Source organism: Streptomyces sp. NPDC107500, from assembly GCF_055582785.1.
On record NZ_JBVJPF010000001.1, the window covers coordinates 1,171,458 to 1,229,128 of the forward strand.

Consider the following 57,671-nt stretch of genomic DNA (forward strand, 5'->3'; position numbering starts at 1 on the left):
ACCGTCCTCGTCCACGACGACCGGGAGCGGATCGGTTTCCAGGAGGACGCCGCGATCGTCGTACGGGACGGAGCCTTCGACTCCGTGACCACCGCAGCCGCCGTCGCCGGCCTGGCCACCGCCGACCGCATCGACGCCCGTGGCCAGGTCGCCCTCCCCGGGCTGGTCAACTGCCACACGCACGCGCCGATGGTCGCCCTGCGGGGCCTTGCCGAGGGCCTGCCCACCGAGGAGTGGTTCAACGACGTCGTCTGGCCCGTCGAGTCCAACCTCACCGAACGGGACGTGACCCTGGGCGCCCGGCTGGCCTGCGCCGAGATGATCCGTGCGGGGGTGACGGCCTTCGCGGACAGCTACTTCGCCATGGACGCCGTGGCCGCCGTCGTCGCCGCGTGCGGGATGCGGGCGCAACTGGGCCAGGCGTACTTCTCCTCGCAGGGCCCCGAGGGGCGGGAAGCGTCCCTGGAGTTCGCGTTGCGGCACCGGGACTCCGCCGGCGGCCGCATCACCACCGCCCTCGCCCCGCACGCCCCCTACACGGTGACCGACGCCGACCTCGCCGCCACCGCCGCGCTCGCCCGTGACCACGGACTGCCCGTACACCTCCACGCCGCCGAGAACCGGGACCAGACCGACACCAGCCTCGCCCGGCACGGGGCCACCCCGATCCGGGTTCTGGAGCGCACCGGCATCCTCGGCACCGACGTGCTCATCGCGCACGGCACCGGCATCACCGGGGACGATCTGCCGCTCCTCGCCCGCGCGGAGGGCCGTACGGCCGTGGCGACCGCACCCCGCGGCTACCTCAAGTTCGCCTGGCCCGGCACCACCCCGGTGCGCGCCCTGCGCGACATCGGGATCCCCGTCGGCCTCGCCACGGACGGTGCCGCCTCCAACAACTCCCTCGACGTGTGGGAGTCGATGGCGCTCACCTCCCTGATCCAGAAGTCCACCGAGGGCGATCCACGCTGGCTGACCTCCCGTCAGGCCCTCCACCACGCCACCCTGCAGAGCGCCGAGGCGGTCGGGCTCGCCGGCACCGTCGGCCGCATCGCGCCGGGCCTGCGGGCCGACCTGATCCTCGTCGACCTCACGGGGCCGCACACGCAGCCCGTGCACGACCTCGCCGCCACCCTGGTGCACAGCGTCCGCTCCGCCGACGTGCGCACGACGATCGTCGACGGCCGCGTCCTCATGCGGGACCGCGTGCTGCTCACCCTCGACGTGCCCGCCGTGGTGCGGGAGTTGGAGGAGCGGCTGCCCGCCCTCACCGACCGCGGCCACGGGCGGCGTGTCCAGGAGTACGACACCTGAACCGCATCCGCGCGGCGGCCCGGAGAAGAAAGTTCTCCGAGCCGCGATGAGTTCTTCTCCTCCCGGCAGTCACCACCCTTCGACGTTCCGTCGCAATGGAGGAGCTGGAGCCATGTCGCTGCCCGAGATCGTGACCCGCGCGGACTGGCGCGCGGCGCGCGCGGCCTTACTGGTCAAGGAGAAGGCGGCCACCCGCGCGCGTGACGCCCTCAACGCCGAACGGCGCGGGCTGCCCATGACGGAGGTCGACAAGGAGTACGTGTTCGAGGGCGGCGACGGCAAGGCCACCCTCCTCGACCTCTTCGAGGGCCGCGACCAGCTCGTCGTCTACCACTTCATGTTCGCGCCCGAGTGGGAGGCGGGCTGCCGCAGCTGTTCCGGGTTCCTGGACCAGATCGGCCACCTCGCGCACCTGAGGGCCCGCGGTACGTCCTTCGCCGCCGTCTCCCGGGCGCCCTACCCGAAGATCCTTCCGTTCAAGGCGCGGATGGGCTGGACGCTGCCCTGGTACTCGTCGTACGTCAGCGACTTCAACGCCGACTTCGAGGTCACCCTCGAACACGAGGGCGAGCTGGTCGAGCGGCCGGGCCTCAGCTGCTTCCTGCGCGACCGCGAGCGCGTCTTCCACACCTACTCGACGTACGAGCGCGGCCTCGACGGGATCGGCTCCACCACCAGCCTGCTCGACCTGACCGCGCTCGGCCGGCAGGAGCCGTGGGAGAAACCCGAGGGGCGCGCGACGGCTCTCGGCGCGCCCGCGGGCAGCGAGGGAGTCCGCTACCACGACGAGTACGAGGACTGAGGCGCTCCGTAGACCCTACGTAGTCGCTTCGTAGCGGAAACGGCCGAACGGCCGCGTCACGGCTCACCCTTTGCGGTGAACGAGTGTCAACTATGTCTCAGTACCATCACCGCGCGAGGCTTTCGCTTCATGGTTGGCGTTTAACTCTCTACGAGTACGGCGCTACATGGAGGTGCGGAGTGAACGGGCGAACAGTGCTCGAACGCTTTCCCGCAGGTGGACCGAGAGGGTCCTGGCCGGCGGAGGAGTTCGCACAGGCACGGCGGCTGGAGGGCCAGCCCGCCGAAGTGGTCATGGACCTCGCCACGGACATGTTCCTGGTCGTGGTGCGCGGCGCCGCCGCGAGTGACGCGGCGGCCTGACGACCCGGGTCAGCCCGCCTCCGGGGCCGGTACCGGCGCCTTGGTGAACTGTTCCGCCTGGAGCGAGTACAGCTCCGCGTAGACCCCGCCGGTGGCCAGCAGCTCGTCCGGGGTCCCGGACTCCACCAGCCTGCCCTGGTCGAGGACGTGCACCAGGTCCGCGTGGCGCACGGAGGCCAGCCGGTGGGTGATCAGGACGACGGTCTGCCCGCTGCCGGCCAGGGCTCGGATCTTCTCGAAGACCTCCAGCTCGGCTCGGGCGTCCAGGGCCGCCGTCGGTTCGTCGACGATGAGGATGCGGCCCTGCCGGTACGCCGCCCGCGCGATCCCCACCCGCTGCCACTGGCCGCCCGACAGCTCGTGCCCCCCGCTGAAATTGCGGGCGAGCAGGGTGTCCAGGCCGCGCGGCAGATCCGCGACGACGTCCTCGGCGCCGGCCTCGGCGACCGCGTCGGCCACCCGCTCGTCGCCCAGCGGCACCGAGGAGCGGCCCACGGCGACGTTCACCCGCGCGGTGAACGGCCAGCGCTTGAAGTCCTGGGCCACCATCGCGACCCGTTCGGCGAGCGCGTGCCGGTCCGCCGTCGCCGCGTCGACACCGTCCCAGGTGACGCGGCCCCGGTCCGGTGTGTAGAGGCCCGCGAGCAGCTTGACCAGCGTGGTCTTGCCCGAGCCGTTCTCGCCGACGAGGGCCACGATCCGGCCCAGCGGCAGGGAGAGCGTCACGTCGTCGAGCGCCGGGCGGGTCGCGTCGCCCGGATAGCTGAACGTGACGCCCTCGAAGCGGATCTCCTTGGGGTCCTCGGGGAGCGCGGCGCCGCCCAGCGGGATGGCCCGCTCGGCCGCCTCCACGTGCAGCCGGTCCAGGTCGCCGACGAAGAGTGCCTCCTCGTGGAGCGCGTTGACCTCGACGACCAGGGTGCCGAGGCTCTGCGAGCCGGTGCGGATGGCGATCACCGCGGTGCCCGCCACGGACAGGGCCATCGCGCCGCCCAGCAGCAGCCCGCCGAGGGTCGCGTACGTCGCCGCCGTCGCCACCCCCGTCCAGGCCGACGCGACCAGCCCCGTACGGGCCGCCAGCCGGGCCAGCCTGGCCTGCTCCGCCTCCGCGGTCTCCGACATCGCGCGGAAGTGCCGGAGCAGGAAGGGGCCCACCGAGTGCACCCGGATCTCGGGGGCCGCGGCAGGTTCGATCAGCAGACTGCCCAGCAGCCGCCCCGCCCGCTCGTGCTGCACCCAGGCGTGGAAGGACTCGTACCGGCGACGGGCCAGGGTCAGCGCGCTCCAGGCGCTCGGCAGCGTCATCGTCACCAGCAGCGGCAGCAGCGCCGGGTGCAGCACGGTCAGGACGCCGGCCGCCGCGATCAGCGAGATCATCGCGTTCACCACGCGGGTGCCGTACGAGATCATCCGCCGCGCGGAGGCCGCGCCGTACTGGGCGGTGTCCAGGAGCTTGTGGAAGGCGTGGTCCTCGATCGCGGACAGCTCCACGGCCGCCGCCCGCTCCAGATACCGCTCGGTGGCCACCCGCTCCACCTTCGGCTCCAGCCGCCCGGTCGCGTACGTCGACGCCGCCCGCAGCAGCGCCGCGACCAGCATCACGGAGGCCACCGTGACCAGCGCGGGGACGGTCCCGCTCAGGCGTTCATCGATCGGACCGGAGGCCATCAGCCCGGCCAGCGCGCTGTTGACGGCGAGGAGACTGACCGCCTGCGCCAGGCCCCGGCCCACCTCGGCCGCGAGCACCGTCCGCGCCGCCCGCGGGTCGGCCTGCCGGGCGAGCCGGAGGCTGGACGCCAGCAGGGACGGCAACCGGGTCAGCATCGCGCGGAAGCCCAGCTCGAGGAACGCGTCGGCGTGCTGGTTCCAGCCCATGTCGTAGCGCAGGGGGCCGCCGAAGAGCAGCCGCTCCGACTCCGACACCCCGGCAGGTTCCGTGCTGCCCTTCCTGCGCACCGTCGGCCTCCCCCGATCGTGGACGGACGGCCACTATCGCGGGGCGGGACGCCAGGGGGGCAGGGCGCGGGAGGGGGAGGGCGGAGCGCGCGGGCGCACGCCGGACCCGGCGGAGCCGGAAGGGGGCGCGCGGGGCGAAGCGGCCGGATCCCGGAGCGGTTCGTGCGGGCGTGCGGGGCGGGCCGGCACCGCGGGGGAGGGAGTGTGTGACGGCGAAGGGGCGGGCGGGGCTCGCGGGGGAGTGGCGGGGCGCGGCGGCGCCTACGCGCTCACCGGCCGGGACCAGGTGGGCGTCGTGTTCGTCAGCCTGCACAGCGCCAGGTAGAGCGGGATGGGCGGGGTGTACGGAACCGTGCCGTCCGGGCGGTGGATGAGGCCGGGAACGTCCGAGGCGCCGGGGACCACCGCTCCGGTGACGTACCGCGCGGGCGAGGGCCACTCCAGGGCGTAGTCGGAGTCGGACGGAACGATCCACCACCAGTGCGTCTCATCGGCGTAGATGCACCCGACGCGCGGCAGCCTCGGCAGCACCTGTTGGGCGAGGTAGGCGGGAACCGCCACCGCGTCGCAGCCCAGCGGGACCGTCATGCCGTCCGGTACGGGAAGTCGCAGGGGTGCCCCGGAGGCGCTTCGTTCGCGCTGGAGGCGGACCATCGTGTCCAGACCGAGCGGTCGGATGCCGGATGCGGCCCTCAGAGCCATTCGGTCCCCGTCCCGCGCCATTCGCTCCCCGTACCCCGGGACGGCCGAAGGTGGTTCTCCGCCTCGTCCTCGTCGCCCGTGTCGTCGGCGGGGCCGGGCTTCGGGCGGGCACCCCAGCCGAGATCGTTGTGGGGCTCCGACGGGTCGCGCGGGGCGTCGGCCTTGCGCGGCAGCTCCGCCCAGACCAGGAGGCCGGGGCCGTGCTCGTGGGCGCCCCAGGCGTCGCACAGGGCGTCGACGAGGAGCAGTCCTCTGCCGTGTTCGTCCTCGGGCTGCTGATCGTCCGCGGGGTGGGGCTGGCCGGGGGCGCAGCCCTCGTCGCGCACGGCTATGCGGACCAGTTCGTCCCCGTCGTGCAGCTCGCAGACTATGTGTCTGCTCGCGGTGTGCACGATCGCGTTGGTCACCAGCTCGGAGACGACCAGGGCCGCGGTGTCGCAGGTGTCCTCGCACACCGACCAGCCGTTCAGCCGAGCCCGGGTCAGGCGTCTCGCCTGCGCGGGGGAACTCGGATGTGCGGCCAGTTCGAAACGGAACCGGCGCTCGGCGGCTGCGGTCCCCGAAGGGCCGACTCCCATGGCGGCACCGAGGCCCAGGGAGCCCGCGGTGGCGTCTGTTCCTAAGGGCGCGGACGGAATCACGCTTGCCACTATCGCCCCGCCGTGAACACTTGGCAAGTGTCACTCTGAAAAATGCAGAGTGCTGTGTGACGTTCTGGACGGCCGTGGCACACTGCTCGCAACAGCACGTCGAGCGGCGCCACTTCAGTCCGGCGAAGGCCTGCACAGGTTTTCGAACAGGTCTTCGGATGGCGCCGCCGGGCTGTCCGCACCAGGCACGGGCGCCGAGGCACCGGCGCCGGGCACAGGGACGCAAGGACTCTTCGGGACTCTTCAGGAGGTGGGCGGTGAGTGAGCCGCGGTCCGCGCCGACGGTCGGCCAGGTCGTACTCGGCCGGCGCCTGCTGGACCTGCGGGAACGCGCGGGCCTCAAACGTGAGGAAGCCGCCCGCATCCTGCGCGTCGCCCCCGCCACCGTCCGCCGCATGGAGATGGCCGAGGTCGCCCTCAAGATCCCGTACCTCCAGCTCCTGCTGAAGGCGTACGGCGTCTCGGACGAGGAGGCCGAAGCCTTCGTGCAGCTGGCCGAGGACGCCAACAAACCGGGGTGGTGGCAGCGCTTCCACGACATCCTGCCCGGCTGGTTCTCGCTGTACGTCAGCCTGGAGGGCGCCGCTGCCCTGATCCGCTCCTACGAGCCGCACTTCGTCCCGGGAGTGCTGCAGACCGAGGACTACGCGCGTGGCGTGCTGCGCTCGGGGGCCATCGGGCAGACCAGGCCCGACGACATCGAGCGCCACGTCGACCTGCGCATGCAGCGCCAGGAGCTGCTCACCCGCAAGGACGCGCCCCGGCTGTGGGTCGTGATGGACGAGACCGCGCTGCGCCGCCCCGTCGGGGGCCCGGAGGTGATGCGTGCCCAGATCGACAGGCTGCTCGAGGCCACGAAGCTGCCCAACGTGACGCTGCAGGTCGCCCCGTTCTCCAACGGGCCGCACCCCGGCACCTACGGGCCCTTCGTGCTGTTCCGATTCGCCATGCCGGAACTTCCGGACATGGTCTACAGCGAGTACCTGACCGGCGCCGTCTACCTGGACGCGCGCGCCGAGGTGGCGACCCATCTCGAGGTCATGGACCGCATGGCGGCGCAGGCCGCCACGGCACATCGCACGAAGGAGATCCTCCGGGATCTCCGCAAGGAGCTGTGAATGAACCGCATCAAACCCCAGCGCTCGCCACGGACCCGCGGCGAGCGGATCTACAACGGCATGCCCGCCGGCGAGCTGGGCAGCGAGGGCTGGCACAAGCCGTGGAGCGGCGGCAACGGAGGCAACTGCCTCGAGGCCATGAAGCTCGCCGACGGCCGGATCGCGGTCCGGCAGTCCACCGATCCGGAGGGGCCCGCGCTGATCTACACCTCCGCGGAGATGACGGCCTTCATCGAGGGAGCGAAGGCGGGAGAGGCGGACTTCCTGCTGTCCTGAGACATGTGTGTTGATCTTGTTGTTCTTAAGCTTGTTGGCACTGACCTGACCTGACCTGATTGCCTCTCGCGGCCCGTCACCGGCGGGCCGCTCAGACCCTCATCGGCCGGTCGTAGGGCCCCACGGGGGCGGGGAGCCGAGTGCGGCCGCCGGACAGGTGGCGGTCGACGGCCGCCGCCACCGCCCGTCCCTCCGCGATCGCCCACACGATGAGCGACTGCCCGCGCGCCGCGTCCCCCGCGGCGAACACCCCCGGGACGCCGGTGGCGAAGTCCTGGTCCCGGGCGATCGTGCCCCGGGACTCCAGCCCCAGCCCCAGCCCGTCGACCAGCCCGTCCTCCCGGTCGGGCCCCGAGAAACCGAGGGCGAGCAGGACGAGGTCCGCGGGGAGCGTGCGCTCGGTACCGGGCAGCGGACGGCGCCCCGCGTCCACCCCGACCAGGTGCAGCGACCGCACATGCCCGTCGTCGTCCCCGGTGAAGCGGAGCGTGGACGCCGCGAACAGCCGCGCGTCCGCGTCCGCCGCCGGCGCGGACCGCAGATCGCGTGCCTCCTCGTGCGCCGCCGACAGCCGGTAGAGCCGCGGGTAGACCGGCCACGGCTCCGCCTCCTCGTCCCGCTCCGCACCTGGCTGCGCGTAGATGTCCAGCTGGGTCACGGACGCCGCCCGGTCCCTTACCGCCGTGCCCAGACAGTCCGCCCCGGTGTCGCCGCCGCCGACGATGACGACGTGCTTCCCCGCCGCGGACAGCGGGGAGCGCTCCAGGTCCCCCTCGCACACCCGGTTGGCCAGCGGCAGGTACTCCATCGCCTGGTGGATGCCCGCCAGCTCCCGCCCCGGCACGGGCAGCTCGCGCCAGGCGGTCGCCCCGGTCGCGACCACCACGGCGTCGTAACGGCTCCGCAGCTCCGCCGCGCCCACGTCCCTGCCGGCCGTGGTCGACGTCCGGAACTTCGTCCCCTCCGCCCGCATCTGCTCGATACGCCGCTCCAGATGCCGCTTCTCCATCTTGAACGCGGGGATCCCGTACCGCATCAGCCCCCCGAGCCGGTCGTCCCGTTCGAACACCGCCACCGTGTGCCCGGCCCGGGTCAGTTGCTGCGCCGCCGCGAGACCGGCGGGGCCCGAGCCGATCACCGCCACCGTCTTCCCGGAGAGCCGGTCCGGCGGCCGTGGCGGGGTGAAGCCCTCCTCCCAGGCGCGGTCGGCGATCGCGCACTCGACGTTCTTGATGGTCACGGCCGGCTGGTTGATGGCGAGGACGCAGCCCGCCTCGCACGGCGCGGGGCACAACCGGCCGGTGAACTCGGGGAAGTTGTTCGTGGCGTGCAGCCGCTCGCTCGCCGCCCGCCAGTCCGACCGGGCCACCAGATCGTTCCAGTCCGGGATCAGGTTGCCCAGCGGACAGGCCTCGTGGCAGAAGGGGACGCCGCAGTCCATGCAGCGGTCGGCCTGCGCGCCGACGATCGGCAGCAGCGCGCCCGGGACGTACACCTCGTCCCAGTCCCGCACCCGCTCCTCGGCCGGCCTGCGGGGCCACTCCTCGCGGGGGGTCGTCAGGAAACCCTTCGGATCGGCCATGGCCCTCTCCCTTGCGTGCGGGGTGGCTGGCCGTGCGGCGCTCTGCGTTCGGGGCGGCGCTCTTGCGCCCCACGATACGTCCGGCCCGCCCCGGACGCAGAGCGCCGCACGCCTTTCCCGCGCCCGAGCGGGCGGGCGGCGCCCGCTCCCTCAGCGCAGGGCGAGCACGTAGGCCACCGCCGCCGCGGCCGAGGCGATCGTCCTTACGTGGTTCCACGCCGTCCACTCGCGCACGTACGCGGTCCACCGGTCGGCCGCCTGCGCGGAGCCCGGCTCCACTGCGAGCAGGGCGGTGTTGCGCGGCACATTGGCGGCCACGGTCACCCCGAACGACCCGATCAGATACAGCGCGCTGCCCAGCAGCAGTTCCGCCGCGGCCTCCCCCGGCCACAGCACGAACGTCACCACGGCGATCACCGCGGCCAGCACCGCCGTCCCGAGGAACACCGCCATGAACGGCGGCCGCACCGCCGCCTTGTTGATCGAGTTCATCGCGGCGACCCCCTGAGCCGGCGGCAGCGCGGCCAGTCCCCGCATGACGAAGGTCGAGAAGGCGCAGAACACCCCGGCCGTCAGACCGGCCCCGAGCACACCCAGCACCGTCAGCACGAAATACGGTCCGTCGATCATGTCGCGTCAACTCCCACCCGTCGACCGGTCGCCCGACCGGCGCCGTCCGCCGTCGGTGACCCCAAGTCAACCGCCGCGCGAGCACGGTGACCATGGCCGACCCGCGCCCGCCCATGCGCGAGCGTCCAAGCGGGCGCACCGGCGAGTGACGCATCATGGGCGGGTGCGACTGGAAGCGATCACCTGGGACCGGCTCGGCGACCAGCTCGCCGAGCGCCTGCTCGACCTCGAACCCGCGGACGGCAGCGCCTGGACCCGCGTCGCCCTCGACGGTGCCCCCGCCGCCCGCCCCGGCGACCTCGCCGAACGAGTCGCCGAGGCGCTGCGCGTCCGCGGCCGGCCCTCCCTCGTCGTCGGGACGGAGGGCTTCCTGCGCCCCGCCTCGCTGCGCCTGGAGTACGGGCACCGGGACACCGAGTCCTACTACAACGGCTGGTACGACATCGGCGCCCTGTGGCGCGAGGTCTTCGACCCCCTCGGGCCCGAGGGGAACGGGCGGGCCCTGCCCGACCTGTGGGACCCGGTCACCGACCGCGCCACCCGCAGCCCCCACCTCCAACTCCCTCCCGGCGGTGTGCTGTTGCTGCACGGCCCGTTCCTGCTGCGTCACTGGTTCCCCCTCGATCTGAGCGTCCATCTCGTCCTCACCCCCGGAGCGCTGCGCCGCCGGACCACGGAGGCCGAGCGGTGGACCCTGCCCGCCTTCGAGCGCTACGACGAGGAGACCGACCCCGCCGGCACCGCCGACGTCGTGGTGCGGGCCGACGATCCACGGCACCCCGCGTGGAGCGGCTGACAGGTTCGGCGCGTCAGTTTCCCCAAAGCGCTTTTATATGCGCATGCATGTAACTAGGCTGCGGGCATGACCACTCACTCCGGCGATGCCGCCGTCACCACCGATGCCCGCAACTCCGCCGCCTCCTTCGACGAACCGGTCCGCGCCCTCCTGGACGGCAAGAACTTCGCCTCGGTCGCCACGCTCGGTCCCGACGGCGCCCCGCAGAACTCCGTGGTCTGGATCAAGCGCGAGGGCGACACGGTGCTCTTCTCCTCCGTGGACGGACGGCAGAAGGTGCGCAACCTCCGCCGGGATCCGCGCATCAGCCTGTCGGTCTACGACCTGGCCAACCCGTACACCTCGGTGGAGATCCGCGGCACCGTCGAGATCGTCCCCGACGAGGGGAAGAGACTTCCGCGCGACCTGTCGCACAAATACCTCGGCATCGACCCGCCGGCGGAGAAGGACGAGGAGACCCGTGTGATCATCCGTGTCGTGCCACGGAAGGTCGTGAGCTTCTCGGCCTGATCGGGTCCGGTGCCCGAACCGCTCGCCCCGTCCTCAGAGCCAGCCGTTGCGCCGGAAGCCGCGGTGCAGCGCCAGGCAGGCGACGGCTATCACCCCGATGACCAGGCCGTAGCCGTACCGCCAGCGCAGCTCAGGCATGTGGTCGAAATTCATGCCGTACACCCCGCAGACCATCGTGGGGACGGCGACGATCGCGGCCCAGGCGGTGATCTTCCGCATGTCCTCGTTCTGCGCGACCGTCACGCGGGCGAGGTGTGCCTGGAGGATGGAGTTGAGCAGTTCGTCGAACGCGGCGATCTGCTCGCCGGCCCGCAGCAGGTGGTCGGAGACGTCACGGAAGTACGCCTGTATCTCCGGGTCGACCGCCCGGAACGGCCGAGTGGCCAGCTCCTCCAGGGGCCGGCTGAGCGGCACCACGGCCCGCCTCAGTTCGAGCAGTTCACGCTTGAGCTGGTAGATCCGTCCCGGGTCGACCCGCGCGCCGTTCTCCGCGAAGACCTCCGTCTCCACATGGTCGACGTCCGCCTGGACCGAGTCGACGACGCTCAGGAAGTCGTCCACCACGTGGTCCGCGATCGCGTGCAGCACCGCCGACGGCCCCTTGGCGAGCTGCGCGGGATCGGACTCCAGCTCCTCTCGCAGCGGACCCAGGGAGCCGTGCCGTCCGTGGCGCACGGTGATCACGAAGTCCTGGCCGACGAACACCATGATCTCGCCGGTGCTCACCACCTCGCTGGTGGCCGTCAGCTCCTCGTGCTCCACGTAGCAGACGGTCTTGAAGACGGCGAAGAGCGTCTCGCCGTACCGCTCCACCTTCGGCCGCTGGTGGGCCTCGATCGCGTCCTCCACCGCCAGCGGATGCAGATCGAACAGCTCCGCGACGCCGGCGAACTCCTGGTCCGTCGGCTCGTGCAGGCCGAGCCAGACGAAGCCCGCGGCGCGCTTGCGCATCCTGGCCACCACCTCGACCGGATCGCCGCCCTCGGGGGTGCGGACGCCGTCCCGGTAGGTCACGCAGTTCACCACCGAGGAACCAAGCGGGGAGCGGACCGGGTGGCTCAGGTCCACCCGCCGCCGACGGCGGCCCAGCTGTGCCACCTTGCGCAGGCCGCCGACCTTTCCCAGGCCGGTGACCTTGCGCAGATTCCCTGCCATGGTCATCCGAATCTCCTCGCGTGGGTCCCCTCGCGCCGTGCTTCCCGCGCCTTGGCAGGCCAGTCTGCCAGTCCTGCGGGAACGCCGTCCGAGCCTGTGGAAACGGAGCATTCCGCTTCCTTCCCGGCTGTGGACGAACCGTCGGCCGCGCACCGCCGGAGCCGCCCCGACCGGCCGTCCGGGGCCGGGGCGGTGGAGTAGGGCGGCGCCCTCGCGCCGGAGCGTCGCCCCCTTCCGACAAGCCGGACAACTGGGATGATCGCAGCATGACGCGAACCGACGGATACCTCCTCGACAACCGGCAGGCCGAGGCTGCGGAGCGCTTCGACGCCTTCGCCAAGCTCTTCGACCCCACCACGTTCCGGCACCTCGAGACGCTCGGCGTCGGACCCGGCTGGCGCTGCTGGGAGGTCGGGGCCGGCGGAACCTCCGTGGTGTCGTGGCTGGCCAAGAAGGTCGGGCCGACCGGCAGGGTCATCGCGACGGACATCGACACCTCGCGGGTCGCTCCGGCCGGCCGCCCGCCGGTCGAGGTGCGTGTGCACGACGTGGGCGCGCAGGAGCCGCCGGGGGAGGGGTTCGACCTGGTGCACGCGAGGCTGGTGCTCGTCCACGTCCCGGACCGGGAGCGGGCGTTGCGGTCGATGGTCAAGGCCCTGCGTCCCGGCGGCCGCCTCCTGGTCGAGGACGCCGATCCCGCCCTCCAGCCCCTGCTCTGCCCCGACGAGCACGGCCCCGAGCAGCAACTGGCGAACCGCCTCCGGCAGGGCTTCCGCGAGTTGCTGTCCCGCCGCGGAGCCGACCTCTCCTACGGCCGCCGGCTGCCGCGCCTGCTCCGGGAGGCCGGACTGCGCCGCGTGGAGGCCGACGCCTACTTCCCGGTCACCTCGCCCGCGTGCGCCGCCCTGGAGTCGGCGACCGTCCGTCAGATCCGCGACGAGCTGGTCGGGGCGGGAGTGGCCACCCACGACGACATCGACCGGCATCTCGCCAACGTCGCGTCCGGCAGCATGGACCTGGCGACGGCTCCGATGATCTCGGCGTGGGGGCGCAAGGCGTAAGGAGCACCTGCCGGCGGCCTCGTCGACCTCCTCATGGGCCCTGGCCGTCCCGTCACCCCGGTCACCCCGTCGGCTCGGATGTCCGGACGTCCGGTTGAGGCACGCTCACGGCACGGAGAGCACGCGATCACGCCTGCCGGGTCTCCGCCGCTGATCGGCCGCGCGCTCGCGGAGGTCTCCCGCCCACCCGTTCGACCGCCGTCGCTCCCGCGCGGCACCCCGTGGCCGCCGCCTCCTCGGGTGTCGCTCCCGCGAGCAGCGCGGCGAGGAACGCGCCGGTGAAGGCGTCACCGGCGCCCGTACTGTCCCGCGGCGACGCGGGTGCTGCGGGGACCCGGGCGCACACGGCGCCGGCCCGGGCCACCAGGGCGCCCTCCGCCCCCTGCTTGGAGATCACCAGCGGAACGTGCCGGCTCAGCTTGGCCGCCGCGTCCGCGGCATCGGGCAGCCCGGTCAGCAGGCACGCCTCGTCACGGCTCGGCAGCAGGACGTCCACCCCCTCGACCAGACCCAGGAAGCGGTCCACTCCCAGCCCGGCCAGGAACCCCGCCGAGGCCGGGTCGAGACTGACCGGCACCCCGCGCGCGCGTGCCGCGGCCAGGGCGACCGACACCAGAGCGCGGCTCGGTTCCGCGAACAGGAGGTAGCCCGACAGGTGCAGTCGGGCGACGCCGTCGAGCAGCGTGTCCGACCAGTCGCCCGGCCCGATCCGCAAGGACGCCCCGCTGTCCGTGAGGAAGGTCCGCTCGCCCGAGTCGCCGCTGTCGACCAGGCAGATCACCGTCCCCGTCGGCGCCGACGGATCGACCACCAGCAGCGGACGCACCCCACAGGCCGTCAGCTCCCGCTCGTGCCAGTCCGCCGCGTCGGCACCGACCCGGCCAAGCAGCCGGACGTTCCGGTACCCCGCCCAGGCCGCCCAGCAGGCCACGTTGGCACCCGCACCGCCGGGCAGGCGACGGATCGAGGCGGCCGTGTCCGTACCGGCGGCCAGCGGCCCCCGGTGGCGGGCGACCACGTCCGTGACGACATCGCCGACGACCAGCAACGCCCCGCCCGGCCGCACGGTCACGCCCGGGCCCAGGCCGTCGCGATACGGGCCGCCAGCCGTACGTTTCCGCGCACCGCCGCCAGATTGGCGCTCAGCGAGGCACCGTCGGTGTGGCGCACCAAGTGGTCCAGGAGAAACGGGGTGACCGCCTGCCCGGTCACCCCCTCCGCCTCGCACGCGCGCAGCGCTTCGGCCAGCACGCGTGCGTGCAGCGTGGGATCCAGCTGCTCCTCCTCGGGCACCGGATTGGCGACCACGAAAGCGGACCGCGGCCCGTCCAGCGCGTCCTGCGCCCGCATGACGGCCGCCGCCTGCTCCGGGCTGTCCAGCGTCCAGTCCACCGGGTGCCCGGAGTCGGACAGGTAGAAGCCGGGGAAGCGGTCCGTGCCGTAGCCCGCCACCGAGACGCCGAGCGTCTCCAGCCGTTGCAGGGTCGCCGGTACGTCCAGGATGGACTTCACCCCCGCGCACACCACGGTGATCCGGGTGCGTGCCAGCAGGCCCAGGTCGGCCGACTCGTCCTGCGTCACCGTCCACTCCCGGTGCACGCCGCCCAGCCCACCGGTCGCGAACACCCGCACGCCCGCCAGCGCCGCCAGCAGAGCGGTCGCCGACACGGTGGTCGCGCCGCTCGCTCCGGCCGCCACCGCGAGCGGCAGGTCCCGGTGGCCCAGCTTGCGGATGCCGTCCTCGTTGGCGACCCGCTCCAGCTGCTCCTTGTCGAGGCCCACGTGCGGCCGCCCCTCCAGGACGGCGATCGTCGCCGGGACGGCGCCCTCCCGACGGACCACCTCCTCCAGTTCCCCGGCCACCAGCAGATTGCGCGGGCGCGGCAGCCCGTGCGCGATGATCGTGGACTCCAGGGCCACCACGGGCTCATGGGCGTCGATCGCCGCCCGTACCTCTTCCGACACCACCAGCATCACGCGCCTGCCTCCTGTCCGACGGTCTCCCTCGGCTCCGGTCTCCCTCATCCCTGGCGGGCGAGGGACCGGGTCAAACCCCCGAGGGGACCGCACCGGCCCCTTGCGGGTCCCGGGGGAGGGCACCAGCCTGGGAACCATGACGGACAACACGACACGTCTCGACCACGTGGTGCTCTGGGTCAGCGACCCGGTCGCCGCGGCCGGGTTCTACGAGAAGAACCTGGGTCTGGAGCCCTTGCGGCTGACCGAGTACGCCGCGGGGACCGTGAGTTTTCCTTCCGTGCGGCTCAACGAAGAGACCATCCTCGATCTCGCGCCGCACTCCCTCGCTCCACGTATGCGGGTCGTACCCGGCGCCGACGAGAGCGCGGGGCATCCCGTCAACCACGTCTGCCTGTCCCTGCCCGCGGACGAGTTCGACGCGCTGCGCGTCCGCCTGGAGGAGCAGTCCGTCCCGGTCTCGGATCTCTCCCACGACTCCTACGGCGCCCGCGGCATGGCCCGGCGCAGCTTCTACTTCGGCGACCCGGACGGCAACATCATCGAGGCCCGGCACTACGACTAGCTCCGCCCGCCACCGGCGTCCCGGGGCCCGCGCTCAGAACAGCGGCTCGGGCAGCACGCCCTCCAGTGCGAGCAGCCGCCGCTTGGTCTCCACCCCGCCGCCGAACCCGCCGATGCCTCCGTCGCGTTCCACCACGCGGTGGCAGGGCACGACGACCGGCAGCGGATTGGCACCCATGGCCATGCCGACCGCCTGGGCCGCGCCCGGCTGGCCCACCCGGCCGGCCAGGTCGCCGTACCCGACGACCGAGCCGTAAGGGACGCCGGAGGCCAGCTCACGCAGTACCTGCCGGTTGAAGCCCGAGATCAGCGACCAGTCCAGCGGCAGGTCGAAGTCCTGCCTGGCCCCTGCGAAGTACGACGCCACCTGGCGTATCGCCTCGGCCAGCAGCGGGGAGCCGGGCGCCTCCACGGGCTCCGTCCCCAGCCGGTCCGCGAGCCGTTCGAGCGCCTGGCCGCGGGCGGCGGCGGTGGCGTGGAACACGACGTTGACCAGGCCGTCGGGGGTGGCGGCCAGCATCAGCGGACCGATGTCGGTGCCGACGACGGTCCACACGACCCGCTGTTCGTACTGCCCAGGGCTGTCCATGCGCCCACGGTACGGCCGGCCACTGACAATGCCCGGGACAGCGGCCTGCGAGGCCGGTCCGTCCCGGGCGTCAAGAGGTCAGAGTGCCGACGAGTCCGTGTCCTCGCCGACGGCGTCCCGCACCACGTCCGGCTTGTTGGTGATGATGCCGTCGACGCCGTACCCCGCCGCCCGCCGGGCGGCGGCAGCGGTGTCCACCGTCCAGGTCAGGACCTCCATCCGCTTGCCGTGCGGCCCGTCGAACGCGTGCACCGAGGCCACGTAGGACATGGAGAGGGAGCCGTGCGAGGGATTGATCTGGTCCGCGAACTCGGCGTACTCGGGCAGGTCCGACACGAGCGGCGTGCCGAGGAAGCCCGTCTTGACGGCCGGCTTGAGCTCGTGGACCGTCCGGATGCTGTCCGCGCTGAAGCTCTGCACCACCAGCCGGCCGGTCACGTGGCGGCGGTCGAGCCAGCCCTCGTTGGCGAGCACCTTGAGGGTCTGCTGCTCGATGCCCGGGTACAGGCCGGGGCTCTTCAGCTCCAGCAGCAGCTTCTGGTGGTTGTGCTCCAGACGGTTCACGTACTGCTTCAGAGTCGGTACGCGCGCGCCCGCGTACCGGGACCCGAACCAGCTCCCCGCGTCCAGCCGCGCGATCTCCGCGGCCGTGAAGTCCTTCACCTTCCATGGGGACCGGCCGGGGAAGACCTCCTCCACGTCGGTGGTACGCCTCAGGTCCTCGTCGTGCATGACGACGAGTTCACCGTCCTTGGTGCGCTGGACGTCGTTCTCCACCCAGCGGATGCCCTGCTCGGCCGCCTTGTCGACGGCGGCCAGCGTGTTCTCCGGCGCGTAGGCCGAAGCGCCCCGGTGCGCGACGACCGTGGGCCCGTCGTCGCCGGTCCCGGTGGACCGGGCGTGCGAGAGGGGCGCCGTCAGGGCGACTCCCAGAAGCGCGGTGGTCGTGACGGCAACTGTGCGCACGTGCATGCGTACTCCTCGCGTCGAGCGATCACGGACAGCTCCACTGTGACACCGGAGAGTCAACGGAAGAGGGGTACAGAATGGCCACTGGCTGAATGGAGTTGCTCAACTACGCTCACCAGGGCGGCACAAGTGGGGCGAGGCCGTGATTCTTTGCCGGAGAATCGTTCGACCATTCCGGTGGGCGTCATACTCTCTGCCTCGGCCCCGGTCGTTCGCTCAGGCCCGCGAGAGGGTGCACATCAGGAGAATCCGGTACTCCACCGGGGCGTAAGAAGGCGGAAGGGCAGCCGCAGATGCAAGGCACGGTCGACGGATTCAACTACGGACTCGTCACACCACTGGTGGCCTACCTCATGGCGTGCCTCGGCGGTGCCCTCGGTCTGCGCTGCACCACGAGGGCCATGCTGGTCACCCGTTCCTGGCGCCCCGGGTGGCTCGCCCTGGCCTCGGCGGCGATCGGCTCCGGCATCTGGACCATGCACTTCATCGCGATGATGGGGTTCACGATCGAGCACACGCCGATCCGCTACGACTGGCTGATGACCTTCGCCAGCCTGGCCGTCGCCATCGTGATGGTGGGGATCGGGATCTTCATCGTCGGCTACCGCGGGGCCCGCGGGACCGCCCTGTTCACCGGCGGCACCGTCACCGGCCTGGGGATCGCGTCGATGCACTACCTGGGTATGGCCGGGATGCACCTGGACGGACAGCTGACCTACAACACGTTCACCGTGTCGGTGTCCGTCGTCATCGCCATGGGCGCCGCCACCGCCTCACTGTGGGCGGCCGGACAGGTCCGGGGCTTCCTGTGGAGCGTGGGCGCCGCCCTGATCATGGGGCTGGCCGTCACCGGCATGCACTACACGGGCATGGCCGCCCTAGACGTCCACGTCGGCGGCACGTCCGAGCCCAGCGTCGGGGGATCGCCCGCCGAGCTGCTCGCCCCGATGCTGATCGGGCCCCTCGCCTTCCTCGTCCTGGCCGGCGTCGTCGTCCTGCTCGACCCGCTGATGGTCATGGGCAAGCCCGCCGCCCCGCCCGTCGAGCGGAAGCCCGGCATCCCCGCCCACTCCGAGGTCCCGCGCACGGCCCACCGCCCGACCCGTCACCCGGCCCGCCACCTGCGCCGTCCCCTCGCCCACCGGCGGTCCCGCGCCCCGCAGAACCGCTGATCCGGACCCGTTGTCAGTGGGGGGTCGTACGGTGGAACCCATGCGGCCCGTTTCCCAGATCGAACGCACGGTGGCGCCCTTCGAGGTCGTCAGCCCCTACCAGCCGAACGGCGACCAGCCGGCGGCCATCGCCGAGCTGGCCCGGCGAGTCGAAGCAGGCGAGAAGGACGTCGTCCTGCTCGGCGCGACCGGCACCGGAAAGTCCGCCACCACGGCGTGGATGATCGAGAAGCTCCAGCGGCCCACCCTGGTCATGGCCCCGAACAAGACCCTGGCCGCCCAGCTGGCGAACGAGTTCCGCGAACTGCTGCCGAACAACGCAGTCGAGTACTTCGTCTCGTACTACGACTACTACCAGCCCGAGGCCTACGTCCCTCAGTCGGACACCTACATCGAGAAGGACTCCTCGATCAACGAGGAGGTGGAGCGGCTGCGGCACTCCGCGACCAACTCGCTGCTCACCCGGCGCGACGTCGTCGTGGTCGCCTCCGTCTCCTGCATCTACGGCCTGGGCACCCCCCAGGAGTACGTGGACCGCATGGTCCCCCTCCGGGTCGGCGAGGAGCACGACCGGGACGAGCTGCTGCGCCGCTTCGTCGACATCCAGTACACGCGCAACGACATGGCCTTCGCCCGCGGCACCTTCCGCGTGCGCGGCGACACCATCGAGATCTTCCCGGTCTACGAGGAGCTCGCCGTCCGCATCGAGATGTTCGGTGACGAGATCGAGGCCCTGTCCACCCTCCACCCGGTCACCGGCGAGATCATCAGCGACGACCAGCAGCTCTACGTCTTCCCCGCCTCCCACTACGTCGCGGGCCCCGAGCGCTTGGAGCGGGCGGCCAACGACATCGAGAAGGAGCTGGCCGAGCGCCTGACCGAGCTGGAGAAACAGGGCAAGCTCCTGGAGGCCCAGCGACTGCGGATGCGCACGACGTACGACCTCGAGATGCTCCGCCAGATCGGCAGCTGCTCCGGGGTGGAGAACTACTCGATGCACTTCGACGGCCGCCTCCCCGGCTCCCCGCCGAACACGCTGCTGGACTACTTCCCGGACGACTTCCTGCTCGTCATCGACGAGTCGCACGTCACCGTGCCGCAGATCGGCGCCATGTACGAGGGCGACGCCTCCCGCAAGCGCACCCTGGTCGACCACGGCTTCCGGCTGCCCTCGGCACTCGACAACCGACCGCTGAAGTGGGAGGAGTTCCAGGAGCGCATCGGTCAGACCGTCTACCTGTCCGCGACGCCGGGAGCCTACGAGCTCTCCCGCTCGGACGGTGCCGTGGAGCAGATCATCCGCCCCACCGGCCTCGTCGACCCGGAAGTCGTCGTCAAGTCCACCGAGGGCCAGATCGACGACCTGGTGCACGAGATCCGCAAGCGGACCGAGAAGGACGAGCGGGTCCTGGTCACCACCCTCACCAAGAAGATGGCCGAGGACCTCACCGACTACTTCCTGGAGCTGGGCATCCAGGTCCGCTACCTGCACAGCGACGTCGACACCCTGCGCCGCGTCGAACTGCTGCGTGAACTGCGCGCCGGTGAGTACGACGTCCTGGTCGGCATCAACCTGCTGCGGGAGGGCCTCGACCTGCCCGAGGTCTCCCTGGTGGCGATCCTCGACGCCGACAAGGAGGGCTTCCTGCGCTCCGGCACCTCGCTGATCCAGACCATCGGCCGCGCGGCGCGCAATGTCTCCGGCCAGGTCCACATGTACGCCGACAAGATCACGCCGGCGATGGAGAAGGCGATCGACGAGACCAACCGCCGGCGCGAGAAGCAGGTCGCGTTCAACAAGGCGAACGGCATCGACCCGCAGCCGCTCCGCAAGAAGATCAACGACATCGTCGCGCAGATCGCCCGCGAGGACGTCGACACCGAGCAGCTGCTCGGCTCCGGGTACCGCCAGGTGAAGGAGGGGAAGGGCGCCAAGGCCCCCGTGCCCTCCCTCGGCGGCCAGGCGGCGGGTGCGAAACCGGCCAAGGGCCGGGGCAAGGCCAAGGAGACGGTCCCGACCGACCGTCCCGCCGCGGAGCTGGCCGAACAGATCGAGGAACTGACCAACCGCATGCGGGCGGCCGCCGCCGACCTCCAGTTCGAGATCGCGGCCAGGCTGCGTGACGAGGTCTCCGAGATGAAGAAGGAACTGCGTCAGATGAGGGAGGCGGGCCTGGCCTGAGGGCCCGACCGGACACGGGCTGTGTTGCAAGACCGACACAAAGTGCGGACCGGGGTGGGGCTCTGTCAGTGCCCGTGCGTAGGGTTCAGGTCAACCGCGGGCTCCGCGGCAACAGGGGACAGTTCGAGAGGGGATCAGCGCGTGACCGTCAACATGACCAAGGGTCAGGCCATCAGTCTGCAGAAGAACGACGGCGGCAGCCTGACGTCGGTGCGCATGGGTCTCGGCTGGCAGGCGGCTCCCCGGCGCGGCCTGTTCGGCTCCCGCACCCGGGAGATCGACCTGGACGCCTCCGCGGTCCTCTTCGCGGACAAGCAGCCGGTCGACGTCGTCTTCTTCCGCCACCTGGTGAGCGACGACGGCTCGGTCCGCCACACCGGGGACAACCTGGTCGGCGGTGTCGGCCAGGGCGGCGACGACGAGGCGATCCTCGTCGACCTCCAGCGCATCCCGGTCCACATCGACCAGATCGTCTTCACCGTGAACTCGTTCACCGGCCAGACCTTCCAGGAGGTGCAGAACGCGTTCTGCCGCCTGGTCGACGAGACCAACGGGCAGGAACTCGCCCGCTACACGCTGGCCGGCGGCGGCGCCTACACGGCGCAGATCATGGCCAAGGTGCACCGCGCGGGCCAGGGCTGGTCGATGACCGCCATCGGCACCCCGGCCAACGGCCGCACCTTCCAGGACCTGATGCCGGCCATCCTGCCGGTCCTCTGACGAGCGACGAAGCCGCAATGCCGGTCCCGTGAGGGGCCGGCCGAACACCCCGTCCCGTGAGCGGGTCGGGCGAGCGCCGCACGGCACATCACGAGTGACGCACGAGTGACACAGGGGGACAGGCGATGACGGCCGAGCTGACGCGGGGACAGAACCACCCGCTTCCCCGGACCCGTCTGGAGATCCGGGTCTCGGCCGGCACGCCGATCGTGGCCGGAGCCACGCTCGGCGACGAGAAGGGCACGGTCCACGGGGTCGAGTGGGTGGCTCACCCGGGCACCCCCACCCTGCCGGGCCTGGAGGTCTCCCGGCAGGCGGCCGCCGACCACCGCCTCGCGGTGGACCTGGACGCGGTCCCGGACACCGTGCACCGCGTGAGCGTGCTGCTCGCCCTGCCCGCCGGCGGGCAGGGCCCGGTCCGTTTCGGGGCCGTCGCCGCCCCCTTCGTCGCGGTCACGGATCTCGACGGCGACGAAGTCGCCAGCTACACCGTCACCGGCCTGGACCGCGAGTCCGCGGTCGTCGCCCTGGAGCTCTACCGGCGCCAGGGCGCGTGGAAGGTGCGCGCCGTCGGCCAGGGCTACGCGGGCGGCCTCGCCGAACTGCTCACCGACCAGAACCTGCCCCAGGCCCACCAGCTCGCCGGGACCATCCACGAAGCGGTGGCGCGCGGGCTGGCCCGTTCGGTGCCGGCCCCTCCGGCCCACGCCGCGGACGCCGACCGCCCCCGGCAGACCGCCGCCCCGGCGCACGGTCCGGACCACGGCGCCGCACCCCAGGGCACTCCCGGCCCCGTACCGCCGGTGTCCCCGTACGACACCCAGAGCCCCACCGGCCCGCAGACACCCGGCGGTCCGGGACAGCACGGGACGCAGCAGCCGTACCGGGGCGGCACGGGCGACCCCGCACCGGCCGGCCAGGCGTCCACGCCCACCGGCGGCGGCCCGATCGACTACAGCCACCCGCGCCGTCAGAACGCGGCCCCGCCGCCGCCCCCGCCGGCCGCGCCCCCGGCCGAACCGGGCCGGCCCACCCGGCCCGTCGCCGGTGACGCCACCGGCTGGTCCATGGAGGAGCGGCTCTACAACCAGGTGTGGGGCATGTTCGAGGACCTCTCCCGCACCATGGCCGCGTACCGCAGCGCCGTGGACTTCGCCGACTCGCGCATGGAGAAGGAACTCGACCGGGCCCTCTCCGACCCGCGCAGCCGGATCGGCGGACAGGGAGACGCCGCCCGCGAGGCGGCACGTGCCCGGCACGACCAGTTGGTCTCCCAGGCCAGGGAGGTCCTGGACCGGGACGTCGCCCAGCTGGTCGCCGAGGCCGAGGTCGTCGAGCCCGCCCTGCCCGCGGCGTTCGCGCGCTGGGACAACCCGGTCTGGCACGCCTACCGCGTCCCCATGGAGATACCGATGGCCCTGCGGCTGGGCGATCTCCATCTGCCGGAGGCCGACCGCGTACGCATCCCGCTGCTGATGCGGCTGCCGCTGGAGCGCGGTCTGTGGATCGACAGCGGGCGTTCCGCCTCGCTCGACGGTTCGGTCTCGGACTCCCACGAGACGCGGCGGCTCGGCCTGGAGACGGCGGTCGCGCACGCGGCCCGGCTGCTCGCCGTGTACCCCGCGGGCGAGTTCACGGTGCACGTCATCGACCCGGCCGGATCCGGTGCGCAGCCGCTGGCACCCCTCGTGCGGACCGGAGTGCTCGCCGCTCCGCCCGCCCTCGGCGCGGCGGGGACGGCGGACGTGCTGGCCCGCCTCACCCAGCGCGTCGACCTGGTGCAGATGGCGTTGCGCGGCGGTGCTCCCGACGCGCTGCCGCCCGGTGTCGACACCTCCCAGCAGCTCCTGATCGTCAACGACTTCCCGCACGGCTTCGACGACCGGGCGGTGAACCAGCTGCGCTACCTCGCCGACGAGGGGCCGGCCGTCGGCGTCCACCTGATGATGGTCGCCGACCGGGAGGAGTCCGCGGGGTACGGGCCGCTGCTCGACCCGCTGTGGCGTTCACTGCTCCGGCTGACACCGGTGCCCGACGACCACCTGGCCGACCCCTGGGTCGGGCATGCCTGGACGTACGAGCCGGCGCTCGTGCCGCCGGGCAGCCAGGTGCTCCAGCAGGTCCTCGCCCAGGTCGCGGCGGCCCGCCGTTCGTGGGGCGGGTAAAGGGCTCCGAGCTGGGCTTTTGAGCTTAATTTGCAAATCTCTTTACCCTCCCTTGGTGAATGGGGTACTGTCGTCCGTACGGAGGGGAGTACTCCCTGTCTGTGCGGCGACCCCGTCAATACGGATCAGGCCAGATCCCGGGGCGTCGGCCCGTGGGTTCCGCGGACGCGCAGTGCGTTCCGGACACCCGGGGTGGAAGAGACCTCCGGCAGCGACGACGCTGACATTTGCCGTGTGACGCACTGCCGGAGGCGTAGTGGAAGTTTCTGTGACCCTGTGGGTCCTGACCATCGTGGGCCTCGCCGCCCTCATCGCGGTCGATTTCTTCATCGGCCGCAAGCCGCACGACGTATCGATCAAGGAAGCGGGAATCTGGACGGTCGTCTGGATCGTCCTCGCGGGCCTCTTCGGAGTCGGCCTGCTCATCTTCGGCGGCGGCCAGCCCGCCGGCGAGTTCTTCGCGGGCTTCATCACCGAGAAGTCCCTCAGCGTGGACAACCTGTTCGTCTTCGTCCTGATCATGGCGAAGTTCGCGGTGCCCTCGCAGTACCAGCAGCGCGTGCTGCTTATCGGTGTCCTCATAGCCCTGGTCCTCAGGGCGATCTTCATCGCCGCGGGCGCCGCGATCCTCGCCAGCTTCGCGTGGGTCTTCTACATCTTCGGTGCCTTCCTGATCTGGACCGCCTGGAAGCTCATCCAGGAGGCCCGGGCCGACGAGGAGGACGAGGAGTTCGAGGAGAACAAGCTCCTCAAGGCCGCCGAGCGCCGCTTCGGTGTCGCCGACCGATACCACGGCACCAAGCTGTGGATCGAGGAGAACGGCAAGCGGATCATGACCCCGATGCTGGTCGTGATGCTCGCGATCGGCACCACCGACGTGCTCTTCGCGCTCGACTCCATCCCGGCGATCTTCGGTCTGACCCAGGACCCGTACATCGTGTTCACGGCCAACGCGTTCGCCCTGATGGGCCTGCGCCAGCTGTACTTCCTCATCGGCGGTCTGCTGAAGAAGCTGGTCCACCTCTCGTACGGCCTGTCGGTCATCCTGGGCTTCATCGGCGTCAAGCTGGTGTTGCACGCCCTGCACGAGTCCGGGGTGCACGTTCCCGAGATCAGCATTCCGGTCTCGCTCGGCGTGATCTGCTCCGTCCTGATCATCACTACGATCACCAGCCTGCGGGCCTCCAAGAAGCAGGCCCAGGCGGAAGCGGTGGCCGGGAGCGACGACGGCAAGAAGGACAGCGTCGAAGCGTGACCGGACACGGTCCGATCCCCAGTCGGCCGTAGGCCGGTCGTAGGCGACCACCACCGGGAGCGGCGGGCGGCGAGGAGCCGCCCGCCGCTTCTCCTTCGCCGGTCCGTGTGACAGAGAATGCGGGGCACGTCGCCCTCTGCGACGATCGCCGCATGATCACGCGTCCCAGGGACCTCATCACACAGTGGACGGCCATCAGCCCGATGGCCGCGGTGGTGCTGCTGATCCTCACCTGGGGACGCGATCTGCCCGGAGCCCTGGTCGCGCTGATGACGGTCGTCCTCGCGACGGCCGTCCTGGCCGCCGTGCACCACGCGGAGGTCGTGGCCCATCGGGTCGGTGAACCCTTCGGTTCCCTGGTCCTCGCCGTCGCGGTGACGGTCATCGAGGTCGCGCTCATCGTGACGCTGATGGTGGACGGCGGCGACAAGAGCGCCACCCTGGCCAGGGACACGGTCTTCGCCGCCGTGATGATCACCTGCAACGGCGTGGTGGGCCTCAGCCTCCTGGTCGGCTCCCTCCGGCACGGCATCGCCCAGTTCAACGCCGAGGGCACCGGCGCCGCCCTCGCGACGGTGGCGACCCTGGCCACCCTCAGCCTGGTGCTGCCGACGTTCACCACCAGCGCGCCCGGCCCCGAGTTCTCCACCGTGCAGCTCACCTTCGCGGCGCTCTCCTCGCTGATCCTCTACGGCCTGTTCATCGCCACCCTGACCGTGCGGCACCGCGACTACTTCCTGCCGATCACCCGGCACGGCGAAGTGATCACGGTCGAGGAGCACGCCCACGCACCGTCCGCCCGTACCGCCCTGACCAGCCTGGTGATGCTGGCCCTGGCGCTGATCGGCGTCGTCGGACTGGCGAAGGGGGTGTCGCCGACCATCGAGGACGGAGTGGAGGCCGCCGGGCTCCACCACGCCGTGGTCGGCGTCATCATCGCCCTGCTGGTGCTGCTCCCCGAGACCATCGCCGCGGTGCGTTCCGCGCGCCGCGACCGGGTGCAGACCAGCATGAACCTCGCCCTCGGCTCGGCGATGGCGAGCATCGGCCTGACCATTCCCGCGGTCGCCCTGGCCTCCGTGTGGCTCACCGGGCCGCTGGTCCTGGGCCTGAGCGCCATCCACATGGTGCTGCTCGCCCTGACCGTGGTCGTCGCCTCGCTGACCGTCGTGCCGGGACGGGCCACCCCCCTCCAAGGAGGAGTGCACCTGGTGCTGTTCGCGGCGTACTTGGAGCTCGCGATCAACCCGTAGGCGCAGGGGACGGCCGGTCTGGGCTCCGATGCACCGTGATAGACCGGGGGCCGAGCAGCGGTCGCGCAAGGGCCGCCGCACCCCTCACGGACCGGAGGAACCGTGCCCCGCACCCTGGCCAACGCCCCGATCATGATCCTCAACGGCCCCAACCTGAACCTGCTGGGCCAGCGACAGCCGGAGATCTACGGCTCCGACACCCTTGCCGACGTCGAGGCCCTGTGCGTGAAGGCCGCGGCGGCACACGGCGGCACGGTGGACTTCCGGCAGTCCAACCACGAGGGCGAGCTGGTCGACTGGATCCACGAGGCCCGGCTGAACCACTGCGGGATCGTGATCAATCCCGCCGCCTACTCGCACACCTCCGTGGCCGTCCTGGACGCGCTCAACACCTGCGACGGGCTGCCCGTGGTGGAGGTCCACATCTCCAACATCCACCAGCGGGAGCCGTTCCGGCACCACTCCTACGTCTCGCAGCGCGCCGACGGAGTCATCGCGGGGTGTGGTGTGCAGGGATACGCGTTCGCCGTGGAGCGGGTCGCCGCGCTGGCCGGGACGGGGCAGGCCCGGGCCTGAGCCCGCCGGGGCCGCCGGTCGAGGGCGGGAATCGGGAGACCGGCGGCCCGTACCGCACGGGAGCCGTCATCCCGCGCGGGGCTGCCTTCAGTGGACCGCCCCCGTAGGCGGGCCGGGAGCGCGTGCGGAGCACCGGTGTGTGCGAACGCGTCACACGGGGCGCGCACGCCGGTGCGAGCGCGGGGTGTCCGCGCCGCGCTCCCGTCGCTCACCAGCCGCGTGCGCGCCACTCCGGCAGATGCGGCCGCTCCGCGCCGAGCGTGGTGTCGTCGCCGTGGCCGGGATAGACCCACGTCTCGTCCGCGAGCACGTCGAAGACCTTCGTCTCCACGTCGTGGAGCAGGCTCGCGAACGCCTTCGGGTCCTTGTGGGTGTTGCCCACACCGCCCGGGAAGAGGCAGTCCCCCGTGAACACATGGGGGTGCCCGTGCGGGTCGTCGTACACCAGGACGATGGAACCCGGCGTGTGGCCGACCAGGTGGCGAGCGGTGAGTTCCACCTGCCCCACCCTGATCGTGTCCCCGTCGTCGACCGCGACGTCGGTCGGCACCGGGATGCCCTCGGCGTCGTAGCGGCCGGCATGGGTGCGGGCCCCGGTGGCGGCGACGACCTCGGCGAGCGCCTGCCAGTGGTCGCCGTGGCGGTGGGTGGTGACGACGGACGCGATGCCGTCGTCACCGATCGTGCCCAGCAGTGTGTGCGCGTCGTTGGCGGCGTCGATCAGCAGTTGCTCGTCGGTGGCCCGGCAGCGCAGCAGATAGGCGTTGTTGTTCATCGGGCCGACCGCGACCTTGGTGATCATCAGGTCCTTGAGCTCGTGCACGTCGGCGGGTCCGCCGACCGTCACCTCTCCGCTGTACGTCATGACGGCCAGCCTAGCTCCGGGAGGCGGTCCGCGGACCGCCGTGCACCGGCTACAGCGGCGGGAGTTCCGGCAGCGGGCCGCCCGTCACCGTGAGCGCGGAGCCTTCTCGGCGCCCGGCGAGCCAGCCGAGCAGATCCGCCGGGGAACCTGTCACGGTCACCTCCGGTGCCTCCGCCTCCCGGCCCGTGCGCCACGCGTGCGTACCGTCCGTCAGCCGGGTGGGCGGCACGTCCGGGTGCCCGGTGAAGCGGGCGGCGAGGAAGTCGGTCTCGCGCCCGGTGAACTCCGCCGGAAGATCCTCCAGCTCGTACCCGATGCCCAGGTCCACGTGGTGCAGCTCCACCTCGACCCACCGCCGGAACGGCACCCGGGACGCGGAGTCGGTGACACCGTTGCGCAGCTCCACCGTGCGCGACCAGTCCGCGGGCGCCGCACCGGCCGCCTGGAATCCGGCCGCGCTCTCGCGGACGTCCGCGAGCTGGGCGTCGAGGGACCGCGGGGCGTCCCGCTCGATGTCGGCGTCCCGGGCCTCGCCGGAGACGTACATGGGACGTCCTTCGAGGACGTTCACGAGCGCGTCGGCGTTGCGGGCGAGGTGGGCGAGGACGTGGCCGCGGGTCCAGCCGGGAAGCCGTGACGACTGCGTCACGGACGCGTTGTCCAGTTTCCCGACCGCGGTGAGCAGCCGCTCGGTCGCGTCACGTACAGACGCCAGGTCATGAGCGTGATCAATCATGGTGCTGACCCTAGACCGGGCCACACCTTCGGGTGAAGGTTGCGGACGACCCCCGCTATTCGAATGTGCGTGCTATAAGGTCGGAGGCGGCGTCGGGCATGCTGGGAAGTCGGGGTTTGTTGACAACCGGTGAATCCGACCGGCGTTGTCAGTGGCTCCCCCTAGTCTGAGAAAAGACGGGGGCCCCGCCCCTGTCACTTCTCTCAAGAAAGGTGCGGACCGGCGTGGCCGACCGTCTCATCGTCCGTGGCGCGCGCGAGCACAACCTGAAGAACGTCTCGCTCGACCTGCCGCGTGACTCGCTCATCGTCTTCACGGGCCTCTCCGGGTCGGGCAAGTCCTCCCTGGCCTTCGACACGATCTTCGCCGAGGGTCAGCGGCGCTACGTGGAGTCCCTCTCCTCCTACGCCCGGCAGTTCCTCGGCCAGATGGACAAGCCGGACGTCGACTTCATCGAGGGCCTCTCCCCGGCGGTCTCCATCGACCAGAAGTCGACCTCGCGCAACCCGCGCTCCACGGTCGGCACCATCACCGAGGTCTACGACTACCTGCGCCTGCTCTTCGCCCGAATCGGCAAGCCGCACTGCCCGGAATGCGGCCGGCCGATCTCGCGCCAGTCGCCGCAGGCCATCGTCGACAAGGTCCTCGAGCTGCCCGAGGGCAGCCGCTTCCAGGTGCTGTCGCCGCTGGTGCGCGAGCGCAAGGGCGAGTTCGTGGACCTGTTCGCGGAGCTCCAGACCAAGGGCTACTCCCGCGCGCGGGTGGACGGCGAGACCATCCAGCTCTCCACCCCGCCGACGCTGAAGAAGCAGGAGAAGCACACCATCGAGGTGGTCGTCGACCGCCTCACCGTCAAGGACTCCGCCAAGCGCCGCCTCACCGACTCCGTCGAGACCGCGCTCGGACTGTCCGGCGGCATGGTCGTGCTCGACTTCGTCGACCTCCCCGAGGACGACCCCGAGCGCGAGCGCATGTACTCGGAGCACCTGTACTGCCCGTACGACGACCTGTCCTTCGAGGAGCTGGAGCCCCGCTCCTTCTCCTTCAACTCGCCCTTCGGCGCCTGCCCCGACTGCTCCGGCATCGGCACCCGCATGGAGGTCGACCCGGAGCTGATCGTCCCCGACGAGGACAAGTCCCTCGACGAGGGCGCCATCCACCCCTGGTCGCACGGGCACACCAAGGACTACTTCGGCCGCCTGATCGGCGCCCTCGCGGACGCGCTCGGCTTCCGCACGGACATCCCCTTCGCGGGCCTCCCGCTGCGCGCCCGCAAGGCCCTGCTGAACGGCCACAAGACCCAGGTCGAGGTCCGCTACCGCAACCGGTACGGCCGCGAGCGCCGGTACACCACGGCGTTCGAGGGCGCGATCCCGTTCGTCAAGCGCCGGCACAGCGAGGCCGAGAGCGACTCCAGCCGTGAGCGCTTCGAGGGGTACATGCGCGAGGTGCCCTGCCCCACCTGTGAGGGCACCCGGCTCAAGCCGCTGGTCCTCGCGGTCACCGTCATGGGCAAGTCGATCGCCGAGGTCTCGGCGATGTCCATCAGCGACTGCGCCGACTTCCTGGGCGAGCTCAAGCTCAGCGCCCGCGACAAGAAGATCGCCGAGCGCGTGCTCAAGGAGGTCAACGAGCGACTCCGCTTCCTGGTCGACGTCGGCCTGGACTACCTCTCGCTGAACCGCGCGGCCGGCACGCTCTCCGGCGGCGAGGCCCAGCGCATCCGGCTGGCCACCCAGATCGGCTCCGGACTCGTCGGCGTGCTCTACGTCCTCGACGAGCCGTCCATCGGCCTGCACCAGCGCGACAACCACCGGCTGATCGAGACCCTCGTCCGGCTCCGCGACATGGGCAACACCCTCATCGTCGTCGAGCACGACGAGGACACCATCAAGGTCGCCGACTGGATCGTCGACATCGGCCCCGGCGCCGGTGAGCACGGCGGCAAGGTCGTGCACAGCGGCTCCCTCAAGGGGCTGCTCGACAACGCCGAGTCGCAGACCGGCCTGTACCTGTCCGGCAGGAAGGCCATCCCGCTGCCCGACATCCGGCGCCCGCACGACCCGTCCCGGCAGCTCACCGTGCACGGCGCCCGGGAGAACAACCTCCAGGACATCGACGTGTCCTTCCCGCTGGGCGTCTTCACGGCCGTCACCGGTGTCTCCGGTTCCGGCAAGTCGACCCTGGTCAACGACATCCTGTACACGCACCTGGCCCGCGAGCTGAACGGCGCCCGGAGCGTGCCCGGCCGCCACACGCGCGTGGACGGCGACGACCTCGTCGACAAGGTCGTGCACGTCGACCAGTCGCCCATCGGCCGCACCCCGCGGTCCAACCCGGCGACGTACACCGGAGTCTTCGACCACGTCCGCAAGCTGTTCGCCGAGACGACGGAGGCGAAGGTCCGCGGCTACCTGCCCGGCCGCTTCTCCTTCAACGTCAAGGGCGGCCGCTGCGAGAACTGCGCGGGCGACGGCACGATCAAGATCGAGATGAACTTCCTCCCGGACGTCTACGTCCCGTGCGAGGTCTGCCACGGTGCCCGGTACAACCGGGAGACCCTGGAGGTCCACTACAAGGGCAAGTCCATCGCCGACGTCCTGAACATGCCGATCGAGGAGGCGACCGATTTCTTCGAGGCGGTCCCCGCGATCTCCCGGCACATGAAGACGCTCAAGGACGTCGGTCTCGGCTACGTCCGGCTCGGCCAGTCGGCGACCACCCTGTCCGGCGGTGAGGCCCAGCGCGTCAAGCTCGCCAGCGAGCTTCAGCGCCGCTCCACCGGCCGCACGGTCTACGTCCTGGACGAGCCGACCACCGGTCTGCACTTCGAGGACATCAGCAAGCTGCTGACGGTCCTGGCCGGCCTGGTCGACAAGGGCAACACGGTCATCGTCATCGAGCACAACCTCGACGTGATCAAGACCGCCGACTGGGTCGTCGACATGGGTCCCGAGGGCGGCGCCGGCGGTGGCCTGGTGGTCGCCGAGGGCACGCCCGAGCAGGTCGCCGGGGTTGCCACCAGCCACACCGGCAAGTTCCTGCGGGACGTCCTCGGCGCCGACCGGATCAGCGACGCGTCCTCCGTGCGGAGCCCGCGCAAGGCGGCGGCGAAGACGGTGGCGGCCAAGGCCACCGCCAAGAAGACCGCGACGAAGCCGGTCGCGGACACGGCCGCGAAGAAGGCCGCTCCCAAGGGGGCCGCGGCGAAGAAGACCGCCGCGAAGACCTCCGCCGCGAAGACGGCCAAGAAGGCCGCCAAGCCCGCCGCGAAGAAGACGACGCGGACGAGCAAGGCCTGAGCCGAGTCCGGCGCCGCCGCACCGGCCGACATCGACGCGCCGGGGCCCACCATCATCCGTGGGCCCCGGCGCGTCGCACATGCGGCCCGGGTCGGCCGTGCGGGCGCCCGCGGGCTTGACGACCCGCGTCCGTGCGGTCCGCGCCCGCCGGGCGCGCCGTCAGACGGTCATCTCGTGGGCGTACGGCGGTTCGGCGCCCGCGCGGGAGCAGGTGAGCGCGGCCGCGCGGGCGGCGAAGCCCAGCAGCCCCGTCCACCCCTCCGGTCCCAGGGCGGCCAGGCCGTCGGGGTCGAGGGCGTCGCGTGCCGCGAGGCCGTGCAGCAGTGCCGCGTTCACCGTGTCGCCCGCACCGATCGTGTCCACCACCTCGACCCGCTCACCCGGCACCGCGTACTCGCCCCCGTCGCGGGTGAACGCGGTCAGCCCGGCGCCGCCCCGGGTGACCACGACCGCCGCCGGCCCGGACGCCAGCCACTGACGGGGCGTGCCGCCGAGCCACGCGGCATCCTCCTCGGACAACTTCAGCAGCGACACGGACGGCAGCCAGCTCTTGAACCGGGCCCGGTAGGCGTCCGGTTCGGGAATCAGCCCGGCCCTGATGTTCGGGTCCAGCGCCGTGAAGACGCCCCGCGCGGCCGTCTCGCGCAGCAGCCCCTCGTACGCGCTCGCACCGGGCTCCAGCACCAGTGAGCAGGTCCCGAAGGACACTGCCCGGGTGCCCGGCGGCAGGTCGGCGGGCACCGTGAACAGCCGGTCCGCCGTGCCGTCCACGTAGAAGGAGTAGGCGGCCGAACCGTCCGCGTCCACCGAGGCCACGGCGAGCGTCGTCGGCTCGGTCCCGCGCTGCACGGGCGCGACGTCCACACCCGTCTCCCGCAGCCGGTCCAGGAGCGCCTCACCGAAGGCGTCGTACGAGACCCGGGAGCAGAAGGCGGTGGGGGAGCCGAGGCGGCCGAGTGCGACGGCCGTGTTGTACGGACCGCCGCCGAGGGCGGGCCGCAGAGCGGCGAGGGCGCCCGTGCCCTGCGGTACCAGGTCGATCAGTGCCTCACCGGCGACGACGATCACGGGAGGGTCCTTTCGGGAGCGGTGACGTGGGCTTGCCCGGTCTGCTCGGGGCAGCCGCAGGACGTGCGGTGGACGAAGGCGCAGGGCAGGCGCACGGTCCGGGCGGGCCGGTCCGGCGCGGCGAGGCGTTCCAGCAGCAGCCGCACGGCCCGCGCGCCGAGATCCCTGCTGGGCTGGGCGACGGCGGTGAGGCGCGGCGTGAAGAGGTCGGCCCACGCGAAGTCGTCGAAGCAGCACAGCGCGAGGTCGCCGGGCACGGACAGGCCCCGGTCCCGGAGGGCCCGCAGCGCGCCGATCGTCATCGCGTTGTTGGCCGTGACCAGCGCGGTGGGTGGCACCGCCCGCGACAGCAGGGCCGCGGTGGCTCGTTCGCCGCCTTCCGCCTCGGAGTCGCCGTGGACCAGCAGCCGGTCGTCGAAGGGCAGTCCGGCGGCCGCGAGGCCGTGCCGGTACCCGGTGATCCGCTCGCGCGTCGTGCTGAGCCCCGGCCGGCCCGCGACCAGGCCGATCCGGCGATGGCCGAGTCCGGCGAGGTGACCGACGAGCAGCGCCGTCGGCTCGGCGCCCTCTGCGCAGACCTGGTCGAAGCGCGGCGCGCCGTCGCCCTCCGGCACCTCGACCACCCGGTCGAGGAACACGGCCGGCACCCGGTGGCGCCCCAGATAGGCGACCAGGTCCCCCGGCTCGGCGGAGGGCGCGACGATCATGCCGTCCACGCGCCGCTCGTGCAGCAGCTGTACGACCTTGCGCTCGTGCCCGGGATCGTCGTGCGGGTCGGCGATGAGCAGGCTGTAGCCGTGCTCCAGCGCACTGGCCTCGACGCCCTGGAGGATCTCCGTGAAGTACGGGTTGCTGATCGCCGACACCGCGAGCCCGATCGAGCGGGTGCGGGAGGTCACCAGGGAACGGGCCAGCGTGTTGGGGGTGTAGCCCAGCTCCTCGACGGCGTCGAGCACCGCCTGGCGGGTGCCCGGCAGGACCGGGCGCGTGTCGTTGAGCACGTGCGAGACGGTCGCCACGGAGACCCCCGCGCTCCGGGCGACATCCACCATGGTCGGCATCGGCGTCCCCATCTCCGTATCGCCGCGCACCGGCTCGGTGCCGCGTGTGCGTGCGTCGGCCGGGACCGTACCCCATGCGCCGGGTCGGCGTAAACGCTTGCGCAAACGTTTACGTCGCAGGTCCGGAACAACCCACCCGCCCCGGAACGCCGACCCGCCCGCCGGATATCGTCGCCCTGCACGCCCCCTGAACAGTGGAGACCCCATGCCTGGCCGCCCCGCCCCGAGCCGCCGTACCGTCCTGCGCTCGGCGGCCCTCACCCCCGTCGCCGGACTCGCGACGGCCGCCTGCTCACCGGGCGACGACGGCGCCGCCCCGGCCAGGCCCACCGCGCCCGTCGAGCTGGGAGCGGAGGGCGAGGTCGCCAAGGGCGCGACGAAGCTCTACCCCGACGGCAACGTGGTGGTCAGCCGGGCCGAGGACGGCACCCTGAAGGCGTTCAGCACGGTCTGCACGCACGCCGGGTGCCCCATCAAGAAGCTGGAGGGCACGAAGCTGGTCTGCCCCTGTCACGGCAGCGAGTTCGACGCCCGGACCGGCGAGGTGCTGCACGCCCCGGCGACCGCGCCGCTCATCGAACTCCCGGTCGAGGTGAAGCGGGGCCGCATCGTCGCGAGCCCCGGGACCTGACAGCGGCCGGCGAGGGGCTGCCGGTCACCGCGCCCGCCCGCGCCGCCTACTCCCAGTCCCACCCGATCCCCAGCATCCCCGTCCGCGCCCGCGGCTCCACCAGGTGCACCGAGTGGTGCCTGCCGCTGAGGGCCAGCTCCTGCCGGCCGCCGCGCGGTGCCGCCGGCGAGTGCTGGGTGAACCGGTGGCAGCGCACCGGCAGCGCCGCGGCGTCGAACCGCACCTGGAGCGCGTACTGCCCGCCCGCCGAACCGAACCCGCGGACGTACTCCCGAGACACCCCCGCCGTGCCGTCCTCCACGCCGTAGCGGAAGAGATGGGTGTCCCCGGCGCGCAGCCACGTGTCGAAGAGCACCTCGGTCACCAGCAGACCGGTGTCGTGGTGGATGCGGACGCGGCCCGTGCGGCAGTTCTCCAGCGCGTGGACCGTCATCCGCGCGGGAGCGCATCCCGGATCGCCGTAGTGGACGGCGACGAAGCGATCGACGCCGTCGCGGTGGGCGCGGACGATGTGGTGCGACTCGCGTCCCGCCAGTTCCCGGTGGGCTCCGACGCGGATCAGTTCGTGGTGCCCGAGGATGTGCACCCCGCTGTCCGGCGACGGCTGGTCCAGTTCGGCCAGCAGCCGGTCCAGGACGCCGGAAGCCTCCAGGTGGGCGCGGTAGGAGCGGGTGGCGGGCCGCCGCTCGGGGGAGTCCTCCTCGGCCTCGGCGAGCAGGCGGATCAGCGACTCCTCGGGCAGCTGGAGTATCTCCTCCAGGGCTCGCACGGCCCGCAGCGACTCGGGGCGCTGCGGGCGGCGGGCGCCCTGCTGCCAGTAGCTCAGGCTGGTGACGCCCACCTTCACCCCGTGGCGCGACAGATGGTGCTGCACACGCTGCAGCGGTAGTCCGCGAGCGGCGATCGCGGCCCGCAGGGCCGCGTGGAAGGGGCCACCGCGCAGGGCCGAGTCGAGTTCCGCGGTGGCGACGTCCGCGTGCTGTGTGGCGTGCGGCATGCAGGGGCCTTTCTGTGAAGTTCACGACGGCTGGTCAGACCGTTCGACGCGGATCGCCGGGGCCGCCCTCCCCCGGTCGCGGCGCAGCGGTCTTCACATCCGTACGCCGTGCTTCAGGGCCCCGAGTCCCCCCGCATTGAAGCGTGTTGACCTAGTCCCGACAACACCTGACGCCCGACCGTCACGCACTCCTGGCCGAGAACGCACGGGCCCGCCGTCCCGAGGGCACGCGGCGTGACCGACCGGCCCCGGACCGTCCTCCCCGGGCTTCCCCGGACGGCCGTCCACAGGGGCCGGACCCGTCGTCCACAGCCCCGCCGGAGTGTCGGCCCTCGCCAGTAGGGTGTGACTCATGGCCGACCCCTCCAGCTACCGCCCCAGGCCGGGTGAGATCCCGGACTCCCCGGGGGTGTACAGGTTCCGTGACGAGCACCGCCGGGTGATCTACGTCGGAAAGGCGAAGAGCCTGCGCCAGCGCCTGGCGAACTACTTCCAGGACCTGGCGAACCTTCACCCCCGCACCCGCACCATGGTCACCACGGCCGCGTCCGTGGAGTGGACCGTGGTGTCCACGGAGGTCGAGGCGCTCCAGCTGGAGTACTCCTGGATCAAGGAGTACGACCCCCGGTTCAACGTCAAGTACCGCGACGACAAGAGCTACCCGTACCTCGCGGTGACGATGAACGAGGAGTTCCCACGCGTCCAGGTGATGCGCGGCCACAAGAAGAAGGGCGTGCGCTACTTCGGGCCGTACGGGCACGCCTGGGCGATCCGCGACACGGTCGACCTCCTGTTGCGCGTCTTCCCGGTGCGCACCTGCTCCGCCGGTGTCTTCAAGAACGCCGCCCGTACCGGCCGCCCCTGTCTGCTCGGCTACATCGGCAAGTGCTCCGCCCCCTGCGTGGAACGGATCTCCGCCGAGGACCACCAGGAGCTGGCCGAGGAGTTCTGCGACTTCATGGCCGGCCGCACCGGCACCTATCTGCGCCGTCTGGAGCGGAAGATGGGCGAGGCGGCCGAGGACATGGAGTACGAGCGGGCGGCGCGCCTGCGCGACGACATCGGGGCGCTCAGGAAGGCCATGGAGAAGAGCGCGGTCGTGCTCGCCGACGCCACCGACGCCGACCTGATCGCGGTCGCGGAGGACGAGCTGGAGGCCGCCGTCCAGATCTTCCACGTGCGCGGCGGACGCGTGCGCGGCCAGCGCGGCTGGGTCACCGACAAGGTGGAGGAGATCACCACCGGCGCCCTCGTGGAACACGCCCTCCAGCAGTTGTACGGGGAGGAGAGCGGGGACGCCGTTCCCAAGGAGGTCCTGGTCCCCGCCCTGCCCGAGCCGGTGGAGCCGGTCCAGCAGTGGCTGACCGACCGCCGGGGTTCGGGCGTGTCGCTGCGCATCCCGCAGCGCGGCGACAAGAAGGCGCTGATGGAGACCGTCCAGCGCAACGCCCAGCAGGCTCTCGTCCTGCACAAGACCAAGCGCGCCTCCGACCTGACGACGCGTTCGCGCGCCCTGGAGGAGATCGCCGACGCCCTGGATCTCGACAGCGCCCCGCTGCGGATCGAGTGCTACGACATCTCCCACCTCCAGGGCGACGACGTCGTGGCCTCCATGGTCGTCTTCGAGGACGGACTGGCCCGGAAGAGCGAATACCGCCGGTTCCAGATCAAGGGCTTCCGGGGACAGGACGACGTCCGTTCCATGCACGAGGTCATCACCCGCCGCTTCCGCCGCTATCTCGCCGAGAAGGAGCGGACCGGCGAGTGGGCGGACGGGGAGGACGACGGCGCCACGACGGCCACCACCGACGGCGAGACCCCCGGCCGCGACGCCGCGCCCGGCAACGGCACCGCACCCGACCCCCACGCCACCCCCCGCGACGCCGCCGACGACCTCGCCCTGACGGACGGGCCGGCCCTCAAGGACGACGACGGCCGCCCCAAGCGCTTCGCCTACCCGCCCCAGCTCGTCGTCGTCGACGGCGGACAGCCGCAGGTGGCGGCCGCCCAGCGGGCCCTGGACGAGCTCGGCATCGACGACATCGCCGTCTGCGGCCTCGCCAAGCGCCTGGAGGAGGTCTGGCTGCCCCGCGAGGACGACCCGGTCGTCCTGCCCCGCACCAGCGAGGGCCTGTACCTGCTCCAGCGGGTCCGCGACGAGGCCCACCGCTTCGCGATCACCTATCAGCGCACCAAGCGTGCCAAACGCTTCCGCTCCAGCCCGCTGGACGAGGTGCCGGGCCTGGGGGAGACCCGCAAGCAGGCGCTGATCAAACACTTCGGTTCGGTGAAGAAGCTGCGGTCGGCGACGATCGACCAGATCTGCGAGGTGCCCGGCATAGGCCGGAAGACGGCCGAGACGGTCGCCGTGGCCCTCGCCCGGGCCACCCCGGCCGCGCCCGCCGTCAACACGGCGACCGGAGAGATCATGGATGACGAGGACGGGGCGCCCGAGACGACGGCGGACGCCCCGGGGGAGCCCGTGTCCGCGGGCACCCCGGACGAACGACGGGGGCAGGAGAGATGACCGAGCACGAGGCACAGCCCACAGCCGGACGAGAACAGACCCACCGCACGACCGGCGAGGACGCCGGCCGGCAGACGGCCGGCCCCGGACCGGGCCAGGACGACGGAGCACAGGTGAGTACGGGCAAGGAAACAGCCGGGGCGCACGAGGCGGCCATCCCCGAGCTGGTGATCATCTCCGGCATGTCCGGAGCCGGCCGCTCGACGGCCGCCAAGTGTCTGGAGGACCTCGGCTGGTTCGTCGTCGACAACCTGCCGCCGGCGCTGATCCCCACCATGGTGGAGCTGGGCGCCCGCTCGCAGGGCAACGTGGCCCGCATCGCGGTCGTCGTCGACGTCCGCGGCCGGCGCTTCTTCGACAACCTGCGCGAATCCCTCGCGGACCTCGACACCCGCGGTGTCACCCGGCGGATCGTCTTCCTGGAGTCCTCCGACGACGCGCTGGTGCGCCGCTTCGAGTCGGTGCGCCGCCCGCACCCCCTCCAGGGCGACGGCCGCATCGTCGACGGCATCGCCGCCGAGCGGCAGCTCCTGCGCGAGCTGCGCGGCGACGCCGACCTGGTGATCGACACCTCCAGCCTCAACGTGCACGAGCTGCGCGCCAAGATGGACGCCCAGTTCGCCGGCGAGGAGGAGCCCGAGCTGCGGGCCACCGTCATGTCCTTCGGCTTCAAGTACGGCCTCCCGGTCGACGCCGACCTGGTCGTGGACATGCGCTTCCTGCCCAACCCGCACTGGGTCCCGGAGCTGCGCCCCTTCACCGGCCTGAACGAGGAGGTCTCCTCGTACGTCCTCAACCAGCCGGGCGCCAAGGAGTTCCTCGACCGCTACGCCGAGCTGCTCCAGCTGATCGCCGCGGGCTACCGTCGGGAGGGCAAGCGCTACGTGACCGTCGCCGTCGGCTGCACGGGCGGCAAGCACCGGTCCGTGGCCATGTCGGAGAAGCTCGCCGCCCGGCTCGCCGCCGAGGGCGTGGAGACGGTGGTCGTCCACCGGGACATGGGACGGGAATGACTGGACGTACTCCGCGGCTGAGCAGGCTGCGCCGGGTGGTGCCCGAGGGACGCGGCGGCAGGACCGCCGAGACCCGCGCCGCCCGGCCCGAACAGGCGCGCGGCGGCAGGCCGCGCCGCCGGGGCGCCCAGCCCAAGGTCGTCGCCCTCGGCGGCGGCATGGGACTGTCCGCCTCGCTCGCCGCACTGCGCCGGATCACCGGCGACCTGACCGCCGTCGTCACCGTGGCCGACGACGGCGGCTCCAGCGGGCGCCTGCGCGACGAGCTGGGCGTGCTGCCGCCCGGCGACCTGCGCAAGGCCCTGGCCGCGCTGTGCGGCGACGACGACTGGGGCCAGACCTGGGCCCGCGTCATCCAGCACCGCTTCCAGTCCCAGGGCGACCTGCACGAGCACGCGGTCGGCAATCTACTGATCGTCGCCCTGTGGGAGCAGCTCGGCGACCACGTCCAGGCGCTCGACCTGGTCGGCAAGCTGCTCGGCGCGCACGGGCGGGTGCTGCCCATGTCCGCCGTCCCGCTGGAGCTGCAGGCCCTGGTCCGGGGGCACGACCCCGGCCGCCCGGACGAGGTGGACACCGTCCGGGGGCAGGCGACGGTGGCGCTCACGCCCGGTGAGGTGCAGTCCGTGCACCTGGTGCCGGGCGCCCCGCCGGCCGTCCCGGAGGCGGTGGACGCCGTCCTGGACGCCGACTGGGTGGTGCTCGGGCCGGGCTCCTGGTTCTCCTCGGTCATTCCGCACCTGCTCGTGCCGGATCTGCTGGACGCGCTGGCCGAGACGAAGGCCCGCCGGGTCCTCTCCCTCAACCTCGCGCCCCAGCCCGGAGAAACCGAGGGGTTCTCTCCGCAGCGTCATTTGGAGGTTTTGGGACGACACGCCCCTAAACTCGCCCTGGACGTGGTGCTGGCCGACGAGGCCGCCGTGCCCGACCGTGACTCGCTCACCGACGCCGCGAAACGGTTCGGCGCCGCGGTCGAACTGGCTCCGGTCGCCCGGACCGACGGGACCCCGAGGCACGACCCGGAGCTGCTGGCCGCCGCGTACGACCGTATTTTTCGGATGCATGGAAGGATCGGCCCATGGCGATGACGGCAGCGGTGAAGGACGAGATCTCCCGGCTCCCCGTCACCCGGACCTGCTGCAGAAAGGCGGAGGTATCCGCCATCCTGCGGTTCGCCGGCGGCCTCCACCTGGTGAGCGGGCGCATCGTGATCGAGGCGGAGCTGGACACCGCGCGGGCGGCCCGCAGGCTCAAGCAGGACATCCTGGAGATCTTCGGGCACAGCTCGGAGCTGATCGTGATGGCGCCGGGCGGGCTGCGGCGCGGTTCGCGTTACGTCGTTCGGGTGGTCGCGGGCGGTGACCAGCTGGCCCGGCAGACCGGCCTGGTCGACGGGCGGGGCCGCCCCATCCGCGGCCTGCCGCCGCAGGTGGTCTCGGGGGCCACCTGCGACGCCGAGGCCGCCTGGCGCGGCGCGTTCCTGGCGCACGGCTCGCTCACCGAGCCCGGCCGCTCCTCCTCCCTGGAGGTGACCTGCCCGGGGCCCGAGGCCGCGCTCGCCCTGGTCGGCGCCGCCCGCCGGCTCTCGATCCCCGCCAAGGCCCGCGAGGTGCGTGGCGTGGACCGGGTCGTCGTCCGCGACGGCGACGCGATCGGCGCCCTGCTCACCCGGCTCGGCGCCCACGACTCGGTGCTGGCCTGGGAGGAGCGGCGGCTGCGCCGTGAGGTCCGCGCCACCGCCAACCGCCTCGCCAACTTCGACGACGCCAACCTGCGCCGCTCGGCCCGCGCGGCCGTCGCCGCGGGCGCCCGGGTCCAGCGGGCTCTGGAGATCCTCGCCGACGACGTGCCGGAGCACCTCGCGGCCGCCGGCCGGCTCCGCATGGAGCACAAGCAGGCCTCCCTGGAGGAGCTGGGCGCCCTCGCGGACCCGCCGCTGACCAAGGACGCCGTCGCGGGCCGCATCCGCCGCCTGCTGGCCATGGCCGACAAGCGGGCCTCGGACCTCGGCATCCCCGGCACGGACGCCAACCTCGGCGAGGAGGAGCTGGCGGACAACCTCGTCGGCTGACCGAACACGCGTCGGCCCGCCGCACATGAGCCGTCAACAGGCCGGTGCGGGCGCCCACTTGGGTGATCCGTACCGGCCTTCGTGTGTCTTTGTCGCGCCCTTGACTCGATCATGAGCTGTCATGAGCCTGGCATCTGTTCGCCACTGTGGCGGAACCAGGCCTGTCAGACAGGCCCCATCTAGGGGGGTTCATGAGACGAAGAGCGAGATCGATCCTCGCCGTCGGCGCGCTCCTGATCGGCGGAGCGGGCTTCGCACCCGTCGCCCAGGCACAACCCGCGAGCCCGGAGACCCCGGACGCGGACGAGGTGAAGGTCTTCCGTGCCGACGTCACCCAGGAGCAGGTGCCCCTGCTGCTGGCCGCCGGACAGGACGGCCACGAACTCACCGAGCGGGTCCCGGACCGGGGCACCGCCACCGTGGAGGTCTACCTCACCGACCAGCAGGCCGGCAAGCTGGAGAAACAAGGCGTCGACCTCACCGAGCACGCCCTTTCCAGCCGGGCCGAGAAACGCGTCGAGGACGCCGCCGACGGCGTCTTCCGCCCGTACAGCGGCAGCGGCGGCCTCCGTGAGGAGATCCTGCGGACCGCCCGGCAGAACCCCCGCCTCACCAAGGTCGTCTCCATCGGCAGGACGGTGAACGGCCAGGACATCCTCGCGCTCAAGCTCACCAAGAACGCCAAGGAGTCCAAGGACGGCTCCAAGCCCTCCGTCCTCTACATGTCCAACCAGCACGCGCGTGAGTGGATCACCCCGGAGATGACCCGGCGGCTGATGCACCACTACCTGGACAAGTACGACGAGGACCGGCGGATCAGGAAGCTGGTCGACTCCACCGAGCTGTGGTTCCTGCTGTCGGCCAACCCGGACGGCTACGACTACACGTTCGAGAACACCGACAACCGCCTGTGGCGCAAGAACCTGCGCGACAACAACGGCGACGGCGCCCTCGGCGCCGGCGACGGCGTCGACCTCAACCGCAACTTCGCCTACAAGTGGGGCTACGACGACGAGGGCTCGTCCCCGAACCCCACCAGCCAGACCTACCGGGGCGCCGGCCCGAACTCCGAGCCCGAGACCAAGGCCCTGGACCGCTTCCAGAAGCGGATCGGCTTCACTTACGGCATCAACTACCACTCCGCCGCCGAGCTGCTCCTCTACGGCGTCGGCTGGCAGGTGGCCACCGACACCCCGGACGACGTCCTCTACAAGGCGCTGGCCGGCACGCCCGAGAACTCCGCGATCCCCGGCTACCACCCACAGGTCTCCTCGGAGCTGTACACCACCAACGGCGAGGCCGACGGACACGCCGCCAACGTCAACGGCACGGCGATGTTCACCCCGGAGATGTCGACCTGCCAGACGGTCTCCGAGCAGGACCCCGACGACGAATGGAACGCGGCCGACTGCCAGTCGGGCTTCAACTTCCCCGACGACGAGAAGCTGATCCAGCAGGAGTTCGCGAAGAACATCCCCTTCGCGCTCTCCGTCGCCGAGAGCGCCGCCCACCCGGACCGGCCCTCCTCCTCGGTCGGCCTGGACGCCGCCGACTTCACCCCGGACGCCTTCACCACGTCCTACGCGCGCGGCGCCGCCCAGGAGGTCTCCGTCGTCGCCCGCAAGTCCGTGCGCGACAAGGAACTGAAGTACCGCGTCAACGGCGGACGCACCCACGACGTGCGGCTGAAGCCCTGGCGGGGCGGCGAGACGTACGGCGGTGAGGACAACCTCTACTTCGACGAGTACCGCGCCAAGATCGGCCACGGCGAACGCGGCGACCGGGTCGAGGTCTGGTTCACCGGCGAGACCAAGGGCGGCAAACGCACCGCGAGCGAGCACTTCACGTACAAGGTCGCGGAGCGGCCGGTCGCGGACGTCCTCGTCGTCGCCGAGGAAGGCGCGAAGGCCACGCAGACCCGGACCTACGTCGACGCCCTCAGGGCGAGCGGCAAGCGGGCCGCCGTCTGGGACGTCGCCACGCAGGGCGCGCCCGACGCGCTCGGCGTCCTCGGCCACTTCGACACCGTCGTCCACTACACGGGCGCCGCGGTGCCCGGCAACGCCACCCAGCTCCAGCTGCGCGCCTTCCTCAACGAGGGCGGCCGGCTGATCGAGGCCGGTGAGCAGGCGGGCGGCGACGTCGACCTCGGCGGCGGCAGCCTCTCCGACGACTTCAGCCAGTACTACCTGGGCGCATACACCCGCACCTCGACCACCGGCGCCACCGGGTTCACCGGCACCGGACGGCTCGACGGCGCCACCGGCGTGTTCGGGGCCGCGCCCGGCAACCCGCTGGACACCGCCGGAACCTACAGCGTCACCTCGGACGAACTGCCCGCCGACACCTATCCGCAGTTCGCGAGCGAGGGCGCCGGAAGGTTCGCCGGGACGGTCAACCCGTACGGGCCCTACGCGGGCGCGTGGATGGCGGCCGCCGTCCACACCGACGACGCCTACAAGCGCCTCACCCGCACCATCGACCTCACCGGTGTCACCGCCGCCGACCGTCCCACGCTCCGTACCCAGCTGCTGTGGGACACCGAACGCGGCTACGACCACGCCCTGGTCGAGGCGCACACCACCGGCGGCGACGACTGGACCACGCTCCCCGAGGCCGGCGGCGCCACCGGCACGGCCGTGCCCGCGGAGTGCGGGGCCGGCTTCTACATCGGCGGGCACCCCTGGCTGGAGCACTACCTCACCCTGTCCGACGACGGCTGCACCGCGACCGGCACCACCGGGCAGTGGAACAGCCTCACCGGCGCCTCCGGGGGCTGGCGGCAGGTCGAGTTCGACCTGAGCGCCTACGCCGGGAAGTCCGTGGACGTGTCGATCGCCTACGTCACCGACCCCGGCAGCGGCGGCCGCGGCGTGCTCGCCGACGAGGCCTCGCTGGTCGTCGGTTCCACGGCCACCGGCACCGAGGGCTTCGAGACCTCGCTGGGTGCCTGGCGGGTCTCCGGACCGCCCGCCGGCAGCCCCGCCGTCCTGAAGGACTGGGCCCGCACCGGGACCCTGTTCCAGACGTACGGCGCGGTCACCACGGACGACACCGTGCTGCTGGGCTTCGGCCTGGAGCACCTGACCGAGCCGGCCGCCCGGGCGGCACTGGTCAGGCAGGCGCTGCGTGCCCTGGACGAGTGAATCCGGGCCCGGCGGGGACCGGACGGTGTAACGAAATCGGGTGATCGGTCCCCGTACCGCACGGCGGTCCGTACCCCTACTGGCGGGTACGGACCGCGGTGCCGGGTATGGGGCGTCTCGATGTCACCCCGCAAGCCTCGGAGAGGTAGGGTCGGGGGTGGTCGGGGACATCCCAAATACAGCTCGCCGGCACATCGGGCCGGCGTACCAACGAGGAGATCGGTTCGTGACGATCCGCGTAGGCATCAACGGCTTTGGCCGCATCGGTCGTAACTACTTCCGCGCGCTGCTGGAGCAGGGTGCAGACATCGAGATCGTGGCTGTCAACGACCTGGGTGACACCGCGACCACCGCCCATCTGCTGAAGTACGACACCATCCTCGGCCGCCTCAAGCAGGAGGTCACGCACACCGAGGACACCATCACCGTCGACGGCAGGACCATCAAGGTCCTCTCCGAGCGGAACCCGGCCGACATCCCCTGGGGTGAGCTGGGCGTCGACGTCGTGATCGAGTCGACCGGCATCTTCACCAAGAAGGCCGACGCCGAGAAGCACATCGCCGGTGGCGCCAAGAAGGTCCTCATCTCGGCTCCGGCCAAGGACGAGGACATCACCATCGTGATGGGTGTCAACCAGGACAAGTACGACCCGGCGAACCACCACGTCATCTCCAACGCCTCCTGCACCACCAACTGTGTGGCGCCGATGGCCAAGGTCCTCGACGAGAACTTCGGCATCGTCAAGGGCCTGATGACGACGGTCCACGCGTACACGAACGACCAGCGCATCCTGGACTTCCCGCACAAGGACCTGCGCCGCGCCCGCGCCGCCGCGGAGAACATCATCCCGACCACCACGGGTGCCGCCAAGGCCACCGCGCTGGTCCTCCCGCAGCTCAAGGGCAAGCTGGACGGCATCGCGATGCGCGTCCCGGTCCCCACCGGTTCGGCCACCGACCTGGTCGTGGAGCTCCAGCGCGAGGTCACCAAGGACGAGGTCAACGCCGCGTTCAAGAAGGCCGCCGACGACGGCGACCTCAAGGGCGTCCTGTTCTACACCGAGGACGCGATCGTCTCCTCGGACATCGTCGGCGACCCGGCCTCCTGCACCTTCGACTCCTCCCTGACCATGGTCCAGGAGGGCAAGTCGGTGAAGATCCTCGGCTGGTACGACAACGAGTGGGGCTACTCGAACCGCCTCGTCGACCTCACGGTCTTCGTCGGCGAGCAGCTCTGAGCGACTCAGACTCAGCAGGCACCTCGCATGCGGTAGCAGGGCTCGGGCAGCGCAACGTCGCGCCGTCCGGGCCCTGCGTCGCGTCCGCGGTGACCGGCCCTCGTAGGATCACGAGCGATCCGAGAACCCAGGAGCCCTCTTGAAGACGATCGACGAACTGCTCTCCGAAGGCGTCGCGGGCAAGCGCGTATTCGTCCGCGCCGACCTCAACGTGCCGCTGGACGGCACCACCATCACCGACGACGGCCGCATCCGCGCCGTGGTGCCCACCGTCAAGGCCCTGGCGGACGCGGGCGCGCGCGTGATCGTCGCCTCGCACCTGGGCCGCCCCAAGGGCGCCCCGGACCCCGTCTACTCGCTGGCCCCGGCCGCCGCCCGCCTCGGTGAGCTGCTCGGTGCCGACGTCGCCTTCGCCGAGGACACCGTCGGCACCTCCGCCGAGGCCGCCGTGTCCGGCCTCGCCGACGGCGGCGTCGCGGTGCTGGAGAACTTGCGCTTCAACGCCGGTGAGACCAGCAAGGACGACGCCGAGCGCGCCGCCTTCGCCGACCGGCTGGCCGGCCTCGCCGACGTCTACGTGGGTGACGGCTTCGGCGCCGTGCACCGCAAGCACGCCTCGGTCTTCGACCTCCCCAAGCGGCTGCCGCACTACGCCGGCCACCTGATCGCCACCGAGGTCGGCGTCCTCAAGAAGCTCACCGACGACGTCCGGCGCCCGTACGTGGTCGCTCTCGGCGGCGCCAAGGTCTCGGACAAGCTCGCGGTCATCGACGAGCTGCTCGGCAAGGCCGACCGGCTCCTCATCGGCGGCGGCATGGCCTATACCTTCCTCAAGGCCAAGGGCTACGAGGTCGGCATCTCCCTCCTCCAGGAGGACCAGATCCCGGCCGTCAAGGAGTACATCGAGCGCGCGGAGAAGACCGGCGTCGAGCTGGTCCTCCCCGTCGACGTCGTGGTCGCGCCCGAGTTCCCCGACCTCAAGGCGAAGGCGCCGACCCACCCCGACACCGTCGCCGCGGACGCCGTCCCGGCGGACCGGATGGGGCTGGACATCGGCCCCGAGTCCCGCAAGCTGTACGCGTCCAAGCTCGCCGACGCCGCCACCGTCTTCTGGAACGGGCCCATGGGCGTCTTCGAGCACCCCGACTACGCCGAGGGCACCAAGACGGTCGCCCAGGCGCTTCTCGACGCCCCGGGCTTCACCGTGGTCGGCGGCGGCGACTCCGCCGCGGCCGTGCGGACGCTCGGTTTCGACGAGAACGCTTTCGGCCACATCTCGACCGGCGGCGGCGCCTCCCTCGAATACCTCGAGGGCAAGACGCTCCCCGGCCTCGCCGCACTGGAGGACTGACCCGCAATGGCATCCAATCCGTCCGGACGCACGCCGCTGATGGCGGGCAACTGGAAGATGAACCTCAACCACCTCGAGGCCATCGCCCACGTCCAGAAGCTCGCCTTCGCCCTCGCGGACAAGGACTACGACGCCGTCGAGGTCGCCGTCCTCGTGCCCTTCACCGACCTGCGCTCCGTGCAGACCCTGGTCGAGCACGACAAGCTCAAGGTCAAGTACGGCGCCCAGGACATCTCCGCCCACGACGGCGGCGCCTACACCGGCGAGATCTCCGGCGCGATGCTGGCCAAGCTGCGCTGCACGTACGTGGCGATCGGCCACTCCGAGCGCCGGCAGTACCACGCCGAGACCGACGAGCAGGTCAACGCCAAGGTCAAGGCCGCCTACAAGCACGGCCTGACCCCGATCATGTGCGTAGGCGAGGAGCTGGAGGTCCGCGAGGCGGGCAACCACGTCGCCCACACCCTCGCCCAGGTCGAGGGCGGTCTCAAGGACCTCCCGGCCGAGCAGGCCGAGTCGATCGTGATCGCCTACGAGCCCGTCTGGGCCATCGGCACCGGCAAGGTCTGCGGCGCCGACGACGCCCAGGAGGTCTGCGCGGCGATCCGCGGCAAGCTCGCCGAGCTGTACACGCAGGAGCTGGCCGACAAGGTCCGCATCCAGTACGGCGGCTCGGTCAAGTCCGGCAACGTCGCCGAGATCATGGCGCAGGCCGACATCGACGGCGCGCTGGTCGGCGGTGCCTCGCTGGACTCGGACGAGTTCGTCAAGATCGTCCGTTTCCGCGACCAGTAGGTCGACCGGTGAGTATGCGGTAGCGGCGATACGTCGTACCCTTGCGGGGGCATGGTGGCCTGCTGTCGCCCTGCCCCCGCCGTTCATCCGAAGCCGAGGAAGTTGGTCCAGCCGTGGTTATGGGGTTCTCGATCGCCCTGATCGTCTTCAGCCTGCTGCTGATGCTGCTGGTGCTGATGCACAAGGGGAAGGGCGGCGGCCTCTCCGACATGTTCGGTGGCGGCATGCAGTCGTCCGTCGGCGGATCCTCCGTCGCCGAGCGCAACCTCGACCGGATCACCGTGGTGGTCGGTCTGGCGTGGTTCGCGTGCATCATGGTGCTCGGCCTGCTCATGAAGGCGAACAACTGACACCTCACGCACTTGTACACGTAAAGCCCCATGTCCGGTACGCGCTTCACCGCGCCGCCTATCATGGGGCTTGCGTCTGTGCGCCGGAGCTTGTAACTCCAATCACTGGACGCGCGTTGGGCCTTACGTAGACTGAGGCGCTCGCAGCGAAGCGAACGCCGACTCGCTTTGCGGCACCATCACGCAGGGAGTTACGACCGTGGCAAGTGGCAACGCGATCCGGGGAAGCCGGGTCGGGGCGGGGCCGATGGGCGAGGCCGAGCGCGGCGAGTCCGCGCCGCGTCTGCGCATCTCCTTCTGGTGCTCCAACGGACACGAGACACAGCCGAGCTTCGCGAGCGACGCCCAGGTCCCCGAGACCTGGGACTGCCCGCGCTGCGGCTTCCCCGCCGGACAGGACCGGGACAACCCGCCGGACCCGCCGCGCACCGAGCCCTACAAGACGCATCTGGCGTACGTGCGCGAACGCCGCAGCGACGCGGACGGCGAGGCCATCCTCGCCGAGGCGCTCGCCAAACTGCGGGGCGAGATCTAGCAACGGGCGGAGTTCCGTCTCCGTCGGTCGCCTTCACCTCTGCTCCATTAGGTTGGAACAGCCGGGACAGCTGGGACACCTGAGGAAGAAGGCTGAAGACCGACATGAACGCAGACGGCCGTACCAGGCTCGACCAGAGGCCCGAATGGACCGCGCTGGCGAAGCATCGCGAGCAACTCGGTGACGTGCGGCTGCGCGAGCTGTTCGCCGCGGACCCGGGGCGTGGCACGGACTGGTCGCTGCGGGTGGGAGACCTCTACGTCGACCACTCGAAGCACCTGGTCACCGACGAGACGCTCCGACTGCTGCGCCGACTGGCCGCGGCCACCGGCGTGTTCGGGCTGCGGGACGCCATGTTCCGCGGCGAGCGGATCAACATCACCGAGGACCGGGCGGTCCTGCACACCGCGCTGCGCGCCCCGCGGGACGCGGTCGTCGAGGTCGACGGCGAGAACGTCGTGCCGAACGTGCACGCCGTCCTCGACAAGATGGCCGCCTTCTCCGACAGGGTGCGTTCCGGTGAGTGGACCGGTCACAGCGGGCGGCGCATCCGCAACGTCGTCAACATCGGCATCGGCGGCTCCGACCTCGGTCCGGCGATGGCGTACGAGGCGCTGCGGGCCTTCACCGACCGCTCGCTGACCTTCCGGTTCGTGTCCAACGTGGACGGCGCGGACCTGCACGAGGCGGTGCGGGACCTGGACCCGGCCGAGACGCTGTTCATCGTGGCGTCCAAGACGTTCACCACGATCGAGACGATCACGAACGCGACCTCGGCACGCTCCTGGCTGCTCGACGCGTTCGACGGTGACGACAAGGCGGTCGCGAAGCACTTCGTGGCGCTGTCGACGAACGCGGAGAAGGTCTCCGGCTTCGGGATCGACACGGCCAACATGTTCGAGTTCTGGGACTGGGTCGGCGGCCGGTACTCCTACGACTCGGCGATCGGCCTGTCCCTGATGATCGCCATCGGGCCGGACCGCTTCCGGGAGATGCTCGACGGCTTCCGCATCGTCGACGACCACTTCCGCACCGCGCCCGCCGAATCCAACGTGCCTCTGCTGATGGGCCTGTTGGGCGTCTGGTACGGCAACTTCCACGACGCGCAGTCGCACGCGGTGCTGCCGTACTCGCACTACCTGTCGAAGTTCACCGCCTACCTCCAGCAGCTCGACATGGAGTCCAATGGCAAGTCCGTCGACCGCGAGGGCCGCGAGGTGGAGTGGCAGACCGGGCCGGTGGTCTGGGGCACGCCCGGCACCAACGGGCAGCACGCCTACTACCAGCTGATCCACCAGGGCACCAAGCTCATCCCGGCGGACTTCATCGGCTTCGCCGAGCCGGTCGGCGAGCTGAGCGAGCAGCTGAAGGCCCAGCACGACCTGCTGATGGCCAACTTCTTCGCCCAGACCCAGGCCCTCGCCTTCGGCAAGACGGCCGACGAGGTGCGCGCCGAGGGAGTACCGGAGGCGCTGGTCCCGCACAAGACGTTCCGGGGCGACCGTCCGACGACCACCATCCTCGCGCGGGAACTGACCCCGTCGGTACTCGGGCAGCTCGTCGCGCTCTACGAGCACAAGGTGTTCGTGCAGGGCGCGATCTGGGGCGTCGACTCCTTCGACCAGTGGGGCGTCGAACTCGGCAAGGTGCTCGCCAAGCGGGTGGAGCCGGCGCTCACGGAAGGGGCGGAAGTGCCCGGTCTGGACGCCTCCACGAAGGCGCTGGTCGCCGCCTACCGGGAGCTGCGCGGCCGGCGGTGACCACGGTGCGGGTGGCCCGGCCCGGTCAGGCCACCGCGCTCAACGTGTCCGCCAGACGTCTGCGGGCCGCCCGGGCCGACGGTACGGCGGCCAGGGCCGCGGCACCGAGCACGGCCGCCGTGCCGAGGAGCGCCAGGAACGCGGGGGAGGGGGACCGGGCGATCCCCGCGCCGATGCCGCTGGACGCACCCTGGGCGTCGATCAGCCAGTGCGCCAGCGGCAGCCCGAGGGCGGTGGCGAGGAGCACGGCCGCCAGCGCGGTGCAGCCGGTGGCCGCGACGGTGATGCCGGTGATCTGCCGCGGGGACAGGCCGATCGCCTTGAGGGCGAGCAGGTCCCGCTCGCTCTCGCGGACGGTACCGCCGATCGCGGTGAGCAGTTCGATCAGCCCGATCAGGGCGAGCACGGCGATCAGCCCGAGGACGACCCCGCGCAGCGGGGAGAGCCCGTCGGCCGGGTTGGCCGCGGCGTGCACGTCGAGCCGGCCCGCTCCGGCCTCGGCGAGCCGCCCGGCCACGCCGTCCGGGTCGGCGCCGGGGTCCAGGCGCACCTGGTAGAAGGTCGGGTTCAGCCGCGGGTCGTTCTCCCTGAGGGTGTCCAGGGACGTGGAGATCACCCGGCCGGCGTTCTCCGGCTCGATGCTGCGGCCCACGATGTGCAGGATCTGCGGCTGGTCACCGACGGTCATCCGCACCCAGTCGCCGACCTCCACCTCCAGCAGGTCGAGCAGCCCCTGCCCGGCCACCGCCTCGTCCGGACCCTGCGCGCGGCGGCCGTCGGCCAGGGCGTACGGGTAGGGGTCCTCGCGGGTGCCGAGTCCGCGCAGCGCGATGGTCGCGGTCTGGCCCGGCACCAGGGCGGCCACCTCGACGCCCGGATAGGCGGCGGAGACCTCCGGGTCGCGCTCCAGCAGGGCACGGGTGGAGCGGTCGCCGAGTCCGGCGTCGGCGCGGACGGAGAGGGCGGTCGGCAGCCCGATCTGCTCCGGCTCGCTGTGGAAGCGGTCGATCGTGGTCCACGCGCTCATCGCCACCACGATCAGCAGCAGCGGCAGGGTGAGCCGGGCGACCGTGGCCAGTGAGCGGGGGCGCCGGGTGAACGCCTTGTGCCAGCCGAGGACGAGCGCGGGCGGCACCCGGATGTCGAGCGGACCCTCACGCCCCCGCACCCCGCGCACCCTGAATCCGCGCACCCCCAGGGCGCGGCGGGCCGTACCCGACAGCCCGCCGCCCCGGGCCGCCGCCGGACGGGGCACCGGAACCGGTGGCACCCGGCCCGCGCGCCAGGCCGCCAGCCCGGTGGTGGCGCCGATGAACAGGACCGCGCCCGCCGGTACGGCGAACAGGGCGACGGTGTGTCCGGGCAGCCCCTGCCACACGCCGACCGCGTCACCCAGCCGCCCGGGGACCAGGCTGCCGAGGGCCTGGGTGAGCGCGGCGGCGGCCACCGCCCCGAGCAGGGCGTAGGCGAGGTGCTGGAGCAGGAAGACCCGGACGACCTGGCCCGGGGTGAAGCCGATCGCCTTCAGCACGGAGATGTCGCGCAGATGACCCCGGATCCGGGTGCCGATCGCCCCGTGCACCGCGAACCCCGCGGCGAGCAGCGCGCCCAGCCCGAACAGGCCGAGGACCTGGCCGAGCAGCCGGTTGTCGCCCTGCGCCTCCGCGCGGGCCTGCTGCCAGGTGGAGACCTGCCCGATCGCCCCGGCGCCCAGCACGGTCACCGCGCGCTGCACGACGTAGTCCGTGTCCCCGGGGTCGGTCAGCCGCAGCCCGATCACCTGGCCGCCCGGGTCGGGCAGCCCGCCCGGCGGCGCCCACACCAGGCCCGGCTGCTCGCCCGGACGGTAGCGGCGCTCGGGGCTGTCGGCGATGCCGAGCACCGTCAGGGTCCGGGGCGTACCCGGCAGGGTGAGGGCGTCCCCGGGCTGGGCCAGCAGCGCGCGGGCCAGACGGCTCTCCAGGACCACCCCGTCGGGATCCGACTGGTCGAGCCAGCGCCCCGCGGTGAGCAGCGGCCGCCCCACGTCGGGTTCCCCGGCGGTGCCGCGCAGCTCGACGGAGGCGCGGGTGCCGCGCACGGCGACGGTCGTGGAGGCGGTGGGGTAGGGGCCGGCGACGGTCCGGACGCCGTCCAGACCGGCCAGCTCGCGGGTGTCGGCGCCGGCGTCGGTGTGCAGCCAGACGTGGGCGCCGCGGGCCTGCGTGAAGACGCGCTGCCAGGGGTTGGTCGCGTACCCGAACAGGGCCGTGGCCAGCAGCAGCGAGGCGACGATGCCCGCGGTGGCGAGGACGAGGAACAGCGCCTCGCCCCGGTGCGCGCGCAGATCGGAGTGGGCCCGGCGCAGGGTGGCTCGCACTCAGCGCTCCGGTGCGCGGTGCGCGCGGTGGTCGTACGCCCGCATGTCAGTCCTTGAGTTCCAGCACGGCGGACGTGCCGGGCCGGCGGCTCGGGGGCGGGCCGGCGTCCAGTTCGGCGTCGTCGGCCATGCGCCCGTCGAAGAAGCTGATCACCCGGTCCGCGGCGCTCGCGAGCCGCGCGTCGTGGGTGACCAGCAGGATCGTCTGACCGCGCTGGTGGAAGCGGGTCAGCAGCCGCATCACCTCGCGGGTGCCCTTGCTGTCCAGGCTGCCCGCGGGCTCGTCGGCCAGCAGCAGCGGCGGATGGTTGACCAGCGCCCGGGCGAGCGCCACCCGCTGCTGCTCGCCGCCGGACAGCTCACCGGGCATGCTGCGCTCCTTGCCCGCCAGGCCCAGCTCGGCCAGCAGCTCCTCCCGCTCGGCGCGCGCCCGCTTCGGCGGCACCCCGGCGAGCAGGGCGGGCAGTTCGACGTTGTCGGCGACGGACAGGTCGGAGACCAGGTTGAAGAACTGGAAGACGATCCCGATGCGCTTCCTGCGCTCGACCGCCCAGCGCGCCTCGCTGTACCGGTCCGTGCACGCGCCGTCCAGCCAGAGGCTCCCGGCGTCCGGCCGCTGGAGCCCGCCGAGCAGGTGCAGCAGCGTCGACTTCCCGGCGCCGGACGGCCCGGTGATCGCCACGAACTCGCCCCGCCGCACGGACAGGTCGACCCCGCGCACGGCGTGGGCCGGGGCACCCTCGCCGTGGTGCGTCTTGACCAGGCCCTCGGCGCGCAGCACGGGAGCCTCGTCCTCGCTCGCCCCGGAGGTGCCCCCGGGGCCGGCCCCAGCGCTCACTCCAGCTCCTCCAGCTCTTCCTGACACCGTTCCAGCCAGTCGAGGTCGGCCTGCAGGTGCAGCATCGCGCCCTCGATGAGGAGGTGGGCGACGCGGTTGTCGCGGTCTTCGGCGGCGGCCAGCTTCGACAACTGCCGCATCGTGTTCAGATACTGCCGCCGCTGCTTGTTGATGAGGGCGACCTGGTCGGCGAGCCCCGTCTGCGGAGCCAGGGCGAGCTTCATGAAGAACTCGTCCCGCACCCGCGGTTCGTCCGCCGTCTCCTCGTACCAGGCCCGCAGCTCGTCGCGCCCGGCGTCGGTGAGGTGGTAGACCTTCTTGTTGGGCCGGCTCGACTGCTCGATGTCCTCGCCCTCGATCAGTCCCGTCTTCTCGAGACGGCCGAGGGTGACGTAGATCTGGCCGACGTTCGGCTGAGGGTACGCGGAGCCCAGCAGTTGCTCAAGGTCCTGCTTCAGCTCGTAGCCGTGGGCCGGTCCGCGGGCCAGAAGGGCCAGAAGGTGCAGGCGCACTCAGCCGTCCTTCCCTTCTGGTCACATGTGCTCCAGGCCCTAGTATCGCGCATACCTAACAGGTATACATGGCCCCTGACCGGTGTACGAGGGTGTACAGGGAGGAACCTATGCGGTGGATCCACGCCGCCGGTAGGGGCCTTCTCGTCCTGGTGGTGCTCCTGACCGGCTACGCCGCCTCGGGCGCCCGCGCCGACGTGGGCGCCGGGAGCGGGCGCGGGCCGCTCACGCTGGCCACCGCCGGTGACCTCACCGGCTACCTCGGCCCGCTGCTGGAGGGCTGGAACCGCGACCATCCCGGCGAGAAGGTCACCCTCGTCGAACTGCCCGACTCCGCCGACGAGACCCGCGCGCAGATGGCCACCGACCTGCGCGACGGCGACCGGCACCGCTTCGACGTCCTCAACATCGACGTCAACTGGACCTCCGAGTTCGCCGCCGCGGGCTGGATACGCCCGCTGCCCCGCGACCGCTTCCCGCTCGGGACCTTCCTGCCGCCGGTCGTCGACACCGCGACCTACGACGGGCGGCTGTACGCCGTCCCGTACGTCACCAACGCCGGCCTCCTCCTGTACCGCAAGGACGTCCTCGCGGCGGAGGGCGTCCCGCCGCCGCGCACCTGGGCCGAGCTGGAGCGGTACGCCGAGACCCTCGCCCCGAAGCACGGGCTCGACGGCTACGCGGGGCAGTTCCTGCCCTACGAGGGCCTCACCGTCAACGCGGCCGAGGCCGTGTACTCGGCCGGCGGCAGCATCCTCGGCGACGAGGGCGAACGCGTCACCGTGGACTCGGCGGCGGCCCGCGAGGGCATCGGGTTCCTGGCCCGCGGGGTGCGCGAGGGCTGGATTCCCAGGGACGCGCTGACCTACAAGGAGGAGGAGTCCAAGCGGGCCTTCCAGGAGGGCCGCCTGCTCTTCCTGCGCAACTGGCCCTACGCCTACGTGGGCGCCTCCGCCGAGGACTCGAAGATCGCCGGGAAGGTCGGCGCGGTGCCGCTGCCCGGCCCCGACGGGCCCGGAGCGAGCGTCCTGGGCGGCTCGAACCTCGCCGTCGGCACCCACGCCCGGCACCCCGACTCGGCCGCGCGCCTCATCGCGTACCTGACCAGCGAGCGTGTTCAGCGCCAGGTCCTCACGCGCGGCGCGCTGCCGCCCGTACGGGCCGACCTCTACGAGGACCCCCGGCTCGTCGAGGCGTTCCCGTATCTGCCGACCCTGCGCGAGAGCGTGCTCGCCGCCGCCCCGCGCCCCAAGAGCCCGCGCTACGACCAGGTCAGCCTGGCCGTGCAGGCGGTCGTGCACGACGCGATGACCGGGCGGCAGACGCCCGAGGCGGCGGTGCGCCGGCTGGCGCGCGAACTGGCCGCGATCTCCCACCGCTGAGCTTCGCCGGGTTTCGCGCCGGGCTTTCTAGTTACGTGTTAGGTAACGCCGACGTCTCATCTGCGCTCGCGGTGTGCTGCTAAGTCCTGATATAGGTACCCAACCAGCCAGTAGCTTCTGTTTCTTTCGTTGACACCCTCGCGACATCGCTACCTAACATGCATGCACAACGGCAGCGGCTCTCGACAGACGGGTCCATGAGTGAACAGGCACCACTGGTGGCGTGACGCGGTGATCTACCAGGTCTACGTCCGCAGCTTTCTCGACAGCACCGGAGACGGCGTCGGCGACCTCGCCGGGGTCCGGGCCGGACTGCCGTACCTGCGCAAGCTCGGCGTGGACGGGATCTGGCTGAGCCCCTTCTACCCGTCGCCGCAGCACGACCACGGCTACGACGTCGCCGACTACCGCGGTGTCGACCCGCTCTTCGGCGACCTCGACGAGTTCGACGCGCTGGTCGCCGCGGCCCGGCGCCTCGGCGTGCGGGTGCTGCTGGACATCGTCCCCAACCACTGCTCCAGCGAGCACCCGTGGTTCCGCGAGGCCCTCGCCGCCGAGCCCGGCAGCCCGGCCCGCGCCCGCTTCCACTTCGCCGACGGCCGCGGCCCGGACGGCGACGAGCCGCCCAACAACTGGCACGCCATGTTCGGCGGCCCGGCCTGGACCCGCGTGACGGAGCCCGACGGCCGGCCCGGCCAGTGGTACCTGCACATGTTCACGCCCGAGCAGCCGGACTGGAACTGGCGCACCCCCGAGGTCGCCGCCGAGTTCGACCGGATACTCCGCTTCTGGCTGGACCGCGGGGTCGACGGCTTCCGCATCGACGTCGCCGCCGGCCTCTACAAGCACCCCGACCTGCCGGACTCCCCGGACCCGGAGGCCGACGCCCGCACCCGCGACTCGGTCAACCCGCTCGCCTGGAACCAGCCCGAGGTGCACGACGTGTGGCGCCAGTGGCGCGCCGTGTGCGAGGAGTACGCCGGCCGCGACGGCCGCGAACGCCTCCTGGTCGGCGAGGTGTCCGTCCCGTCGGCCCGCGAACACGCGCGCTACGTCCGCCCCGACGAACTCCACCAGGCCTTCTTCTTCGACCTGCTCGGCGCCCCCTGGGACCCCGACGCGTTCCGCAAGGTCATCTCCGAGGCCATGCAGGACATCGCCGGGACCGGCTCCACGGTCACCTGGGTCCTCAACAACCACGACCAGGTCCGCACCGTCACCCGCTACGGCGAACCCGCCCCCGACGGCAGCGGACTCGGCACCGCCCGCGCCCGTGCCGCCGCCCTGCTGATGCTGGCGCTGCCCGGGGCCGCGTACATCTACCAGGGCGAGGAACTGGGCCTGCCCGAGGTCGTCGACCTGCCCGACGACGTGCTCACCGACCCGATCTTCCACCGCACCGGCAGCCGGGCCCGGGTCCGCGACGGCTGCCGGGTGCCGCTGCCCTGGTCGGGACAGGCGTCCCCGTTCGGCTTCACCTCGGGCGACGGGAGCGCCAAGCCCTGGCTGCCGCAGCCGGAGTACTTCGCCGAGTACGCCACCGACCGCGCCCTCGCCGACACCCGCTCCTTCTGGCACCTCTACCGCGACGGCCTCCAGCTCCGGGGCGACCTGCCCCAGCTGGGGGAGGGCACCCTGCGCTGGCTGGACACCCCGCCCGGCGTCCTCGCGTTCGTCCGCGGCGACGGACTGGTCTGCGCCGTCAACTTCGGCACCGCCCCGACGCCCGCACCGGTCCCCGGCACCCCGCTGCTGAGCAGCGGCCCCTGCCCGGCCGGCTCGCTGCCCGGCTCCACCGCCGCCTGGTGGATCGCCGACCTCTGACCTCGCTCCGCCCACCCCTTCGAAGGGACATCAACGATGATGCGACGACGTTCCACCCTGCTCACCGGCTGCACCGCCCTCGTACTCGCCCTCGGCGCGACCGCCTGCGGCGGCGGCGGACCCGTCTCGGCCGGCGGCGGCGACAAGGCGCTCAGCGGCCAGTCCGTCACCGTCGCCGGGGTCTGGTCCGGCACCGAACAGGCGAACTTCCAGAAGGTGCTGGACGCCTTCACCGAGAAGACCGGCGCCAAGACCTCGTTCGTCTCCACCGGCGACAACGTCTCCACCGTCGTCGGCAGCAAGATCGAGGGCGGCAACGCCCCCGACGTCGTGATGGTCCCGCAGGTCGGCGTGCTCCAGCAGTTCGCCGCGAAGGGCTGGCTGAAGCCGCTGTCCAAGACGGTCCAGCAGTCCGTGGACAGCAACTTCGCGAACGTCTGGAAGTCGTACGGCAGCGTCGACGGCACCCTCTACGGCCTCTACTTCAAGGCCGCCCACAAGTCGACCGTCTGGTACAGCCCCGACGCCCTCGCCCAGGCCGGGGTCGAGCCGCCGAAGAGCTACGACGAGATGCTGAAGGCCGGGCAGACCGTCTCCGACTCCGGGCTCGCCGCCTTCTCGGTCGCCGGGCAGGACGGCTGGACGCTGACCGACTGGTTCGAGAACGTCTACCTCTCCCAGGCGGGACCGGAGAAGTACGACGCCCTGGCCGCCCACGAACTGAAGTGGACCGACGCAAGCGTGGTGGAGGCGCTCACCACCCTCGGCAAGCTCTTCAAGGACAAGCAGCTCGTCCAGGGCGGTCAGAAGGGCGCCCTGAACACCGACTTCCCGGGCTCCGTGGAGAAGGTCTTCGGCCCGAAGCCCGAGGCCGGCATGGTCTACGAGGGCGACTTCGTCGCCGGGGTGGCCAAGGACCAGTTCGGCAAGGAGATCGGCAAGGACGCCGACTTCTTCCCGTTCCCCGCGGTCGCC

50 protein-coding genes (2 of these 50 cut by a window edge) are annotated in these 57,671 nt (G+C 71.8%); 32 read left to right on the top strand and 18 right to left on the bottom strand.

Features of this window, described 5'->3' with window-relative positions; translation table 11 throughout:
- From ACZ67M_RS05180 to ACZ67M_RS05190, 3 genes are all read left to right on the top strand, one after another.
- On the top strand, positions 1–1,314 hold the 3' portion of the coding sequence (locus tag ACZ67M_RS05180) for an amidohydrolase (RefSeq protein ID WP_469849588.1). The gene continues 51 nt to the left of window position 1, outside the view; 1,314 of the gene's 1,365 nt are visible here — the last part of the coding sequence; the start codon falls outside the window, past its left edge; the stop codon is at positions 1,312–1,314.
- Between the two features lie 112 nt (positions 1,315–1,426).
- Positions 1,427–2,116, top strand: a complete 690-nt coding sequence (locus ACZ67M_RS05185; RefSeq protein WP_385802970.1) for a DUF899 domain-containing protein — start codon at positions 1,427–1,429, stop codon at positions 2,114–2,116.
- 179 nt (positions 2,117–2,295) lie between these two features.
- Complete coding sequence (locus ACZ67M_RS05190) at positions 2,296–2,478, top strand: hypothetical protein (protein ID WP_122615046.1); 183 nt, start codon at positions 2,296–2,298, stop codon at positions 2,476–2,478.
- Positions 2,479–2,487: 9 nt separating this feature from the next.
- Here the strand turns inward: ACZ67M_RS05190 and ACZ67M_RS05195 are convergent, their stop codons facing one another.
- The 3 genes from ACZ67M_RS05195 to ACZ67M_RS05205 form a co-directional block, all read right to left on the bottom strand.
- Positions 2,488–4,353, bottom strand: coding sequence for an ABC transporter ATP-binding protein (locus ACZ67M_RS05195; RefSeq protein WP_469849747.1), 1,866 nt, complete (start codon positions 4,351–4,353; stop codon positions 2,488–2,490).
- Between the two features lie 342 nt (positions 4,354–4,695).
- Positions 4,696–5,136, bottom strand: coding sequence for a hypothetical protein (locus ACZ67M_RS05200; RefSeq protein WP_469849591.1), 441 nt, complete (start codon positions 5,134–5,136; stop codon positions 4,696–4,698).
- Positions 5,127–5,786 (bottom strand): ATP-binding protein, encoded by a 660-nt coding sequence (locus tag ACZ67M_RS05205; protein WP_469849592.1) that lies wholly within the window; start codon positions 5,784–5,786, stop codon positions 5,127–5,129. Before ACZ67M_RS05205 ends, ACZ67M_RS05200 begins: the two co-directional genes overlap by 10 nt.
- A gap of 257 nt (positions 5,787–6,043) precedes the next feature.
- Here ACZ67M_RS05205 and ACZ67M_RS05210 point away from each other — a divergent pair, with 257 nt between their 5' ends.
- Together ACZ67M_RS05210 and ACZ67M_RS05215 are read left to right on the top strand one after the other, a co-directional pair.
- Positions 6,044–6,904: a helix-turn-helix domain-containing protein gene (locus ACZ67M_RS05210; protein ID WP_361361373.1), complete on the top strand. Its 861-nt coding sequence runs from the start codon at positions 6,044–6,046 to the stop codon at positions 6,902–6,904.
- Positions 6,905–7,180: a DUF397 domain-containing protein gene (locus ACZ67M_RS05215; protein WP_161330137.1), complete on the top strand. Its 276-nt coding sequence runs from the start codon at positions 6,905–6,907 to the stop codon at positions 7,178–7,180. It begins immediately after the preceding gene.
- A 91-nt stretch (positions 7,181–7,271) separates the two neighbouring features.
- Here ACZ67M_RS05215 and ACZ67M_RS05220 read toward each other — a convergent pair whose 3' ends face one another.
- Both ACZ67M_RS05220 and ACZ67M_RS05225 read right to left on the bottom strand, forming a co-directional pair.
- Positions 7,272–8,762 carry a glutamate synthase subunit beta gene (locus ACZ67M_RS05220; RefSeq protein WP_469849594.1) on the bottom strand — a complete coding sequence of 497 codons (1,491 nt, stop codon included), beginning with the start codon at positions 8,760–8,762 and terminating at the stop codon, positions 7,272–7,274.
- A gap of 150 nt (positions 8,763–8,912) precedes the next feature.
- The gene (locus ACZ67M_RS05225) at positions 8,913–9,392 is read right to left on the bottom strand and encodes an anthrone oxygenase family protein (RefSeq protein WP_469849595.1); all 480 of its coding nucleotides are present in this window, start codon (positions 9,390–9,392) and stop codon (positions 8,913–8,915) included.
- Between the two features lie 163 nt (positions 9,393–9,555).
- On the opposite strand from ACZ67M_RS05225, the gene ACZ67M_RS05230 reads away from it, so the two are divergent.
- Complete coding sequence (locus ACZ67M_RS05230; protein WP_469849597.1) at positions 9,556–10,188, top strand: nucleoside/nucleotide kinase family protein; 633 nt, start codon at positions 9,556–9,558, stop codon at positions 10,186–10,188.
- Between the two features lie 66 nt (positions 10,189–10,254).
- Positions 10,255–10,698: a PPOX class F420-dependent oxidoreductase gene (locus ACZ67M_RS05235; protein ID WP_385802982.1), complete on the top strand. Its 444-nt coding sequence runs from the start codon at positions 10,255–10,257 to the stop codon at positions 10,696–10,698.
- A gap of 33 nt (positions 10,699–10,731) precedes the next feature.
- Here the strand turns inward: ACZ67M_RS05235 and ACZ67M_RS05240 are convergent, their stop codons facing one another.
- Positions 10,732–11,859 carry a magnesium and cobalt transport protein CorA gene (locus tag ACZ67M_RS05240; protein WP_469849599.1) on the bottom strand — a complete coding sequence of 376 codons (1,128 nt, stop codon included), beginning with the start codon at positions 11,857–11,859 and terminating at the stop codon, positions 10,732–10,734.
- Positions 11,860–12,119: 260 nt separating this feature from the next.
- Between ACZ67M_RS05240 and ACZ67M_RS05245 the strand changes: the two genes are divergently transcribed.
- Positions 12,120–12,914, top strand: coding sequence for a methyltransferase domain-containing protein (locus ACZ67M_RS05245; RefSeq protein ID WP_469849601.1), 795 nt, complete (start codon positions 12,120–12,122; stop codon positions 12,912–12,914).
- Positions 12,915–13,041: 127 nt separating this feature from the next.
- Here the strand turns inward: ACZ67M_RS05245 and ACZ67M_RS05250 are convergent, their stop codons facing one another.
- Positions 13,042–13,986 (bottom strand): carbohydrate kinase family protein, encoded by a 945-nt coding sequence (locus ACZ67M_RS05250; RefSeq protein ID WP_469849603.1) that lies wholly within the window; start codon positions 13,984–13,986, stop codon positions 13,042–13,044.
- Positions 13,983–14,888, bottom strand: a complete 906-nt coding sequence (locus tag ACZ67M_RS05255) for a pseudouridine-5'-phosphate glycosidase (RefSeq protein WP_469849749.1) — start codon at positions 14,886–14,888, stop codon at positions 13,983–13,985. The genes ACZ67M_RS05250 and ACZ67M_RS05255 overlap by 4 nt, the downstream gene beginning before the upstream one ends.
- A 139-nt stretch (positions 14,889–15,027) precedes the next feature.
- On the opposite strand from ACZ67M_RS05255, the gene ACZ67M_RS05260 reads away from it, so the two are divergent.
- Entirely contained in the window at positions 15,028–15,456 is a 429-nt protein-coding gene (locus ACZ67M_RS05260) for a VOC family protein (RefSeq protein ID WP_361361357.1), read from the top strand.
- 33 nt (positions 15,457–15,489) lie between these two features.
- On the opposite strand, the gene ACZ67M_RS05265 is transcribed toward ACZ67M_RS05260, so the two are convergent.
- Together ACZ67M_RS05265 and ACZ67M_RS05270 are read right to left on the bottom strand one after the other, a co-directional pair.
- The gene (locus tag ACZ67M_RS05265) at positions 15,490–16,044 is read right to left on the bottom strand and encodes a methylated-DNA--[protein]-cysteine S-methyltransferase (RefSeq protein WP_392009364.1); all 555 of its coding nucleotides are present in this window, start codon (positions 16,042–16,044) and stop codon (positions 15,490–15,492) included.
- A 78-nt stretch (positions 16,045–16,122) separates the two neighbouring features.
- Positions 16,123–17,016, bottom strand: coding sequence for a glycerophosphodiester phosphodiesterase (locus ACZ67M_RS05270; protein ID WP_361361353.1), 894 nt, complete (start codon positions 17,014–17,016; stop codon positions 16,123–16,125).
- 290 nt (positions 17,017–17,306) lie between these two features.
- Between ACZ67M_RS05270 and ACZ67M_RS05275 the strand changes: the two genes are divergently transcribed.
- From ACZ67M_RS05275 to aroQ, 7 genes are all read left to right on the top strand, one after another.
- Positions 17,307–18,185 carry an MHYT domain-containing protein gene (locus ACZ67M_RS05275; protein WP_392009370.1) on the top strand — a complete coding sequence of 293 codons (879 nt, stop codon included), beginning with the start codon at positions 17,307–17,309 and terminating at the stop codon, positions 18,183–18,185.
- A gap of 40 nt (positions 18,186–18,225) precedes the next feature.
- Entirely contained in the window at positions 18,226–20,367 is a 2,142-nt protein-coding gene (uvrB, locus tag ACZ67M_RS05280; protein WP_392009372.1) for an excinuclease ABC subunit UvrB, read from the top strand.
- 141 nt (positions 20,368–20,508) lie between these two features.
- Positions 20,509–21,087, top strand: a complete 579-nt coding sequence (locus ACZ67M_RS05285; protein WP_122615064.1) for a TerD family protein — start codon at positions 20,509–20,511, stop codon at positions 21,085–21,087.
- Between the two features lie 125 nt (positions 21,088–21,212).
- A complete protein-coding gene (locus ACZ67M_RS05290) occupies positions 21,213–23,252 on the top strand; it encodes a TerD family protein (RefSeq protein ID WP_469849604.1) in 2,040 nt (679 codons plus the stop codon).
- 256 nt (positions 23,253–23,508) lie between these two features.
- Positions 23,509–24,507 carry a TerC family protein gene (locus ACZ67M_RS05295; RefSeq protein WP_361361345.1) on the top strand — a complete coding sequence of 333 codons (999 nt, stop codon included), beginning with the start codon at positions 23,509–23,511 and terminating at the stop codon, positions 24,505–24,507.
- 152 nt (positions 24,508–24,659) lie between these two features.
- Positions 24,660–25,760 (top strand): calcium:cation antiporter, encoded by a 1,101-nt coding sequence (locus tag ACZ67M_RS05300; protein ID WP_385802995.1) that lies wholly within the window; start codon positions 24,660–24,662, stop codon positions 25,758–25,760.
- 102 nt (positions 25,761–25,862) lie between these two features.
- Positions 25,863–26,336, top strand: coding sequence for a type II 3-dehydroquinate dehydratase (gene aroQ / locus ACZ67M_RS05305; protein ID WP_122615068.1), 474 nt, complete (start codon positions 25,863–25,865; stop codon positions 26,334–26,336).
- Between the two features lie 208 nt (positions 26,337–26,544).
- Here aroQ and ACZ67M_RS05310 read toward each other — a convergent pair whose 3' ends face one another.
- Both ACZ67M_RS05310 and ACZ67M_RS05315 read right to left on the bottom strand, forming a co-directional pair.
- Complete coding sequence (locus tag ACZ67M_RS05310) at positions 26,545–27,201, bottom strand: MBL fold metallo-hydrolase (protein ID WP_122615069.1); 657 nt, start codon at positions 27,199–27,201, stop codon at positions 26,545–26,547.
- 49 nt (positions 27,202–27,250) lie between these two features.
- Entirely contained in the window at positions 27,251–27,937 is a 687-nt protein-coding gene (locus ACZ67M_RS05315; protein WP_361361339.1) for a maleylpyruvate isomerase family mycothiol-dependent enzyme, read from the bottom strand.
- A gap of 224 nt (positions 27,938–28,161) precedes the next feature.
- On the opposite strand from ACZ67M_RS05315, the gene uvrA reads away from it, so the two are divergent.
- Positions 28,162–31,239 carry an excinuclease ABC subunit UvrA gene (gene uvrA / locus ACZ67M_RS05320; protein ID WP_469849606.1) on the top strand — a complete coding sequence of 1,026 codons (3,078 nt, stop codon included), beginning with the start codon at positions 28,162–28,164 and terminating at the stop codon, positions 31,237–31,239.
- 159 nt (positions 31,240–31,398) lie between these two features.
- Here the strand turns inward: uvrA and ACZ67M_RS05325 are convergent, their stop codons facing one another.
- Together ACZ67M_RS05325 and ACZ67M_RS05330 are read right to left on the bottom strand one after the other, a co-directional pair.
- The gene (locus ACZ67M_RS05325; protein WP_469849608.1) at positions 31,399–32,307 is read right to left on the bottom strand and encodes a carbohydrate kinase family protein; all 909 of its coding nucleotides are present in this window, start codon (positions 32,305–32,307) and stop codon (positions 31,399–31,401) included.
- Positions 32,304–33,368: a LacI family DNA-binding transcriptional regulator gene (locus ACZ67M_RS05330; RefSeq protein WP_469849609.1), complete on the bottom strand. Its 1,065-nt coding sequence runs from the start codon at positions 33,366–33,368 to the stop codon at positions 32,304–32,306. The genes ACZ67M_RS05325 and ACZ67M_RS05330 overlap by 4 nt, the downstream gene beginning before the upstream one ends.
- A gap of 205 nt (positions 33,369–33,573) precedes the next feature.
- Between ACZ67M_RS05330 and ACZ67M_RS05335 the strand changes: the two genes are divergently transcribed.
- Positions 33,574–33,999 (top strand): Rieske (2Fe-2S) protein, encoded by a 426-nt coding sequence (locus ACZ67M_RS05335; RefSeq protein WP_361361331.1) that lies wholly within the window; start codon positions 33,574–33,576, stop codon positions 33,997–33,999.
- A gap of 46 nt (positions 34,000–34,045) precedes the next feature.
- Here the strand turns inward: ACZ67M_RS05335 and ACZ67M_RS05340 are convergent, their stop codons facing one another.
- The gene (locus ACZ67M_RS05340; RefSeq protein WP_361361329.1) at positions 34,046–34,996 is read right to left on the bottom strand and encodes a hypothetical protein; all 951 of its coding nucleotides are present in this window, start codon (positions 34,994–34,996) and stop codon (positions 34,046–34,048) included.
- A 352-nt stretch (positions 34,997–35,348) separates the two neighbouring features.
- Between ACZ67M_RS05340 and uvrC the strand changes: the two genes are divergently transcribed.
- The 11 genes from uvrC (at position 35,349) to pgi (ending at position 49,781) form a co-directional block, all read left to right on the top strand.
- Positions 35,349–37,523 carry an excinuclease ABC subunit UvrC gene (gene uvrC, locus ACZ67M_RS05345; protein ID WP_469849611.1) on the top strand — a complete coding sequence of 725 codons (2,175 nt, stop codon included), beginning with the start codon at positions 35,349–35,351 and terminating at the stop codon, positions 37,521–37,523.
- Entirely contained in the window at positions 37,520–38,536 is a 1,017-nt protein-coding gene (gene rapZ, locus ACZ67M_RS05350; RefSeq protein WP_361361325.1) for an RNase adapter RapZ, read from the top strand. The genes uvrC and rapZ overlap by 4 nt, the downstream gene beginning before the upstream one ends.
- Positions 38,533–39,624 carry a gluconeogenesis factor YvcK family protein gene (locus tag ACZ67M_RS05355; protein WP_125492556.1) on the top strand — a complete coding sequence of 364 codons (1,092 nt, stop codon included), beginning with the start codon at positions 38,533–38,535 and terminating at the stop codon, positions 39,622–39,624. Before rapZ ends, ACZ67M_RS05355 begins: the two co-directional genes overlap by 4 nt.
- On the top strand, positions 39,615–40,607 hold the full coding sequence (gene whiA, locus ACZ67M_RS05360) for a DNA-binding protein WhiA (protein WP_122615079.1): 993 nt from the start codon (positions 39,615–39,617) through the stop codon (positions 40,605–40,607). The genes ACZ67M_RS05355 and whiA overlap by 10 nt, the downstream gene beginning before the upstream one ends.
- 191 nt (positions 40,608–40,798) lie before the next feature.
- On the top strand, positions 40,799–43,753 hold the full coding sequence (locus tag ACZ67M_RS05365; RefSeq protein ID WP_469849613.1) for a M14 family metallopeptidase: 2,955 nt from the start codon (positions 40,799–40,801) through the stop codon (positions 43,751–43,753).
- A 226-nt stretch (positions 43,754–43,979) separates the two neighbouring features.
- The gene (gap, locus tag ACZ67M_RS05370) at positions 43,980–44,990 is read left to right on the top strand and encodes a type I glyceraldehyde-3-phosphate dehydrogenase (protein WP_361361319.1); all 1,011 of its coding nucleotides are present in this window, start codon (positions 43,980–43,982) and stop codon (positions 44,988–44,990) included.
- 139 nt (positions 44,991–45,129) lie between these two features.
- Positions 45,130–46,341: a phosphoglycerate kinase gene (locus ACZ67M_RS05375; RefSeq protein WP_469849615.1), complete on the top strand. Its 1,212-nt coding sequence runs from the start codon at positions 45,130–45,132 to the stop codon at positions 46,339–46,341.
- Positions 46,342–46,380: 39 nt separating this feature from the next.
- Positions 46,381–47,136 (top strand): triose-phosphate isomerase, encoded by a 756-nt coding sequence (tpiA, locus tag ACZ67M_RS05380; RefSeq protein WP_361361630.1) that lies wholly within the window; start codon positions 46,381–46,383, stop codon positions 47,134–47,136.
- Between the two features lie 119 nt (positions 47,137–47,255).
- Positions 47,256–47,486 (top strand): preprotein translocase subunit SecG, encoded by a 231-nt coding sequence (gene secG / locus ACZ67M_RS05385; RefSeq protein WP_030866729.1) that lies wholly within the window; start codon positions 47,256–47,258, stop codon positions 47,484–47,486.
- 199 nt (positions 47,487–47,685) lie between these two features.
- Positions 47,686–48,021 (top strand): RNA polymerase-binding protein RbpA, encoded by a 336-nt coding sequence (locus ACZ67M_RS05390; protein ID WP_003976875.1) that lies wholly within the window; start codon positions 47,686–47,688, stop codon positions 48,019–48,021.
- Positions 48,022–48,125: 104 nt separating this feature from the next.
- Entirely contained in the window at positions 48,126–49,781 is a 1,656-nt protein-coding gene (gene pgi / locus ACZ67M_RS05395; protein WP_469849617.1) for a glucose-6-phosphate isomerase, read from the top strand.
- A gap of 25 nt (positions 49,782–49,806) precedes the next feature.
- On the opposite strand, the gene ACZ67M_RS05400 is transcribed toward pgi, so the two are convergent.
- The 3 genes from ACZ67M_RS05400 to ACZ67M_RS05410 are packed head-to-tail and all read right to left on the bottom strand — an operon-like array spanning position 49,807 to position 53,490.
- On the bottom strand, positions 49,807–52,140 hold the full coding sequence (locus ACZ67M_RS05400; RefSeq protein WP_469849618.1) for an FtsX-like permease family protein: 2,334 nt from the start codon (positions 52,138–52,140) through the stop codon (positions 49,807–49,809).
- Positions 52,141–52,186: 46 nt separating this feature from the next.
- Positions 52,187–52,978 carry an ABC transporter ATP-binding protein gene (locus ACZ67M_RS05405; protein ID WP_392018431.1) on the bottom strand — a complete coding sequence of 264 codons (792 nt, stop codon included), beginning with the start codon at positions 52,976–52,978 and terminating at the stop codon, positions 52,187–52,189.
- Positions 52,975–53,490, bottom strand: a complete 516-nt coding sequence (locus ACZ67M_RS05410; protein ID WP_122614869.1) for a PadR family transcriptional regulator — start codon at positions 53,488–53,490, stop codon at positions 52,975–52,977. Before ACZ67M_RS05410 ends, ACZ67M_RS05405 begins: the two co-directional genes overlap by 4 nt.
- A 110-nt stretch (positions 53,491–53,600) precedes the next feature.
- Here ACZ67M_RS05410 and ACZ67M_RS05415 point away from each other — a divergent pair, with 110 nt between their 5' ends.
- The 3 genes from ACZ67M_RS05415 to ACZ67M_RS05425 all read left to right on the top strand — a co-directional run.
- Positions 53,601–54,872, top strand: a complete 1,272-nt coding sequence (locus ACZ67M_RS05415) for an ABC transporter substrate-binding protein (protein ID WP_469849621.1) — start codon at positions 53,601–53,603, stop codon at positions 54,870–54,872.
- Between the two features lie 201 nt (positions 54,873–55,073).
- Complete coding sequence (locus ACZ67M_RS05420; RefSeq protein WP_385803682.1) at positions 55,074–56,696, top strand: glycoside hydrolase family 13 protein; 1,623 nt, start codon at positions 55,074–55,076, stop codon at positions 56,694–56,696.
- A 36-nt stretch (positions 56,697–56,732) separates the two neighbouring features.
- Positions 56,733–57,671, top strand: partial view of an ABC transporter substrate-binding protein gene (locus ACZ67M_RS05425; RefSeq protein ID WP_469849623.1) — the 5' portion only. Its footprint extends 390 nt past the window's final position; the window shows 939 of its 1,329 coding nt (coding positions 1–939); it begins with the start codon at positions 56,733–56,735; its stop codon lies beyond the right edge, outside the window.

Bases quoted from the DNA above. Each gene is read 5' to 3' on its own strand.
- ACZ67M_RS05185 (WP_385802970.1), top strand. From the start codon at position 1,427: ATGTCGCTGCCCGAGATCGTGACCCGCGCGGACTGGCGCGCGGCGCGC.
- ACZ67M_RS05195 (WP_469849747.1), bottom strand. From the start codon at position 4,353: ATGGGCTGGAACCAGCACGCCGACGCGTTCCTCGAGCTGGGCTTCCGC.
- ACZ67M_RS05200 (WP_469849591.1), bottom strand. From the start codon at position 5,136: ATGGCTCTGAGGGCCGCATCCGGCATCCGACCGCTCGGTCTGGACACG.
- ACZ67M_RS05215 (WP_161330137.1), top strand. From the start codon at position 6,905: ATGAACCGCATCAAACCCCAGCGCTCGCCACGGACCCGCGGCGAGCGG.
- ACZ67M_RS05220 (WP_469849594.1), bottom strand. From the start codon at position 8,762: ATGGCCGATCCGAAGGGTTTCCTGACGACCCCCCGCGAGGAGTGGCCC.
- ACZ67M_RS05225 (WP_469849595.1), bottom strand. From the start codon at position 9,392: ATGATCGACGGACCGTATTTCGTGCTGACGGTGCTGGGTGTGCTCGGG.
- ACZ67M_RS05235 (WP_385802982.1), top strand. From the start codon at position 10,255: ATGACCACTCACTCCGGCGATGCCGCCGTCACCACCGATGCCCGCAAC.
- ACZ67M_RS05240 (WP_469849599.1), bottom strand. From the start codon at position 11,859: ATGACCATGGCAGGGAATCTGCGCAAGGTCACCGGCCTGGGAAAGGTC.
- ACZ67M_RS05245 (WP_469849601.1), top strand. From the start codon at position 12,120: ATGACGCGAACCGACGGATACCTCCTCGACAACCGGCAGGCCGAGGCT.
- ACZ67M_RS05255 (WP_469849749.1), bottom strand. From the start codon at position 14,888: ATGCTGGTGGTGTCGGAAGAGGTACGGGCGGCGATCGACGCCCATGAG.
- ACZ67M_RS05260 (WP_361361357.1), top strand. From the start codon at position 15,028: ATGACGGACAACACGACACGTCTCGACCACGTGGTGCTCTGGGTCAGC.
- ACZ67M_RS05265 (WP_392009364.1), bottom strand. From the start codon at position 16,044: ATGGACAGCCCTGGGCAGTACGAACAGCGGGTCGTGTGGACCGTCGTC.
- ACZ67M_RS05270 (WP_361361353.1), bottom strand. From the start codon at position 17,016: ATGCACGTGCGCACAGTTGCCGTCACGACCACCGCGCTTCTGGGAGTC.
- ACZ67M_RS05275 (WP_392009370.1), top strand. From the start codon at position 17,307: ATGCAAGGCACGGTCGACGGATTCAACTACGGACTCGTCACACCACTG.
- uvrB (WP_392009372.1), top strand. From the start codon at position 18,226: ATGCGGCCCGTTTCCCAGATCGAACGCACGGTGGCGCCCTTCGAGGTC.
- ACZ67M_RS05290 (WP_469849604.1), top strand. From the start codon at position 21,213: ATGACGGCCGAGCTGACGCGGGGACAGAACCACCCGCTTCCCCGGACC.
- ACZ67M_RS05300 (WP_385802995.1), top strand. From the start codon at position 24,660: ATGATCACGCGTCCCAGGGACCTCATCACACAGTGGACGGCCATCAGC.
- ACZ67M_RS05310 (WP_122615069.1), bottom strand. From the start codon at position 27,201: ATGACGTACAGCGGAGAGGTGACGGTCGGCGGACCCGCCGACGTGCAC.
- ACZ67M_RS05315 (WP_361361339.1), bottom strand. From the start codon at position 27,937: ATGATTGATCACGCTCATGACCTGGCGTCTGTACGTGACGCGACCGAG.
- ACZ67M_RS05330 (WP_469849609.1), bottom strand. From the start codon at position 33,368: ATGCCGACCATGGTGGATGTCGCCCGGAGCGCGGGGGTCTCCGTGGCG.
- ACZ67M_RS05335 (WP_361361331.1), top strand. From the start codon at position 33,574: ATGCCTGGCCGCCCCGCCCCGAGCCGCCGTACCGTCCTGCGCTCGGCG.
- ACZ67M_RS05340 (WP_361361329.1), bottom strand. From the start codon at position 34,996: ATGCCGCACGCCACACAGCACGCGGACGTCGCCACCGCGGAACTCGAC.
- uvrC (WP_469849611.1), top strand. From the start codon at position 35,349: ATGGCCGACCCCTCCAGCTACCGCCCCAGGCCGGGTGAGATCCCGGAC.
- rapZ (WP_361361325.1), top strand. From the start codon at position 37,520: ATGACCGAGCACGAGGCACAGCCCACAGCCGGACGAGAACAGACCCAC.
- ACZ67M_RS05355 (WP_125492556.1), top strand. From the start codon at position 38,533: ATGACTGGACGTACTCCGCGGCTGAGCAGGCTGCGCCGGGTGGTGCCC.
- whiA (WP_122615079.1), top strand. From the start codon at position 39,615: ATGGCGATGACGGCAGCGGTGAAGGACGAGATCTCCCGGCTCCCCGTC.
- ACZ67M_RS05365 (WP_469849613.1), top strand. From the start codon at position 40,799: ATGAGACGAAGAGCGAGATCGATCCTCGCCGTCGGCGCGCTCCTGATC.
- tpiA (WP_361361630.1), top strand. From the start codon at position 46,381: ATGGCGGGCAACTGGAAGATGAACCTCAACCACCTCGAGGCCATCGCC.
- secG (WP_030866729.1), top strand. From the start codon at position 47,256: ATGGGGTTCTCGATCGCCCTGATCGTCTTCAGCCTGCTGCTGATGCTG.
- pgi (WP_469849617.1), top strand. From the start codon at position 48,126: ATGAACGCAGACGGCCGTACCAGGCTCGACCAGAGGCCCGAATGGACC.
- ACZ67M_RS05415 (WP_469849621.1), top strand. From the start codon at position 53,601: ATGCGGTGGATCCACGCCGCCGGTAGGGGCCTTCTCGTCCTGGTGGTG.